Source organism: Xenorhabdus bharatensis (assembly GCF_037996705.1).
Lineage (GTDB): Bacteria > Pseudomonadota > Gammaproteobacteria > Enterobacterales > Enterobacteriaceae > Xenorhabdus > Xenorhabdus bharatensis.
Map to the genome: position 1 here is coordinate 115344 of NZ_JBBMXG010000002.1, position 57671 is coordinate 173014.

At 42.5% G+C, this 57671-nt stretch carries 61 protein-coding genes and 1 tRNA gene (1 of these 62 only partly in view); 20 read left to right on the top strand and 42 right to left on the bottom strand.

The window, feature by feature from the left end; all coding sequences use genetic code 11:
- Nucleotides 1–164 carry the start of an efflux RND transporter permease subunit gene (locus tag AAC855_RS02200; protein WP_340608001.1) on the bottom strand. It extends 2986 nt beyond the left edge of the window, so 164 of the gene's 3150 nt are visible here — the first part of the coding sequence; the start codon lies at nucleotides 162–164; its stop codon lies beyond the left edge, outside the window.
- Nucleotides 165–179: 15 nt separating this feature from the next.
- Entirely contained in the window at nucleotides 180–1379 is a 1200-nt protein-coding gene (locus AAC855_RS02205; RefSeq protein WP_340608002.1) for an efflux RND transporter periplasmic adaptor subunit, read from the bottom strand.
- A 152-nt stretch (nucleotides 1380–1531) separates the two neighbouring features.
- On the opposite strand from AAC855_RS02205, the gene acrR reads away from it, so the two are divergent.
- Both acrR and mscK read left to right on the top strand, forming a co-directional pair.
- On the top strand, nucleotides 1532–2185 hold the full coding sequence (gene acrR / locus AAC855_RS02210; RefSeq protein WP_340608003.1) for a multidrug efflux transporter transcriptional repressor AcrR: 654 nt from the start codon (nucleotides 1532–1534) through the stop codon (nucleotides 2183–2185).
- 139 nt (nucleotides 2186–2324) lie between these two features.
- A complete protein-coding gene (gene mscK / locus AAC855_RS02215; RefSeq protein ID WP_340608004.1) occupies nucleotides 2325–5786 on the top strand; it encodes a mechanosensitive channel MscK in 3462 nt (1153 codons plus the stop codon).
- A 180-nt stretch (nucleotides 5787–5966) separates the two neighbouring features.
- Here the strand turns inward: mscK and rsmS are convergent, their stop codons facing one another.
- Complete coding sequence (rsmS, locus tag AAC855_RS02220) at nucleotides 5967–6137, bottom strand: pleiotropic regulatory protein RsmS (protein ID WP_340608005.1); 171 nt, start codon at nucleotides 6135–6137, stop codon at nucleotides 5967–5969.
- Nucleotides 6138–6158: 21 nt separating this feature from the next.
- On the bottom strand, nucleotides 6159–6701 hold the full coding sequence (priC, locus tag AAC855_RS02225; protein ID WP_340608006.1) for a primosomal replication protein PriC: 543 nt from the start codon (nucleotides 6699–6701) through the stop codon (nucleotides 6159–6161).
- A 194-nt stretch (nucleotides 6702–6895) separates the two neighbouring features.
- Here priC and apt point away from each other — a divergent pair, with 194 nt between their 5' ends.
- The 9 genes from apt to AAC855_RS02270 all read left to right on the top strand — a co-directional run bounded on the left by apt (nucleotide 6896) and on the right by AAC855_RS02270 (nucleotide 17595).
- Nucleotides 6896–7447, top strand: a complete 552-nt coding sequence (apt, locus tag AAC855_RS02230) for an adenine phosphoribosyltransferase (RefSeq protein WP_340608007.1) — start codon at nucleotides 6896–6898, stop codon at nucleotides 7445–7447.
- Between the two features lie 118 nt (nucleotides 7448–7565).
- A complete protein-coding gene (gene dnaX, locus AAC855_RS02235; protein ID WP_340608008.1) occupies nucleotides 7566–9569 on the top strand; it encodes a DNA polymerase III subunit gamma/tau in 2004 nt (667 codons plus the stop codon).
- 47 nt (nucleotides 9570–9616) lie between these two features.
- Complete coding sequence (locus tag AAC855_RS02240) at nucleotides 9617–9946, top strand: YbaB/EbfC family nucleoid-associated protein (RefSeq protein WP_099111363.1); 330 nt, start codon at nucleotides 9617–9619, stop codon at nucleotides 9944–9946.
- Nucleotides 9946–10554 (top strand): recombination mediator RecR, encoded by a 609-nt coding sequence (gene recR, locus AAC855_RS02245; RefSeq protein ID WP_099111362.1) that lies wholly within the window; start codon nucleotides 9946–9948, stop codon nucleotides 10552–10554. The genes AAC855_RS02240 and recR overlap by 1 nt, the downstream gene beginning before the upstream one ends.
- Before the next feature lie 222 nt (nucleotides 10555–10776).
- On the top strand, nucleotides 10777–12666 hold the full coding sequence (gene htpG, locus AAC855_RS02250) for a molecular chaperone HtpG (RefSeq protein WP_340608259.1): 1890 nt from the start codon (nucleotides 10777–10779) through the stop codon (nucleotides 12664–12666).
- Nucleotides 12667–12837: 171 nt separating this feature from the next.
- Nucleotides 12838–13482, top strand: coding sequence for an adenylate kinase (gene adk / locus AAC855_RS02255; RefSeq protein ID WP_340608009.1), 645 nt, complete (start codon nucleotides 12838–12840; stop codon nucleotides 13480–13482).
- 339 nt (nucleotides 13483–13821) lie between these two features.
- Entirely contained in the window at nucleotides 13822–14787 is a 966-nt protein-coding gene (gene hemH / locus AAC855_RS02260; protein WP_340608010.1) for a ferrochelatase, read from the top strand.
- A 214-nt stretch (nucleotides 14788–15001) separates the two neighbouring features.
- Nucleotides 15002–16114 carry an LPS O-antigen length regulator Wzz(fepE) gene (gene wzz(fepE) / locus AAC855_RS02265; protein WP_340608011.1) on the top strand — a complete coding sequence of 371 codons (1113 nt, stop codon included), beginning with the start codon at nucleotides 15002–15004 and terminating at the stop codon, nucleotides 16112–16114.
- Nucleotides 16115–16284: 170 nt separating this feature from the next.
- Nucleotides 16285–17595 carry an inosine/guanosine kinase gene (locus AAC855_RS02270; RefSeq protein ID WP_340608260.1) on the top strand — a complete coding sequence of 437 codons (1311 nt, stop codon included), beginning with the start codon at nucleotides 16285–16287 and terminating at the stop codon, nucleotides 17593–17595.
- Between the two features lie 60 nt (nucleotides 17596–17655).
- Here AAC855_RS02270 and ybaL read toward each other — a convergent pair whose 3' ends face one another.
- Together ybaL and AAC855_RS02280 are read right to left on the bottom strand one after the other, a co-directional pair.
- Nucleotides 17656–19368 (bottom strand): YbaL family putative K(+) efflux transporter, encoded by a 1713-nt coding sequence (gene ybaL / locus AAC855_RS02275; RefSeq protein WP_340608012.1) that lies wholly within the window; start codon nucleotides 19366–19368, stop codon nucleotides 17656–17658.
- 218 nt (nucleotides 19369–19586) lie between these two features.
- Nucleotides 19587–20831 (bottom strand): MFS transporter, encoded by a 1245-nt coding sequence (locus AAC855_RS02280; protein WP_340608013.1) that lies wholly within the window; start codon nucleotides 20829–20831, stop codon nucleotides 19587–19589.
- Between the two features lie 351 nt (nucleotides 20832–21182).
- Here AAC855_RS02280 and ushA point away from each other — a divergent pair, with 351 nt between their 5' ends.
- Entirely contained in the window at nucleotides 21183–22841 is a 1659-nt protein-coding gene (ushA, locus tag AAC855_RS02285) for a bifunctional UDP-sugar hydrolase/5'-nucleotidase UshA (RefSeq protein ID WP_340608014.1), read from the top strand.
- Nucleotides 22842–22957: 116 nt separating this feature from the next.
- On the opposite strand, the gene AAC855_RS02290 is transcribed toward ushA, so the two are convergent.
- From AAC855_RS02290 to copA, 5 genes are all read right to left on the bottom strand, one after another.
- The gene (locus tag AAC855_RS02290; protein WP_206602258.1) at nucleotides 22958–23476 is read right to left on the bottom strand and encodes an acetyltransferase; all 519 of its coding nucleotides are present in this window, start codon (nucleotides 23474–23476) and stop codon (nucleotides 22958–22960) included.
- Nucleotides 23477–23487: 11 nt separating this feature from the next.
- Nucleotides 23488–23655, bottom strand: coding sequence for a hypothetical protein (locus AAC855_RS02295; protein WP_340608015.1), 168 nt, complete (start codon nucleotides 23653–23655; stop codon nucleotides 23488–23490).
- Nucleotides 23656–23814: 159 nt separating this feature from the next.
- Complete coding sequence (gene ybaK, locus AAC855_RS02300) at nucleotides 23815–24291, bottom strand: Cys-tRNA(Pro)/Cys-tRNA(Cys) deacylase YbaK (protein WP_340608016.1); 477 nt, start codon at nucleotides 24289–24291, stop codon at nucleotides 23815–23817.
- A 30-nt stretch (nucleotides 24292–24321) separates the two neighbouring features.
- Nucleotides 24322–25131, bottom strand: coding sequence for a TraB/GumN family protein (locus tag AAC855_RS02305; RefSeq protein ID WP_340608017.1), 810 nt, complete (start codon nucleotides 25129–25131; stop codon nucleotides 24322–24324).
- A gap of 144 nt (nucleotides 25132–25275) precedes the next feature.
- Nucleotides 25276–28044 carry a copper-exporting P-type ATPase CopA gene (copA, locus tag AAC855_RS02310; RefSeq protein WP_340608018.1) on the bottom strand — a complete coding sequence of 923 codons (2769 nt, stop codon included), beginning with the start codon at nucleotides 28042–28044 and terminating at the stop codon, nucleotides 25276–25278.
- A gap of 107 nt (nucleotides 28045–28151) precedes the next feature.
- Between copA and cueR the strand changes: the two genes are divergently transcribed.
- A complete protein-coding gene (cueR, locus tag AAC855_RS02315) occupies nucleotides 28152–28556 on the top strand; it encodes a Cu(I)-responsive transcriptional regulator (RefSeq protein ID WP_340608261.1) in 405 nt (134 codons plus the stop codon).
- A gap of 45 nt (nucleotides 28557–28601) precedes the next feature.
- Here the strand turns inward: cueR and AAC855_RS02320 are convergent, their stop codons facing one another.
- From AAC855_RS02320 to tesA, 6 genes are all read right to left on the bottom strand, one after another.
- The gene (locus tag AAC855_RS02320; RefSeq protein ID WP_340608019.1) at nucleotides 28602–29852 is read right to left on the bottom strand and encodes a patatin-like phospholipase family protein; all 1251 of its coding nucleotides are present in this window, start codon (nucleotides 29850–29852) and stop codon (nucleotides 28602–28604) included.
- A 494-nt stretch (nucleotides 29853–30346) separates the two neighbouring features.
- On the bottom strand, nucleotides 30347–30796 hold the full coding sequence (locus tag AAC855_RS02325) for an NfeD family protein (RefSeq protein WP_340608020.1): 450 nt from the start codon (nucleotides 30794–30796) through the stop codon (nucleotides 30347–30349).
- A 2-nt stretch (nucleotides 30797–30798) separates the two neighbouring features.
- Entirely contained in the window at nucleotides 30799–31728 is a 930-nt protein-coding gene (locus AAC855_RS02330) for an SPFH domain-containing protein (RefSeq protein ID WP_340608021.1), read from the bottom strand.
- A gap of 46 nt (nucleotides 31729–31774) precedes the next feature.
- Nucleotides 31775–32653, bottom strand: coding sequence for a co-chaperone YbbN (locus AAC855_RS02335; RefSeq protein WP_340608022.1), 879 nt, complete (start codon nucleotides 32651–32653; stop codon nucleotides 31775–31777).
- Between the two features lie 69 nt (nucleotides 32654–32722).
- Entirely contained in the window at nucleotides 32723–33496 is a 774-nt protein-coding gene (locus AAC855_RS02340) for an SDR family oxidoreductase (RefSeq protein ID WP_340608023.1), read from the bottom strand.
- 66 nt (nucleotides 33497–33562) lie between these two features.
- The gene (tesA, locus tag AAC855_RS02345; RefSeq protein WP_340608024.1) at nucleotides 33563–34195 is read right to left on the bottom strand and encodes a multifunctional acyl-CoA thioesterase I/protease I/lysophospholipase L1; all 633 of its coding nucleotides are present in this window, start codon (nucleotides 34193–34195) and stop codon (nucleotides 33563–33565) included.
- Here tesA and ybbA point away from each other — a divergent pair.
- Both ybbA and ybbP read left to right on the top strand, forming a co-directional pair.
- Nucleotides 34166–34852, top strand: coding sequence for a putative ABC transporter ATP-binding protein YbbA (gene ybbA, locus AAC855_RS02350; RefSeq protein WP_340608025.1), 687 nt, complete (start codon nucleotides 34166–34168; stop codon nucleotides 34850–34852). The genes tesA and ybbA overlap by 30 nt on opposite strands.
- Nucleotides 34849–37281, top strand: a complete 2433-nt coding sequence (ybbP, locus tag AAC855_RS02355) for a putative ABC transporter permease subunit YbbP (RefSeq protein WP_340608026.1) — start codon at nucleotides 34849–34851, stop codon at nucleotides 37279–37281. Before ybbA ends, ybbP begins: the two co-directional genes overlap by 4 nt.
- Nucleotides 37282–37445: 164 nt before the next feature.
- On the opposite strand, the gene AAC855_RS02360 is transcribed toward ybbP, so the two are convergent.
- Nucleotides 37446–38711: an MFS transporter gene (locus AAC855_RS02360; protein ID WP_340608027.1), complete on the bottom strand. Its 1266-nt coding sequence runs from the start codon at nucleotides 38709–38711 to the stop codon at nucleotides 37446–37448.
- Nucleotides 38712–39777: 1066 nt separating this feature from the next.
- The gene (locus AAC855_RS02365; protein WP_340608028.1) at nucleotides 39778–40122 is read right to left on the bottom strand and encodes a hypothetical protein; all 345 of its coding nucleotides are present in this window, start codon (nucleotides 40120–40122) and stop codon (nucleotides 39778–39780) included.
- A 487-nt stretch (nucleotides 40123–40609) separates the two neighbouring features.
- On the opposite strand from AAC855_RS02365, the gene AAC855_RS02370 reads away from it, so the two are divergent.
- Both AAC855_RS02370 and AAC855_RS02375 read left to right on the top strand, forming a co-directional pair.
- Entirely contained in the window at nucleotides 40610–41371 is a 762-nt protein-coding gene (locus AAC855_RS02370; RefSeq protein WP_340608029.1) for a trypsin-like serine protease, read from the top strand.
- A gap of 476 nt (nucleotides 41372–41847) precedes the next feature.
- Nucleotides 41848–42465, top strand: coding sequence for a riboflavin synthase subunit alpha (locus AAC855_RS02375; protein ID WP_340608030.1), 618 nt, complete (start codon nucleotides 41848–41850; stop codon nucleotides 42463–42465).
- A 117-nt stretch (nucleotides 42466–42582) separates the two neighbouring features.
- On the opposite strand, the gene purK is transcribed toward AAC855_RS02375, so the two are convergent.
- From purK to ppiB, 4 genes are all read right to left on the bottom strand, one after another.
- Complete coding sequence (gene purK, locus AAC855_RS02380; protein ID WP_340608031.1) at nucleotides 42583–43650, bottom strand: 5-(carboxyamino)imidazole ribonucleotide synthase; 1068 nt, start codon at nucleotides 43648–43650, stop codon at nucleotides 42583–42585.
- The gene (gene purE, locus AAC855_RS02385; RefSeq protein WP_340608262.1) at nucleotides 43647–44147 is read right to left on the bottom strand and encodes a 5-(carboxyamino)imidazole ribonucleotide mutase; all 501 of its coding nucleotides are present in this window, start codon (nucleotides 44145–44147) and stop codon (nucleotides 43647–43649) included. Before purE ends, purK begins: the two co-directional genes overlap by 4 nt.
- A 217-nt stretch (nucleotides 44148–44364) precedes the next feature.
- A complete protein-coding gene (lpxH, locus tag AAC855_RS02390) occupies nucleotides 44365–45087 on the bottom strand; it encodes a UDP-2,3-diacylglucosamine diphosphatase (protein WP_340608032.1) in 723 nt (240 codons plus the stop codon).
- Nucleotides 45088–45098: 11 nt separating this feature from the next.
- Nucleotides 45099–45593 carry a peptidylprolyl isomerase B gene (ppiB, locus tag AAC855_RS02395; protein WP_340608033.1) on the bottom strand — a complete coding sequence of 165 codons (495 nt, stop codon included), beginning with the start codon at nucleotides 45591–45593 and terminating at the stop codon, nucleotides 45099–45101.
- Nucleotides 45594–45869: 276 nt separating this feature from the next.
- Here ppiB and cysS point away from each other — a divergent pair, with 276 nt between their 5' ends.
- A complete protein-coding gene (cysS, locus tag AAC855_RS02400; RefSeq protein ID WP_340608034.1) occupies nucleotides 45870–47252 on the top strand; it encodes a cysteine--tRNA ligase in 1383 nt (460 codons plus the stop codon).
- A gap of 88 nt (nucleotides 47253–47340) precedes the next feature.
- Here cysS and sra read toward each other — a convergent pair whose 3' ends face one another.
- From sra to folD, 4 genes are all read right to left on the bottom strand, one after another.
- Complete coding sequence (gene sra, locus AAC855_RS02405; RefSeq protein WP_340608035.1) at nucleotides 47341–47577, bottom strand: stationary-phase-induced ribosome-associated protein; 237 nt, start codon at nucleotides 47575–47577, stop codon at nucleotides 47341–47343.
- 100 nt (nucleotides 47578–47677) lie between these two features.
- Nucleotides 47678–48271, bottom strand: coding sequence for a hypothetical protein (locus AAC855_RS02410; RefSeq protein WP_340608036.1), 594 nt, complete (start codon nucleotides 48269–48271; stop codon nucleotides 47678–47680).
- 181 nt (nucleotides 48272–48452) lie between these two features.
- Nucleotides 48453–48665 (bottom strand): ribosome-associated protein YbcJ, encoded by a 213-nt coding sequence (ybcJ, locus tag AAC855_RS02415; RefSeq protein ID WP_340608037.1) that lies wholly within the window; start codon nucleotides 48663–48665, stop codon nucleotides 48453–48455.
- Nucleotides 48665–49540 carry a bifunctional methylenetetrahydrofolate dehydrogenase/methenyltetrahydrofolate cyclohydrolase FolD gene (folD, locus tag AAC855_RS02420; protein WP_340608038.1) on the bottom strand — a complete coding sequence of 292 codons (876 nt, stop codon included), beginning with the start codon at nucleotides 49538–49540 and terminating at the stop codon, nucleotides 48665–48667. Before folD ends, ybcJ begins: the two co-directional genes overlap by 1 nt.
- A 193-nt stretch (nucleotides 49541–49733) precedes the next feature.
- Here folD and AAC855_RS02425 point away from each other — a divergent pair.
- Nucleotides 49734–49810, top strand: a tRNA-Arg gene (locus AAC855_RS02425).
- Nucleotides 49811–49825: 15 nt separating this feature from the next.
- Here the strand turns inward: AAC855_RS02425 and AAC855_RS02430 are convergent.
- The 13 genes from AAC855_RS02430 to AAC855_RS02490 all read right to left on the bottom strand — a co-directional run bounded on the left by AAC855_RS02430 (nucleotide 49826) and on the right by AAC855_RS02490 (nucleotide 55720).
- Nucleotides 49826–50983: a tyrosine-type recombinase/integrase gene (locus AAC855_RS02430; RefSeq protein ID WP_244590326.1), complete on the bottom strand. Its 1158-nt coding sequence runs from the start codon at nucleotides 50981–50983 to the stop codon at nucleotides 49826–49828.
- Complete coding sequence (locus tag AAC855_RS02435) at nucleotides 50866–51204, bottom strand: helix-turn-helix domain-containing protein (RefSeq protein WP_340608039.1); 339 nt, start codon at nucleotides 51202–51204, stop codon at nucleotides 50866–50868. The genes AAC855_RS02430 and AAC855_RS02435 overlap by 118 nt, the downstream gene beginning before the upstream one ends.
- 101 nt (nucleotides 51205–51305) lie before the next feature.
- Nucleotides 51306–51491 (bottom strand): hypothetical protein, encoded by a 186-nt coding sequence (locus tag AAC855_RS02440; RefSeq protein WP_099133856.1) that lies wholly within the window; start codon nucleotides 51489–51491, stop codon nucleotides 51306–51308.
- On the bottom strand, nucleotides 51488–52021 hold the full coding sequence (locus AAC855_RS02445; protein WP_340608040.1) for a phage N-6-adenine-methyltransferase: 534 nt from the start codon (nucleotides 52019–52021) through the stop codon (nucleotides 51488–51490). Before AAC855_RS02445 ends, AAC855_RS02440 begins: the two co-directional genes overlap by 4 nt.
- Nucleotides 52022–52032: 11 nt before the next feature.
- Entirely contained in the window at nucleotides 52033–52602 is a 570-nt protein-coding gene (locus AAC855_RS02450) for a hypothetical protein (RefSeq protein ID WP_340608041.1), read from the bottom strand.
- Complete coding sequence (locus AAC855_RS02455; RefSeq protein WP_340608042.1) at nucleotides 52592–52774, bottom strand: hypothetical protein; 183 nt, start codon at nucleotides 52772–52774, stop codon at nucleotides 52592–52594. Before AAC855_RS02455 ends, AAC855_RS02450 begins: the two co-directional genes overlap by 11 nt.
- Nucleotides 52775–52868: 94 nt before the next feature.
- On the bottom strand, nucleotides 52869–53177 hold the full coding sequence (locus AAC855_RS02460; RefSeq protein WP_340608043.1) for a phiTE_072 family protein: 309 nt from the start codon (nucleotides 53175–53177) through the stop codon (nucleotides 52869–52871).
- A gap of 54 nt (nucleotides 53178–53231) precedes the next feature.
- Nucleotides 53232–53747, bottom strand: coding sequence for a single-stranded DNA-binding protein (locus tag AAC855_RS02465; RefSeq protein WP_340608044.1), 516 nt, complete (start codon nucleotides 53745–53747; stop codon nucleotides 53232–53234).
- Nucleotides 53748–54365: an ERF family protein gene (locus AAC855_RS02470; RefSeq protein ID WP_340608045.1), complete on the bottom strand. Its 618-nt coding sequence runs from the start codon at nucleotides 54363–54365 to the stop codon at nucleotides 53748–53750.
- Between the two features lie 2 nt (nucleotides 54366–54367).
- The gene (gene exoX / locus AAC855_RS02475; RefSeq protein ID WP_422824345.1) at nucleotides 54368–55033 is read right to left on the bottom strand and encodes an exodeoxyribonuclease X; all 666 of its coding nucleotides are present in this window, start codon (nucleotides 55031–55033) and stop codon (nucleotides 54368–54370) included.
- Between the two features lie 8 nt (nucleotides 55034–55041).
- Entirely contained in the window at nucleotides 55042–55377 is a 336-nt protein-coding gene (locus AAC855_RS02480; protein WP_340608046.1) for a hypothetical protein, read from the bottom strand.
- Nucleotides 55374–55544, bottom strand: coding sequence for a hypothetical protein (locus tag AAC855_RS02485; protein WP_340608047.1), 171 nt, complete (start codon nucleotides 55542–55544; stop codon nucleotides 55374–55376). The genes AAC855_RS02480 and AAC855_RS02485 overlap by 4 nt, the downstream gene beginning before the upstream one ends.
- Nucleotides 55541–55720, bottom strand: a complete 180-nt coding sequence (locus AAC855_RS02490) for a hypothetical protein (protein ID WP_340608048.1) — start codon at nucleotides 55718–55720, stop codon at nucleotides 55541–55543. Before AAC855_RS02490 ends, AAC855_RS02485 begins: the two co-directional genes overlap by 4 nt.
- A gap of 299 nt (nucleotides 55721–56019) precedes the next feature.
- Between AAC855_RS02490 and AAC855_RS02495 the strand changes: the two genes are divergently transcribed.
- Complete coding sequence (locus AAC855_RS02495) at nucleotides 56020–56328, top strand: hypothetical protein (protein WP_340608049.1); 309 nt, start codon at nucleotides 56020–56022, stop codon at nucleotides 56326–56328.
- A gap of 50 nt (nucleotides 56329–56378) precedes the next feature.
- Here AAC855_RS02495 and AAC855_RS02500 read toward each other — a convergent pair whose 3' ends face one another.
- Nucleotides 56379–56537 carry a hypothetical protein gene (locus AAC855_RS02500; RefSeq protein ID WP_340608050.1) on the bottom strand — a complete coding sequence of 53 codons (159 nt, stop codon included), beginning with the start codon at nucleotides 56535–56537 and terminating at the stop codon, nucleotides 56379–56381.
- Nucleotides 56538–56995: 458 nt separating this feature from the next.
- Nucleotides 56996–57364 carry a hypothetical protein gene (locus AAC855_RS02505; RefSeq protein ID WP_340608051.1) on the bottom strand — a complete coding sequence of 123 codons (369 nt, stop codon included), beginning with the start codon at nucleotides 57362–57364 and terminating at the stop codon, nucleotides 56996–56998.
- Between the last annotated feature and the right edge of the window lie 307 nt (nucleotides 57365–57671).

A 57671-nucleotide genomic window follows, 5' to 3' on the forward strand; every position in this document is an offset into this window, starting at 1 on the left:
ATTGCGTCAGCTCCCGGATAAGTAGCCGAAATAACAATCGATGGCGGAGCAATGGCAGGATATTGCTCCACAGGTAATTTCATTATCGCCAACAGACCAGCAAGCATGGTGATAATCGCAATTACCCATGCAAAGATTGGTCGTTCTATAAAAAACTTAGGCATGAATCCCCAACTCCTTTATTGAGATTTTTTGGCTGATTCAGTTTTATTTGTTTCAGGTTTGGCATCCAGATCCACTTCTGTTGGCTGAACAGTAGCTCCCGGAGCGGCTTTAAACAGCCCTGTGACAATGACTTTATCCCCGGCCTTCAACCCTTCAGTGACGAGCCACTTATTACCGATTGCCTGAGGGGCTTTGAGATAACGCAATTCTACCTTGTTATCTTTATCAACAATCAGTGTTGTTGCCTGCCCACGAGGCGTTCTGGAAATGGCTTGTTGTGGTACCAGAATCGCATTATGGCGAACCCCTTCCTCCAGCTTGGTACGGACAAACATACCTGGAAGTAGTTCTTCATTCGGGTTTGGGAAAACTGCGCGCATTGTGATGGTGCCTGTTGTTTCCTCAACGGTAATATCTGAAAACTCAAGATGGCCCGTCCGGCTGTATTCCATTCCTGTATCAGTAACTAAATGAATTTTGGGCTTGCCGTTTTCTCGCTGAAGCGTACCTTTTGCGATTTCATTTTTAAGCCGCAGATAATCATCACTCGATTGGGTGATATCAACATAAATCGGATCCAATTGTTGGACACTCGTCAGTGCAGTTGTCTGGCCGGCAGAAACCAAAGCACCTTCGGAAACAGCCGATTTACCTATACGCCCGGAGATAGGCGCAGTAACTTTGGTATAGGCTAAATTGATACGTGCACTTTCCAGCGCTGCTTTAGCAGACTGAACATCTGCGACAGCCTGAGCGTAATCAGAGTTAGCTTTATCAAATTCCTGCTTACTGACATATTGTGTCCCCAGCAGTGGTTTATAGCGCTCAACAGTTAAATGGGCCACGTTTTCATTTGCTGTTGCTCTGGCTAAGTTTGCTTTGGCTTTATTGTAATCTGCCTGATAGCTTGCCGGATCAATTTGGTAGAGTGATTCTCCGGCGGTGATATCACTGCCTTCTTTGTAGTTACGTTTCAGAATGATGCCCGTAACTTGAGGACGGACTTCGGCAACTCGGTAAGCTGAAGTTCTGCCCGGCAATTCAGTGATGACTGTCAGAGGTTCAGCTTTGAGCGTCACGATACCGACTTCAGGAGCCTGCCCGCCAGCAGCGCTTTGCTGAGTATTTTGATTATCGTTACATCCTGAGAGAATGAAGCTGCCTGAAAGTACCAGTAATGTGGCCAGAGGCAAAACCCCTCTGTTTTTTAGCATAAGTAAACCCCAATTTTTCAATGTAAACTCTCGAGCTTTATGAGCGTAAACGAGTGAAATTATTACTTCATTAATGAGCGGTGCTATAGTACAAACATACATGAATGTATGTAAATCAGCCTTGAGTCAAAAACAAAGTTTATGGCATGAAAATGGCACGAAAAACTAAACAACAAGCTAATGAAACCCGCCAACACATTATCGAAGCCGCGATAAAGGTTTTTTCTGAGCGTGGTGTGTCTGCAACATCATTGTCTGAAATCGCGGTTGCAGCCGGTGTAACGCGAGGTGCAATTTACTGGCACTTTAAAAACAAAACTGATTTGCTTTTTGCTGTGTGCAAAATGCCTGCAAATGAAATAGACGCGTTAGAGAAAGAGTATCAGGCAAAATATCCTAATAATCCACTCCTTGTACTAAGATATATATTGATTTTTCTACTAAAAATTATGACGGGTGATTCTCAAAATCGGTTATTAATGGAAATATTTTTCCATAAATGTGAGTTTGTTGGAGAAATGTCTTCATTAGCTGAACAGATTAGAGAAGTCTGTATTTCTGATTATCAAAAAATAGAAGACATGTTGGTTATGTGTATTCAGTCAGGAGAGTTACCTTATGATCTTGATGTAAGGCGCTCAGCCATCATGTTAAGGGCATTAATGACGGGGTTGCTTGAAAACTGGTTATTTGCACCGGAGAGTTTTAATATTCAAGCGCAATCTGAGTCTCTGGTGGATGGCTTTATTGATACCCTAAAATATAGTCGTCACTTGCGTCGCATTGAAGCGCATCGTACTGAGTAAGTGCAACCAATAAAAAGTCAATTAAGTGGTAAAGGCTATACATCTATACATTATGGTGATGGTTCTTTCTTAACGAGCAGAATTGCCTGTATTTCAGTGCTATCATTCCATTATCTGTAAACGATGAGTAGATTAATTCATGGTTCTATTTAACCGTAGTTTGAGTGTCTTACTCAACAAAGAGGGTCTGTCATGTAATAAAAGACCCGATATACTCTATTTTCGCCAATTGGGTCTGATCAACCTGCTTTTTTTTCTGCTGTTTTTTCTTCACCCGGCCTCGGCTGCATTCAGCAATGATGTACCAACACGTGATGATATCCAGAATCAGCTTAAGGTGTTAACGGAACGTAATGAACATACTCTTGAAGAGCGAGCCTCGATCGCTGATTTGGAAAAAGCACTTTCTTTCTTTGATAAGATTGAGAAGATTCAACAGGATTCTGAGCAGCTGGCAAAAAGCTTACAGCAATTACCTCAGAAGTCACAACAACTCACCGCTGAGTTAGCAAGCCTGAAAAATAATTCTCAACAAAATGAGGATGAATATAAGAGCAATCTGGCGACTTTATCGCTGAAACAACTTGAATCTAAACAGAGTGGTACACTTAACAGTTTACAAAAAGCACAGGATAACCTCGCTAACTACAACAGCCAACTGATTGGGTTGCAAACACAGCCTGAGCGGGCACAAAATCTGCTGTTTAATAATGTCCAAAGATTACAGCAACTCCGTAATTTGCTTAATAATGCCATTACGGAGCAATCGGATGTTCGCCATACTGAGATTGAATTATTACAGGTAGAACAAGCTTTCCTGACGCAGCAAAAGGAGTATCAAAAATCGGCTTTGCGCGCGAATACACAGTTGCAAACCCTCCTACAGCTACAGCGCGATTATACCTCCTTCCAGATTGAACAATTAGAGCGACATGTCCAGTTTATTCAGGATATGGTCAATGGAAAGCACTTAATTGATTCGGAGGAAACTGCCAAAGAAGCGCAGAATTCAAATGATACCAGTCCCCATATTCAATCGAATCCGTTGGTCAAAGAAGAAATTATGGTGAACCGCGAATTCAGTGAGCGTTTTGTGGCAGCAACACGGGATAATAATCAGCTGGTGCAGAAAAAAATTCAGGTGAAGAATTTTTTAGACAGAGCTATCCAGTCTGAACGTGATTTAAAAGAACAGGTTAAGGTATTACGTGGTAGTTTATTGTTATCGCGCATTTTGTTTCAGGAACAACTAAAGGTTCCCCAAACTGTTCTGACGAAGGATTTACCCACGAAAATTGCTGATTTACGGCTGGAGCAGTTTGAAATTGCACAACAGCGTGATCAACTTTATTTAGTGGACGATTATATTAATCAACTGCTGAATCAGCACGCCAATGATATAAAAAATGAATCTCAGGAAGCTGTTGGAGAAATCCGTAATGCGATAGGGCAATTGCTGGAAGTTCGTCGAGAGTTGTTGAATCAATTGAATAACCAGTTAGGGCAGCAGATCACACAAGCGATTAATTTACAGCTGGATCAGCAAGAACTGTTGAATGTGACACAATCGCTGGAACAGACGCTCGTCCAACAGATTTTTTGGGTTAACAGTAATAAGCCGATGAATTGGGTCTGGCTGAAATCATTGCCTGTTTTAGTCCATGAAGAGCTGACTCACTTTAGTGTGCACTTTACTCTCAAAGGGATTATTTCCGGGTTGCAGAACTCTGTCCATTTTGTCATTCCTCTATTATTGGTAGGTTTGTTTCTGCGTTGGCAGACAAAAAGTATTAACGCACACTTGAAGAAAATTTCAGCTGAAATAGGGCAGCTACGCAGGGATAGCCAGTTACATACTCCACTGGCTTTGGTTCTGACGCTGATAAAAACGCTGCCACTGGCGTTTATCACGCTGGCTATAGGTTATTGGTATTCGAAGTCAGATGATGAACTGGGAGGAATGATATGGGATTTCTCCAGTCATTTGGCTTTATTCTGGGTTGTCTATGGCTTCAGTTACCAAATTCTGGAAAGAGGCGGGATTGGAGAACAGCATTTTTCACTCGATAGAGAAGTCTGTTCCTTATTTCGTAAAAATCTGGTCAGATTATCAGCCGCTTTGTTGCCAATTTTGTTCTGGGTAACTCTGGGAGTTAAACACCCGCTTCGTTTGGCTGATGATGTTATCGGTCAATGTACCGTGCTGGTTTGTTTGCTCTTCGTATTTATTTTTGTTTTTCCGTTCTGTCGTCAGGTATGGCGTGAAAAAAGCTCGCACATGATCCGCACGATTGTAGTGACAGTGTTGACTTTTTCACCACTGATTCTGATAGTGCTGATGGTGTCAGGTTATTTTTACACTACGTTACGCTTGTCTGAACGCTGGCTTTACAGCGCTTATTTGCTGCTTCTCTGGCATATTTGCTATCAATCCTGTTTGCGCGGGTTAGGCCTTGCTGCCCGCCGTATCGCATATCGCCGGGCAGTTTCCCGCCGTCAGGCACAAGCAAAAGAAGGTGCGGAAGGTGAAGTCGTCGAAGAACCGCCAATGGCTTTGGATCTGATTAATCAGCAATCATTACGTCTAACGACCATGGTGTTGTTTTTGATCTTTTTTATGGCGTTTTACTGGATTTGGTCTGATCTGGTGACGGTCTTCTCTTACCTTGATGGAATAAACCTGTGGCAATACAGCACGACAACAGATCAGGGAAATATTTTGCAACATGTTACCCTGAAAGATTTGGCACTCTCAGTTGCAATGCTGGTTATTTCATGGGTGATGATGCGAAATCTGCCGGGGTTACTGGAGGTCTTAGTGTTGTCCCGCTTACAGCTACAACAGGGTTCTTCTTATGCGATTAAGACAACACTGACTTATTTCATCATCGGCGTTGGCGGAATTAGTGCGCTGGGCACATTGGGCGTTTCGTGGAATAAATTACAATGGTTGGCAGCGGCACTTTCGGTTGGTTTGGGTTTTGGGTTACAGGAAATTTTTGCCAACTTTGTTTCGGGCTTGATTATTTTATTTGAGCGCCCTGTCCGGATCGGGGATACCGTAACAATAGGGACTTATTCCGGTTCAGTCAGTAAAATCCGTATTCGGGCTACGACAATCACTGACTTTGACCGCAAAGAGGTCATTATTCCTAACCGGGCTTTTGTGACCGAACGCCTGATCAACTGGACCCTTTCTGACACGATCACGCGTATTATCATTAAAGTCGGTGTCGCCTATGGTTCCGATCTTGATAAGGTGAAAGAAGTCATGCTACAAGCGGCGAAAAGTAACCATCGTGTCATGAGTGAGCCGGAACCACAGGTTTATTTTATGAGTTTCGGTGCCAGTACGCTGGATCATGAATTGAGGCTTTATGTCAGGGAACTGGGAGATCGCAGCCGTACAGTCGATGAGGTCAACCGCAGTATAGATAAATTATGTCGGGAAAATAATATTAATATTGCTTTCAATCAACTGGAAGTCTATTTGCATAACGGTCAGGGCAATAGCCTGAAAGAGGTTCAAAGGCCGATAAGTGGTGTTCAGCGCTATACTGGTGAACCTCCGACGCCTGATGATAAGCCGTTCTTACCTTAAATAATCATAAGATACCCAATGGATTTCAAATTGCATCACGCGGCAAGGGAGTGAGTCCCCGGAAGCATAGATAACCGTATGTTTATAAAAACGGTGACAGGGGTGAGCGAGTGCAGCCAACAAAGAGGCAGTTTGAAAGACGACGGGTATATAAAGAGGGAACATTCCGAGGTTATACAATCAGGAATGTTCCTCAGATTGTTGAGGTAATTGTTTTAATTTGCCCTGCAAATCTTGCCTGACGATTTCTAGTGCTGCCAAAGCAATCTCAGGGGAAATATCATTACATTCGAGCAGGTAAATAAGATCAACTGCAAGCTTGACCGCTGGTGGCGCATTTTCGAGTGACATAATGGGGTATTCCTCTCGTTATTAATCAGAATGTTCCTGCTTTTCTATCGTTCTTTCTATGCGCATTAACGCCTGACGACAACGGGCGAGTCTTCCTGCCAGAGCGGCGATCTCTCTTTGCAGTTTATATTTATCGACTGACTCAGCTTTCTGAGCCAGCTGTAATTCTCGATCATCAATCATTGCCATTAAGCGGCGTTCATAATCCTGATGCTCGGCCAGACGATGATAAAGATCCTGCTCTTGTGACTGACGCCCGAATTTATCTTCCTGCTTGCGGAGAACCTGCGTGGATAATTCCCGTTTCAATGCTTCTATTTGCATCACTAAACGTTCTGAGAGAAATTTAACCTGTACAGTGCGATTATCCCGGACACAGCTTTTCAACTGATCCATATTCTGATTAATTTCCAACATATATCCACTGAGTTTATTCGTGTGGCTGTGGAATAGCGACTGATCAAAACGGGCAATTGAAAATGGTATATCAGGCAGGGAAGATAATTCGGCTGCTAGCATACTGATTTGTTTTTCAAGCATATCTAATAAATTTTGTATAGCCATCAGTATCCCGTTATAGTCGATAATCATTTGGTTGAATGCTATTCCGTCTGACCTGCATTGTGCTTAACGATATGCAGAGGAGAAGCTTGATACATATCAACAAAAATTCAGCAACAACTTGCTTTGTTGTTGCTTTTTCCCAGTAGTTTGCATAGATTTTAGCGTTTTCATTTTTTAACTGGCTGGCATTGATTATGACCGCTAACGCACAAAAACTGCAATTTATTAAAGATAGTATCGAAACAATACCTGATTATCCGAAAGCGGGCATACTTTTCCGCGATATTACCACGTTATTGGATAATCCTGTTGCATATCAGGCGACGATCGATTTATTGGTAGCCCATTTTCAGGACAAAGGTATTACCAAAATTGTCGGTACTGAAGCTCGTGGTTTCTTGTTCGGAGCACCAGTGGCACTGCGTCTGGGCGTTGGTTTTGTTCCTGTTCGTAAAAAAGGCAAACTACCCAGAGAGACGTTAAGTGAAACTTATGATCTGGAATACGGTACTGATACATTAGAAATTCATAAAGATAGCATCAAAGCCGGAGATAAAGTCCTCGTTGTTGACGACCTGCTTGCAACCGGTGGCACGATTGAAGCAACCGTGAGCTTAATCCGCCGTCTTGGTGGTGAGGTTTCAGAGGCAGCCTTTATCATTGGTCTGCCTGATTTGGGAGGCTCAGAACGCCTGAAAAATCAGGGTATTGAAAGTTACGTCCTCGTTGAATTCCCGGGTCACTGATCGCTCTTGTTTTGGTATTGATTGCTCTGATTTTTGCATAATTGATACATCAGCCTCGCCGATTATGGTGAGGCTGTGCTAGCATGATAGGCAGTCGTGTTCAATTTCCCCGGTATTCATGAGCTATCAGGTACTTGCCCGTAAGTGGCGCCCACAAATATTTTCTGATGTGATTGGTCAACAACATGTGTTGACTGCATTGGCGAATGGTCTTGAACACCAGCGCCTCCATCACGCTTATCTTTTTTCCGGCACTCGTGGTGTTGGAAAGACTACTATTGCCCGCCTGTTGGCAAAGGGGCTGAACTGTGAAACAGGTATCACAAAAACCCCTTGTGGGCAGTGTGTTAACTGTCTCGAAATTGAGCAGGGGCGTTTTGTCGATCTGATTGAAATCGATGCCGCATCACGAACAAAAGTAGAAGATACTCGTGAACTGCTGGATAACGTGCAGTATGCCCCAGCCAGAGGGCGCTTCAAAGTTTACCTTATTGACGAAGTTCATATGCTGTCCCGCCATAGTTTTAATGCCTTACTCAAGACATTAGAAGAGCCGCCGGAGCATGTGAAATTTTTGCTTGCGACAACAGATCCACAAAAATTACCCGTAACGATTCTTTCACGTTGTCTACAATTCCATCTGAAAGCACTTGATGTCAGTCAGATTGCAGGCCAGCTGGAACATGTGCTTAATGCGGAACAAATAGAGAGTGAAGCACGAGCTCGTCAGCTCTTGGCCCGCGCAGCGGATGGCAGTATGCGTGATGCACTGAGTCTGGCTGATCAGGCGATTGCCCTTGGTGGCGGAAAACTGACAGCAGATATTGTCAGCCAGATGTTGGGAACACTGGATGATGAACAGCCTTTAGAGATGGTTGAAGCTCTGGTTCGTGCGGATGGACAGAAAATTCTGGCTTTGGTGGAACAGGTCGCAGCCCGTGGTATGGACTGGGAAAACCTACTGGTCGAAATGTTATCGTTGCTGCATCGTGTTGCGATGATTCAGTTGCTGCCTCAGCAACCAGAGATTGAGCCTTCTTCAACAGAAGGGCGCTTGCGGTTGTTGGCCAGATCAATGCCACCCAGCGATTTACAACTTTATTATCAGGCGTTGTTAACTGGCCGTAAAGATCTCCCTTATGCCCCAGAGCGTAGGATGGGGGTTGAAATGGCACTATTACGTGCTCTGGCCTTTCATCCAAAAACGATAATTGAAGAAATACCCGTTTCTAATAATGCAGAGATACCGGTTGCACCGGATACTGCATTCATGCCGACGCAGCAGCCAGTGTCTGATAATTTTGGCTCTGTCAGCCCGGCATCTGGTATGGCAGATAAACAACCTTCGGCACAGAAACAGAGTATGGCCCCAAGGGAGGGGTTAGAACCCATCGCTGATAGCCCGACGGCCAAATTACTACAAGCAAAAAATCTGCTTTCGCGGCAGGAAGGCACTTCCTCAAAAGGAAGTGCTCCTCCAAAAAAGGCTGAGCCGGCAGCGTCTGTTAAGGCGAAGCCGGCGAGTTCGGCACTGGAGCGATTGGTTGCGGTGGCCGAACAACGGCCTCAGTCTTATGTTCCCGAGTCACGTGAAGCTAAACCGGTAAAGCAAGAGGCTTACCGGTGGCGTGCTAAAAACATTGAAGAAAAGCGGGTTGTTACAACACCCAAAGCTATCAAGTCAGCACTTGAATATGAAAAAACACCAGAATTGGTGAAAAAGCTGGCTATTGAATCCAGACAAAGGGATCAATGGGCGGCGGAAATTGATAATCTGAATATTCCTAAACTGGTTCAGCAGGTAGCTTTGAATGCATTTAAAGAGCAGATTAATGAAAATCAGTTCTGTCTTCATCTGCGTTCAAAGCAACGTCACCTAAATTCGGCATCGGCACAGCGGTCTTTATCCGAAGCGTTGACGGAATTGCATGGAAAACCTATTGAACTCAGTATCATTGAAGATGATAATCCAGCAGTAAAAACACCGCTGGAATGGCGACAAGCCATCTATGAAGAAAAATTGGCACAAGCGCGCCAATCCATTATTTCGGATAAAACGATCCAAACACTTCAGCAGTTATTTGATGCGGAAGTGGATGAAGAAAGTATCCGGCCTGTTTAACCCCGCAGTGTGTATTGATACTGTGTCTACAGCAAAGAGAGAGAATTATGTTTGGTAAAGGTGGTTTGGGCAATTTGATGAAACAGGCCCAGCAGATGCAAGATAAAATGCAGAAAATGCAGGAAGAAATTGCAAATCTGGAAGTGACGGGTGAATCTGGTGCGGGTCTGGTGAAAGTCACTATTAATGGCGCACATAACTGCCGTCGTGTTGAAATCGATCCAAGCCTGATGGAAGATGATAAAGATATGCTGGAAGATTTGATTGCTGCGGCATTCAATGATGCGGCCCGTCGTATTGAAGAAACCCAAAAAGAAAAAATGGCTAGTGTTTCCAGTGGAATGCAGTTACCACCCGGCTTTAAGATGCCTTTCTGATGCAAACCAGCCCTCTTCTTGAATCCCTGATGGAATCATTGCGTTGCTTGCCGGGAGTTGGTCCCAAGTCAGCACAACGGATGGCATTTCATCTTTTACAACGGGATCGCAGTGGCGGTATGCGGCTTGCTCAGGCATTGACACGTGCTATGTCTGAGATTGGTCATTGTCAGGACTGTCGAACGTTTACGGAACAGGAACAGTGCACCATTTGTACCAATCCCCGCCGTCAGCAAAACGGTCAGATCTGCGTGGTTGAAAGCCCGGCGGATATCCACGCCATTGAACAGACGGGTCAGTTTGCGGGGCGCTATTTTGTCCTTATGGGGCATTTATCGCCGCTGGATGGCATTGGTCCTATGGATATCGGGCTGGATCGTTTGGAAGAACGTTTATCTTCCGAAACATTGTCGGAAATTATTCTGGCAACTAACCCGACTGTCGAAGGAGAGGCAACAGCGAACTATATTGCTGAAATGTGTTCGCAATATGGTGTGACTGCCAGTCGTATTGCACATGGTGTTCCTGTTGGAGGGGAGCTTGAAATGGTAGACGGAACAACGCTGTCCCATTCCCTTGCCGGTCGCCATAGAATTACTGATTTGTGATCATACCCCCATTTTTTAATGGTAAATTCCAATGGATGGTGTTGTTAAACCCGTCGCCATCCATAATTATTTATATAACGCCTTGTTTTTACTGTTTTAAATAAATAATTTCACATTCTTCTCATTCTCTGAACTTGAAACTCTTAAGTTTTATCCCCATCTGATTACCATCGTCCGATTTTACATATCTGAACTGGATTTAGATTGAGGTAATAAATGAGCATGAAAGATCAGGAAACCCGTGGATTTCAATCAGAAGTCAAACAACTGTTACAGTTGATGATCCATTCTCTCTATTCCAATAAAGAAATTTTCCTCCGTGAGCTGATTTCAAACGCATCAGATGCGGCGGATAAATTACGTTTCCGTGCATTATCAGCGCCAGAACTGTACGAAAATGATGGTGAACTGCGTGTACGTCTGGCTTTCGATAAAGAGAATAAAACAATTACCATTAGTGATAATGGTATTGGTATGACCCGTGATGAAGTGATCGATAACCTAGGAACGATTGCAAAATCCGGTACTAAGGCATTTCTTGAATCTATCGGCTCTGATCAGGCTAAAGACAGCCAATTGATTGGTCAGTTCGGTGTTGGTTTTTATTCTTCCTTTATCGTTGCTGATAAAGTGACTGTACGTACCCGTGCAGCAGGTGCGGCGACCGAACAGGGTGTATTCTGGGAATCAACCGGTGAAGGTGATTACACTGTCGCTGATATCGAAAAAGCAGAACGCGGAACAGAAATCACCCTGCATTTGCGTGAAGGGGAAGATGAGTTTTTGAATGACTGGCGTTTGCGCTCTGTCATCGGCAAATATTCTGACCATATCGCCTTACCTGTTGAAATTGAAACCCAGACTAAAAATGAAGAAGATGATTCAGTTACTGTAGCATGGGAAAAAATCAACAAGGCACAGGCACTGTGGACCCGCGGTAAAGCTGAAATCAGCGATGATGAATATAAAGAATTTTATAAACACATCTCCCACGATTTTGCTGATCCTCTGAGCTGGAGCCATAACCGTGTTGAAGGAAAGCAAGAGTACACCAGTCTGCTGTATATTCCTTCTCAGGCGCCATGGGATTTGTGGAACCGTGAACATAAACACGGGCTGAAACTGTATGTACAGCGTGTATTCATCATGGATGAAGCTGAGCAGTTCATGCCAAATTATCTGCGTTTTATTCGCGGACTAATTGACTCCAATGACCTGCCATTGAACGTTTCCCGTGAAATTCTGCAAGATAGCTCAATCACTCGTAACCTGCGCAATGCACTGACTAAACGCGTATTACAAATGCTGGATAAGCTGGCAAAAGATGATGCAGAGCAATACCAGTCTTTCTGGCAGCAGTTTGGTCTGGTACTGAAAGAAGGCCCTGCTGAAGATGGCGGAAATAAAGAAGCTATTGCTAAGCTGCTGCGTTTTGCGACTACGCATAATGACAGTGCTTCACAAACTGTTTCTCTGGAAGAATACGTCAGCCGCATGACGGAAGGTCAGGAGAAGATTTACTACATTACCGCAGATAGTTATGCGGCAGCGAAAAATAGCCCGCATCTGGAGCTGTTCCGTAAGAAAGGCATTGAAGTTCTGCTGTTATCTGACCGTATCGATGAATGGATGATGAGTTATCTGACAGAATTCGACGGAAAATCATTCCAGTCAGTCAGCAAAGCTGATGAATCTCTCGATAAACTGGCTGATGAAAACAAAGCAGAGCAGGAAGAAGAAGATAAAAAACTGGAACCATTCGTTGAGCGCGTGAAGACATTGCTTGGCGAGCGTGTGAAAGAAGTCAAACTGACCCATAGACTGACTGACACACCAGCGATAGTGACCACTGATGCTAACGGCATGACAACTCAAATGGCGAAGCTGTTTGCAGCGGCAGGGCAGTCAGCACCGGAAGTCAGCTACAACTTTGAACTGAACCCGGATCATAATCTGGTCAAAAAGGCCGCTGAAATTCAGGATGACAGTCAATTTTCTGACTGGATTGAGTTGTTACTGGAACAGGCTCTGTTTGCAGAACGTGGAACACTGGATGATCCAAACCAGTTTATCCGCCGTATGAATCAATTATTATTAGCTGAAAGCGCGTAATATCGTTTAAATTATGCCAATAAACCACGCTTCAACGGAAATGGGGCGTGGTTTGTTTTTTGATAAGCGCGAAAACGTTTACCTGATTTCTTGAGCGGCTACCATTCCAGTGGTATGGTGGTTCGTTTTCTTTAAAAAATACGAAAAGCAAATAGCAAGGGGATTTACGCGATGCGTATTATTCTGCTGGGCGCGCCAGGCGCCGGTAAGGGGACTCAGGCGCAATTTATCATGGAGAAATATGGGATCCCTCAAATTTCGACAGGTGACATGTTGCGTGCCGCAGTAAAAGCAGGCAGTGAGCTGGGTTTAAAAGCAAAAGAACTGATGGATAATGGCAAACTGGTCACTGACGAGCTGGTCATTGCATTGGTTAAAGAGCGCATCAAACAAGATGACTGCCGTAACGGATTCTTGTTGGATGGGTTCCCACGTACCATTCCTCAGGCTGATGCTATGAAAGAAGCGGGTGTCAGTGTTGATTATGTACTGGAATTCGATGTACCGGATGAAATTATCGTTGATCGTATTATCGGTCGCCGTGTACATGCTCCATCAGGTCGTGTTTACCATATCAAATTCAACCCACCAAAAGTGGAAAATCATGACGATATTACAGGCGAAGAGCTGACTGTTCGTAAAGACGATCAGGAAGATACCGTCCGTAAACGTCTGGTTGAATACCACGCTCAGACTGCACCTCTGGTTTCTTACTATCAGCAAGAAGCACAGGCAGGTAATACAAGCTACTTCAAACTTGATGGAACCCGTCAGGTTGCTGAAGTCAGTGAAGAGCTAGCCCGTATTCTGGGTTAAGACTCCGCGGTATTAGTGCCCTGAGGTATTAGTATCCGAAATAATTGTGCGACAGATTTCAGATTAATTTAATCCTGAAGCATAGAGCAGGCGGTGTGATTGCCGCCTGATTTTCACCTTTCCGTACCAGATCCCCCCCATAAAATGTATTATACCCTTCGTCTTTCAAGTTGCCTCTTTGTTGGCTGTGCTCACTCACCCCGGTCACATAGTTATCTATGCTCCCGGGGATGAGTTCCCTTGCCGCCGCGACGCACCTTGAAATCCATTGTGCATATGTGACTATCACCGAGTTTTACCCTGAATTATCCGTCACTTTAATGGGTGGAGTGTTGAATAATGAGTAATCGTAATTATGGTGTACTATTAGTTAATCTTGGTACACCAGACGCGCCGACACCTGCTGCAATAAGGCGTTATCTGGCAAAGTTTTTAAGTGATCGGCGAGTCGTGGATATTCCGCCATTGATTTGGAAGCCGCTGTTGTATGGCGTGATTCTTCCTTTCCGTTCTTTCCGTGTAGCCAAACTGTATCAGAAAATCTGGACAGATGAAGGTTCGCCTTTACTGGTTTACAGCCAACGTCAGAAACAGCGATTAAGTGAAAAACTGGGTAATATACCTGTTGAGCTGGGGATGACTTATGGTTCACCTTCACTATCTCAGGCTGTAGATAAATTACTACAGCAGGGTGTGGAAGATCTCATCGTACTTCCTTTATATCCTCAGTATTCAAGTACAACATCAGCGGCAGTATTTGATAGTCTCAGCAAAATATTACAGGGATACTGTACTATCCCACATCTAACATTTATCCGCAGTTATGCACAGCACCCAGCATATATCGCCGCATTAAAGGAAACTGTAGAACAGAGCTTTGAAAAGCATGGTCAACCTGACCGCCTGATCCTTTCCTACCACGGTATCCCTGAGCGTCTGGCTGAATTGGGTGATATTTATCCACAGAATTGTCTGGCGACAACTAAATTGCTAACGGAATCGTTGGACTACCCGGCAGACAGAATTATGATGACATACCAATCGCGTTTTGGACGTCTACCGTGGTTAGCTCCCTATACGGATAAAACAATAGCGCTGTTGCCAGAGCAGAACGTGGAGCATATTCAGGTAATTTGTCCGGGGTTCGCAGCCGATTGTCTGGAGACACTGGAAGAAATTAAGCAGCAGAATAAAGCTATTTTTTTAGATGCAGGCGGGAAAAAGTTTGAATATATACCGGCTCTTAACGATAATGAGGCGCATATTTCACTGTTCATGCAATTAATCAATGATGCCATGAAATAACGAATAACTGGCAGTTATGGATTATGGCTGGGTTTCATACCGGAAGTACATTGGCAGATATGGATATTTTTGCTTATAGTTAGACGGTATGTATTCTGTCAATTGTATGATTTTTTTAGAATATCGCTTCAAAATCAATATATAACGTAAGCTGGAAAAGTAATCTGGCAGGGAATAACGAGAAGCAAAATTATTTGGATTGGATATAGAGATAATGAGTAATAAACCCGTTAAGCATACAGACTTTTATGAGGAACATGCAGACTATTATCATCCAAAGCAAGATGATGAAATTGATCTGTTTGAACTGTTTTCCGTAATATTTCAGTCAAAATATTTAATTATTGCAGTATCCTTTATTTTTGCAGTGATTGGCTTTGGTGTTGCGTCATTTTTACCACAAAAATGGACCAGTACGGCGGCAGTGGTACAACCTGAGCTGGAACAGTTTCAGCCATTAAAAAACGTCTTAACAGAACTGAATGTTCTTAGTCTTGATCCAAAGATTACAGAGGATTCACTATTTAAGCGTTTTGTTGAAAACTATAACTCCCGTGTACTGCGCGAAGAATATCTGCTAGATACTGATTACTTTAAAACACTGCTTGCCAATAAAGAAGAAATCACCGCACAGGCCAAAAGAAGTCTGATTGAACAGATTGTAAACAAAAATATTTCTTCATCTGTACCTAATAAAAAAGATAAAGATGATGAATTTTATGAAACAACGCTTTCTTTCAGTGCGGGAACTGCGGAAGATTCATACGAATTATTGTCTGGTTACATCAAGTTTGTCTCTTCTGTTGTTCGTGACCAGATAAAAGATGAACTGAATGACGTGGTAAGTCAGAAACTGGCTTACTCGAAAAGAATGTATGATATTGATTTGGGACGCATCACCAACATGCGTGCTACGGATATTGAACGACTGAAGTATGCAATTTCCATTGCCGATTCAGCGGGTATTAAAAAACCAGTCTCCAGTGGTGGTGCAGTTGTTAAGGATGACCCGGATTATTCAATCGCTCTGGGTTCTGATGCGTTGCAGCGTAAATTGCAGATTACTGAAGGCATTACCGATGCAACAACGATAGATCCTGACTTACGTAACCGTCTTCTTTATATCAAAAACTTGGAAGCGGTAAATATTGATAAGCTTGATTTCCAGCCATTCAAATATATGCAGGAGCCTTACGAGCCGACAGCGAAAGATTCACCTAAACGCCTGTTAATCCTGATTGGTGCTGGTTTTATTGGTTTTATTCTGTCTGTAATGTTTGTTCTGATGCGCCATATGATGCGCAGCCGTCAGAAACAAGCCGCCTGAGGCTTATGAGCTGCATTTAATCATCAGCTGCTCATCATCACCTCATCACCGAAATCTGGCAGCCAGTGTGTTACCTCACTGGCTGTTTTTTTATCAATACAGTGCTTTTTGTTTCATAGTGGGATTATGCTAATATGGCGCACGTTTTGGCTCCATATCAACAATCAATTATGAAATTCCCCGGTAAACGCAAATCTAAACACTATTTTCCTGTCAGCCTGAGAGACCCTCTGCTTCAACCCATCAAAGAGGCGATGGATACTGAAAATAACCGAGCATATATTGTTGGTATTGATCAGATATTGGTAGATATTGAAGCTAAGGTTGATGAAAGCTTTATCCAACGTTATAACCTGAGTCAGGGGCATTCATTAGTTATTGAAGATGATGTTGCTGAAGCGCTCTACAATGAGCTGGCAGATAGTAACCTGATCAGCCATGAATTTGCGGGTGGAACGATTGGTAATACTCTGCATAACTATTCTGTGCTGGCTGATGATAAATCTGTGTTGCTTGGCACCATGTGCAATAACATCCAAATCGGCAGCTATGCCTATTGCTATCTTTGTAATACTTCCAGCCGGATGGACTTGAATCATCTTCAGGGTGTCGATGGTCCAATCGGCCGTTGTTTTACTCTGATCACTGAAAATGGTGAAAGAACATTTGCCATCAGTCCGGGGCTAATGAATCAGCTTAAACCGGAAAGTATTCCTGAACATATTATTGCAGAAGCATCAGCACTGGTAATCACGGCTTATCTGGTACGCTGTAAAGCCGGTGAACCGATGCCGGAAGCAACCATGAAAGCCATTGAGTACGCGAAAAAACATAATGTGCCTGTTGTTCTGACACTGGGAACAAAATACGTTATCGCGGACGATCCTCAGTGGTGGCGCGATTTTCTGGCAGAGAATGTTTCTGTGGTCGCCATGAATGAAGATGAAGCTCTGGAACTGACCGGATTTAGTGATCCTCTGCTGGCAGCCGATATGGCACTGAATTGGGTCGACCTCGTATTATGTACGGCTGGTCCGGCAGGGTTGTATATGGCCGGTTATACAGAAGAAGAGTCTAAGCGTCAGACATCACATCCATTATTGCCGGGAGCGATTGCTGAATTCAATCGTTTTGAATTCAGCCGTGCCATGCGTCAGGATGATTGTCAGAATCCTATGCGGGTCTATTCTCATATTGAGCCATACATGGGAGGACCTGAAAAAATCATGAATACGAATGGTGCCGGAGATGGCGCTCTGTCTGCCTTACTGCATGATATCACCGCTAATAGTTATCATCGTATGAACGTTCCTAATTCAAGTAAACATATGCGCTCCTGCCTGACATATTCTTCTCTGGCTCAGGTGTGTAAGTATGCGAACAGAGTGAGTTATCAGGTATTAAGCCAACATGCTCCACGTCTGACACGCGGCTTACCGGAAAGGGAAGATAGTCTGGAAGAGTCTTACTGGGAACGTTAATTTTTTGTCATCAGGAGTATCCCTGTGAAACGGTTGGGATACTCCATATTAATCAATTCACTATGCTGCTGATGAATTGGTTGGTGAAAATGACGATGGTAGCGTTATCGGGCAGTCAGGCGTGGATTCAGGGAGTAAATCCGCCATCGCTCTGGCGATTTCATGTTCGCCGATAATAATATGATCAGCGCCACGAGCAGTAAGGTAAGTGACTTCATCATCGTAATGAGCACGAACGATAATATTGATATCCGGCCTGACTGCTCTTGCACTCTCAATAATTTTGCCTGCTTGATAACCATTAGGGATAGCCAGAAATAGCACACGAGCACAATCCAGTCTTGCTAATGCCATAATATCTTCTCTTGCCGCGTTCCCCATCACTGCACTAATTCCCATTTCTCCTAACTCTTCAAATCGGGCACGCGTGTCCTCAATAGCAACCAGTGGAAAATGTCTTTCCTGTAGACGCTGGCAAAGCAGGTGACCGACTCTGCCATATCCCACCACAATCGCGTGGCCGCAAATATTGACAGGGATTTGAGTTTCTTCTTCTAGTGTTTCTTCCAGTATCTGTTCTTCTATCGTTTCTGTTTTTTCCAGATAGCGATCCAACAGGCTGAACAAAATCGGATTTAACATAATGGAAAGAATAGCCCCTGCAAGTATCAGGTTACGTGCGTCACCCTCTAACACGCCTAAAGTGACACCTAATCCAGCCAGAATAAAGGCAAACTCACCAATTTGGGCAAGACTGACAGAAATAGTCAGTGCGGTACGCCGTGAGTGGCCGAAGAGCCTGACCAGCAACAAAGCTGCGACAGATTTACCAATAATAATAATGGCCAGCGTTCCTAAAATGGCAATGGGTTGCTGGATCAAAATTATTGGATCAAACAACATGCCGACCGAAACAAAAAACAGCACAGCAAAAGCATCTCTGAGAGGTAAAGTATCCTGTGCGGCTCTATGGCTCAGTTCTGATTCATTCAACACCATTCCGGCAAAAAATGCACCCAGTGCAAATGAGGCATCAAACAGTTCCACTGCACCATAGGCGACTCCTAAGGCGATAGTGAGGACAGCCAGAGTAAATAACTCACGGGAGCCTGTACTGGCTGTTTTTGCCAGTAGCCAGGGGATAAGACGACGGCCGACAAAAATCATCAATAAAATAAATGCGACAACTTTGCCGACGGTAATAGCAAGTTCCAGAATTAATTGGCCGATATCAGTATTATGGTTATCTAAAATACCCGCAGAAGCGGGCAGCAATACCAAAGCCAGTACCATTGCCAGATCTTCGACAATCAGCCAGCCAATGGCAATTTTCCCCCGCTGGCTGTCAATGAGTTGACGTTCTTCCAGTGCTCTGAGCAGTACCACAGTACTGGCGGTGGACAGGCAGAGGCCAAAGACAATTCCGCTGAATAAACCCCAGCCCAGTAATTTTGACAGGCCGGCTCCCAAGAGCGTTGCCACGGCAATCTGGGCAATTGCTCCCGGGATTGCAATTGATTTTACGGCTAATAAATCTTTGAGTGAAAAATGCAGACCGACACCAAACATCAATAAAATTACGCCAATTTCTGAAAGTTCAGGCGCCAGAGAAGTATCGGCAACAAAACCTGGTGTAAAAGGCCCGGCAAGCACGCCGGCCATAAGGTAGCCTACCAAAGGTGAGATTTTTAGACGCTGTGCAAGCATACCAAGTAGATAGGCGAGGAGAAAACCGCCAACAATAGTCGTGATGAGAGGTGTCGAATGCTCCATCAAGTCTCCTTCTGGGTTGGATAAATGTAATAGTATGTATTATCAGATTGGGTAATTATTAATTTTACAAATAATTTGAAATATTTGCTTGAAAAATATACTTGTTTGAAGAAATGAGGGTGATCTACATAAAGAGCATTGTAATGGTATTTTATGTAGATCTTTTTATTATTTACGCATGTTTACAAAGAGAAATGATGATAAATAATTAATATTTATTATTTTTTATTACTGATTTTATTATATTTATTCCCTATATTTGGTAGGAATAGAGTAAAAATGCCAAGAAGGGGTAAAAAAGCACAAATTTTGTAAACTAATTCTATACTGGTTTTATCTGCTATGTATCCGAGAGCGGCGGCTCCGACACCTCCCATACCGAATGCTAACCCAAAGAATAATCCTGCTATCATTCCGGTTTTGCCGGGAAGTAGTTCCTGTGCATAGACGAGAATGGCAGAAAATGCAGATGCTAATATCAAGCCGATAATAACGGTGAGTATGCCCGTCCAGAATAGTGATGCATAAGGTAAAAGAAGAGTGAAGGGAGCAACGCCGAGAATAGAACCCCAGATAACATACTTACGGCCGATTTTATCTCCGATAGGGCCACCAATCATGGTGCCTGCGGCGACAGCAAACAAAAAGACGAAAAGATGAATCTGGGCATTTTGAACAGAAACACCAAATTTTTGGATCAGATAAAACGTATAGTAGCTGCTGATGCTGGCCAGATAGAAATACTTTGAAAAAATCAGTATCAGTAGAATGATAAAAGAGCGGACAATGATTTTTTTGGGAAAAGCAGGTTCAAAGCTTGTCTTGGAGGCGTAGCGTGAAGTCGTGCGATACTGTATTTTGTACCATTGACTGACTTGTAACAGAATGATAATTGCCAGCAAAGCCGCCAGAGAAAACCAACCTATATTTCCCTTACCGTAAGGCGCGATGAAAATGGCGGCTAATAGCGGGCCAAGCGAACTTCCCAGATTTCCGCCTACCTGAAATAACGATTGGGCTAATCCAAGACGCCCACCCGAAGCCATTCGGGCAACTCTGGATGATTCTGGGTGAAAGACCGATGAACCTGTACCGACCAGTGCTGCAGCCAGCAGTATCATAGGAAAACTTTCGGCATAAGCCAGCAAAAGCAATCCGGAAAGGGTAAAACCCATTCCAATGGGTAGCGAATAAGGTTGAGGGTGTTTATCTGTATATAAGCCAATGAGGGGCTGTAGTAAAGACGCAGTGATCTGATAGGTCAGAGTTATCATCCCAATCTGTATAAAACTGAGAGTAAATTCAGATTGTAATAGTGGATAAATCGCCAGAATCAGCGATTGGATCATATCGTTCAAAAGATGAGACAGGCTAATTGCGCCAAGAATAGAGAAAACTGTTTTCTGTGTTCTTTTTTGTGAGCCTGATTGTGGAATTGTATTCTTTTGTTTATTTTTGTTCATTGCTTCACCAATTTCACCTGTGTTGTATGGTGTTGAACGGTTATTTAATTGTTAAACCTTAACGCATATTCACTTTCCAATAAAATCGTTGCTCATCTTGGTATAATTTGATGACTATCGCAAAAAAATGGAACAACACTCTATTTAATAGCTTATTTATGTAATCTTGATCGAAAAAATATGGCATTAAGTGCTGTGCCACTCGTCTGTTCGGTTGTTGAATATATGCCTGCGCCGGCCATGTTTTTTGTCATGGAAAAGTAATATTTTTTGAAATGGGGCAGGTTTTAACATCGTTGAAAAACAATAATAGTCACGTAGTCAATTTATTTAGGAGCACGGAGATATCCGATGAAATTTTCATTTAAAGCGTCAGTATGTACCCTTGTTGTTTCTCTGGCTTTATCACCGATGGTGGCTTCGGCTTGGGAAAAAGATAAAACGTACGATATTACGATCTTGCATACCAATGATCATCATGGTCACTTTTGGCAGAATGATCATGGCGAGTACGGACTGGCTGCACAGAAAACGGTAGTAGACTCCATACGGCAGGAAGTTGCTAAAAAAGGTGGCAGCGTATTACTGCTATCGGGTGGAGACATCAATACGGGTGTACCTGAATCAGATATGCAGGATGCCGAGCCGGATTTTAAAGGCATGAATCTGGTGGGGTATGATGCGATGACACTGGGAAATCACGAATTTGATAAGCCGTTAAATGTACTTTATCAACAGGAGAAATGGGCTAACTTCCCATTCTTGTCAGCGAATATCTACCAGACCAGTACTGATAAACGTCTATTTAAGCCCTATGTGATATTCGATAAGCAGGGGGTTAAAATTGCTGTTATCGGTTTAACTACTGACGATACCGCGAAAATAGGTAATCCGGCTAATTTCCCTGATGTAGAATTCCGTATACCTGCGGAAGAAGCGAAAAAAGTCATTGATGAACTCAAGAAAAATGAAAAGCCGGATGTCATTATTGCTGCAACGCATATGGGGCACTATGACGATGGTCATCATGGCACAAATGCTCCCGGAGATGTGGAGATGGCGCGCAGCTTACCTGCTGGCTATTTAGATATGATTGTGGGGGGGCATTCACAAGATCCGGTCTGTATGTCTGCGGAAAATAAAAACTATAAACAAGTGGATTATGTACCGGGAACACCTTGCTCTCCGGATCGTCAAAATGGCACATGGATTGTTCAGGCCCATGAATGGGGTAAATATGTCGGTCGGGCAGATTTTCAATTCCGTAATGGTGAATTTAAGTTAATGCACTATCAGTTAATTCCCATCAATTTAAATAAAAGAGTTAAACAAGAAGATGGAAGCACTGAGCGGGTTTATTACACTCAACAAATTCCCCAGAACGCAGAAATGCTGAAATTGTTGACGCCTTATCAGGATAAAGGTAATCAGAAATTAAGCGTCAAAATTGGGTCAGTTGACGATAAATTAGAAGGTGATCGTAGTAAGGTTCGTTTTATACAGACTAACATGGCTCATCTTGTGCTGGCCGCTCAGATGGAACGGACTAATGCTGATTTTGCTGTGATGAGTGGTGGCGGTATCCGTGATTCTATTGAAGCAGGGGATATTACTTATAAGGATGTATTAAAAGTTCATCCATTCGGTAATCAGTTAATTTATGTTGACTTCAAAGGCAGTGAAGTTCTGCCTTACTTGACCGCGGCGGCTAATATGGAAGCAGATTCAGGTGCTTATGGTCAGTTCTATAATGTCAGTTTTGTGAAAGAGGGTAAAAGCATCAGCGACGTAAAAATTGCTGGGAAGCCTTTAGATCTGAATAAAACTTATCGTATGGCAACATTGAATTTCAACGCTATCGGTGGTGACGGTTATCCACGAATTGATAATTTGCCGGGGTACGTAGATACTGGTTTTGTCGATGCGGAAGTATTAAAAGGGTATATTGAAAAACATTCTCCACTGAAAGCCGCTGACTATGATCCTAAAGGTGAAATAGTTTTCAAGTGATAATAAGTTAAAGCTGATTTTTGCTAAAAAAGACCATCTTTAAGACAGATGGTCTTTTATTTATCAGTTGAAATGGTAATAAATAATCTGAAGTAGGTATGGTTGAAGGAAAATAATTAATTGTTTAATATCATAGTTATTAGCGTGTTTTTCTCTCCCTCCCTTTTGTGTGGTATTATTTTAAAGCCGTGGCTTTGATATAATTTAACAATTTTATTTTCATTTTTGCATTCTAGAATAATTGTTCGTCCTCCTATTAGATATTGCGCTTTTTCGATAATAACTTCTATTGGAATTAGGATGTCCTTAAGTTTTATTGGATTTCCTTGTAAGGAGAAATTTTTAGCTATCTGTCCAATTAAATAAACTTTCAGTGATGTTGCACGATTGCTGATGCCATCAAGTTTCTTTATTTTTGATTTTGAAAGAATAAAGTCATGTATTGGTAGTTCTTTAAAGGTCAGAGAAAAATAAGCCAAAATCATTCCCGTCATATCTAAAACCAAGTAGGTTCTTGTTGCATCAACTTTTTCAAATCTAATGGCTCTTGAATGTAAAAATGACTCTACATCTTGGTTTGATGGACAGGAAAATGAATGCAAATATTCCATTGTTTTATCAGCACCAAGTGTCATTAATACCTTTCTTAAAGCGAGAATTTTCGTTTTAATATTTCTATCGCCTCATTTTGTTGTGCTTCTATATCTATATGGTCATATTTATTTTTTCTTGGTTTCTTATTAGCCTTACGTAACATCTTAATTGCCTTAGGGTCAGTAATCACAATTTGCCGAAAAATTGACGAGGTAGCCATTTTATCTCCTTTTATTTAAATATATTAAGTTACTTAAAATAGTAAATAATATTATTTTTGTCGTAAGGAAAGTATATCGATACTAGAAAATTGAACAAGACTCTGTTTTCGGGAAAACAGAGCCGGCTCGAAAAATTTAGGTGTAATTACAATTGATTTTCAAATTCTGGCGATATCAGCAAATGAACTATTGAGTAGTCGGCATAAATCAGCAGGCGCCAGTTCAATATCCAGACCTCGTTTGCCTCCGGAAATAAACAGAGTAGATAAAGTTTCTGCCTGACTGTCAATAACAGTAGGGAGACGTTTCTTCTGGCCCAATGGACTGATTCCTCCGATCAGATAGCCTGTCATTTTTTGTGCCAGTTGAGGATCTGCCATATCGGCTTTTTTGGCTTTAAATACCTTGGCAACTTTTTTCAAATCCAGTTGCCCGGCAACCGGGGTGACAGCGACAACAAGATTTTTAGGATCACCATTTAATGAAACCAAAAGGGTTTTAAAAACTTTTGTTGCATCTAAACCCAGTTTTCTGACTACTTCATCACCAAAGTTATGTTCATTGGCATCGTGTTCATAAGGATGAATCTTAAAATTAATTTTTTGTTTTTCCAGCAAGATGATGGCAGGGGTCATATAGAAGTTCTCAATTATTTGAAATATCTTTTATTTTTGTTGCTGCAACAACTGTAGCAAATTGTTTTCACCATGAAGGTGTAATGCACCGACCACGACTACATATTTTCCCGCAGGTAAGGCACGTAACTGTGCGCTCCATTGGTAGTTACGTTCAGTTATCAGGGTTTGGTAAATAGCGTCGCAGAAAGTTTGTGGCAATACCGGGGTTTTCTGGTCTGATTTGTAATTCATCCACCAGCCAATCATAGTTTGTAAAGCGCGGGCATTCGTATGCCAGTGAGCAAGCGTATCTTCTAATAAAGAAAGGCCACCATTCGGCAACTCGGTAAGTAAGTTGACCTGCTCATCTGTTCCTTCTAGCTCGATGATATCTTTATCAATGGCTTTTGCACTATTCAGTAACTGGTAATCAATCCCATACTGAGGACTCATGCCTAAGTATTTAGCCTGAGCAGCCTGAAGGATCAGGGCAACCTGCCAAGAAGGCAGTGGATCCAGTCGTTCTATCGACTGATAGATTTCATGGCAGTATTGTTGTAGAAACGCAAAGTGTTCAGGTGATAAACGTTGTGACAGCCCGGCCTGATCGGGGAGTATTTGCTGAAATGGCGATCCTGATTGGGTAATATCTGCCTCAACAATTAAAGAATTACATTGTTCCAGTTGTTCCAGCAATACTTCAGAAAGTGGATACATATTTTCTGTACCCATATGGATGCTGCCAACAATATGTAATTGTCTGTTTTCAGGCAGAGTGACATCATAAGCAGGATAGGGGTAATTTCGTTGGGAATTTAGTCCTAATACATTACTGAGATAGGTCATGAGTTTTCCCATTTCACAACTCCGTTAATGGATGTAAGCCGATATGCTAATGTATTAAAGGTTAACAGGAAAGTATGAAAAAGTGCGAAATTCATAGGGTATATATGATGAATAAAAGCTAAACTTCCTTGTTTAGCTTCTCGAAGCTAAAATTAGTTAACCTTTTGTTTTAAATCGTAATAATCGGTTGGCGTTACTGACGACAGTAATGGAAGAGAGTGCCATGGCGGCACTAGCAATCACCGGGTTTAATAATGTGTCGGTGAAAGGGTAGAGGATACCGGCTGCAATCGGGATACCCAGTGTATTATAAATAAACGCCCCGAACAGGTTCTGCTTCATATTACGCAATGTCCCTTTAGATAATTCAACGGCATCGGCAACTCCATGCAGACTATGGCGCATCAGGGTAATTGATGCTGTCTCAATAGCAATATCACTGCCGCTTCCCATTGCAATTCCTACATCGGCTTGTGCTAATGCCGGAGCATCATTAATTCCGTCACCAATCATCGCGACTTTTCTGCCTTCAGATTGTAAGGTCTGAATAGTTACTGCTTTACCATCAGGCAAGACACCAGCAATAACCTGATCAATGCCCGCTTCTTTGGCGATAGCATTAGCTGTTGCCGGATGATCTCCCGTCAGCATCACTAAGTGGTACCCCTGACGATGCAGGCGTTGCAAAGCTGAGATTGTATCCTGACGCAGTGGATCACGAATTGAAAACAGGGCTGCTATTTTACCGTCAACAGCCAGAAGAACAGGAGTAATACCTTTTTCGGCCTGTTGTGCCACTTGCTGTTTTAATGTGGTTGTTTCAATCTGATTCTGTTCAAGCAGGCTCAGATTACCTAATAGTAGTGTCGTGTTACCGATATTGCCGCTAATCCCTGTTCCTGCCAGAGTGCGAAATTGTGTAACGTCAGGCAATTGTTTACTCTCAATTTTCCTGTCTTCCACTTTCAGGAGAATGGCTTTTGCTAAAGGATGGTTTGAACCGCTTTCCAGCGCCCCTGCCCACAGTAATACCTGTTCTTCCGTGTAACCATTGAAAGTATGAATTTCCGTAACCTGCGGCATGCCTTCTGTCAGAGTCCCGGTTTTGTCAAAGACAAGGGTATCGAGTTGACTGGCTTGTTGCAGTGCATCAGCATCGCGTATTAATACGCCTAATTCCGCAGCCCTTCCGACCCCTGAAATAATAGACATTGGTGTTGCCAGACCAAGTGCACAAGGGCAGGCAATAATCAGTACCGTAGTGATAATGACCAGCGCGTACATGATTTGCGGAGCCGGGCCGGCAAAATACCAGATAGCTCCGGCAACTAATGCAATAACAACGACGACAGGAACAAATATTGAGGATATTTTATCCACCAGTTGGCCGATTTCCGGTTTACTGCTTTGTGCCTGACGCACCAGATTGATAATTCTGGCTAAAGTAGTTTGGCTACCTACGGCTGAAGCTTTGAACAGGACCGTTCCATCCTGAACGACTGTCCCGGCATGAACTGTATCACCGATTGTTTTTTGCTGAGGAATAGCTTCCCCCGTCAGCATCGCTTCATCCAGCCAGACTGTACCCTGAATGATTTCTCCATCAACGGGAACCCGATCACCTGTTACCAGCCGCAATGTCATATCGGGTTCAACATCAGCCAGTGGTAATGATACTTCGCCTTCTGATGTGATAACCCGGGCTGTCGGAGGCGTTAAATCCAACAGTCGCTCAAGTGCTTGTGAAGAGCGCTGACGTGCTCGTTGTTCTAAGGCATGACCCAAATTAATTAAACCAATAATGATGGCGCTGGCTTCATAATAAATATGGCGCGCCTGAGGCGGAAAAATATCCGGCCATAAATTGACACTGATGGAGTATAGCCATGCGGCTCCTGTTCCCAGTGCAACGAGTGTGTCCATTGTCGCACTGCCATTTTTCAGGCTTTGCCAGGCATTGCGGTAGAAATGCCCGCCAGCAAATACCATCACGGCAAGAGTAATCAGGCCAATGCTCAGCCAGATGGTATGATTTTCCGGTGTGAGCATCATATTGTCGCCTATCATGCCCCAAATCATCACCGGAACCCCGACAACCAGAGCGAAGGCTGATTGCCAGCGGAAACGGCGCATATTGGCCTGTGCAATCTGTTGCTGTCGCTCCCGGCGTTCAGTTTCATCCAGAATAATTTCAGCTCCATAGCCGGCTTTGATAACTGCACTGACTAAAGCCTCAGGGGAAGCTGAACCTGTAACCAGCGCACTTCTTTCCGCCAGATTGACTCTGGCATTTTTAACACCTTCAACAGATTGCAGGGCTTTTTGTACTTTACTGACACAACTTGCGCAGCTCATGTCATCCAGCAGAAGCTGAATGCTGTCATCGCTGTTATGAGGAGCACCAGAGCCAGTTTTCTTGTCAGATTTTGTGATCGGAATGGCAGTAGGATCGGTTGCCGTTGGCAAATATTCTGGTGCCTGTGTGGCCGGTGTTGTCAGCGGCTCATTTTTGGGGAGATGTACAGTCATGACTGATTCAGCATGATAGCCTGCGTGTTGAACTGCGCTGATTAAGGCACCCTTTTCAGCTTTGCCGTAAATTCTGGCTGTTTGCTTATCGACCTCCGCAGCAACCACCCCTTCCACTGATTCCAGTGCTTTTTGAGTTTTTCCGACACACTTCATACAGCTTAAGCCAGAAAGTTGTAATTCAACATCGGGACGATCCGCGAGAGAAGCCTGATAACCAGCATCACCAATAGCGGCTATCAAGGCATCAGGCGTGACATTGCTGATAACTTTAGCGTATTCAAGAGTGACTTCGGCCTGTTCAACTCCGGATAGATGCTCCAACGCTTTTTTGACTCTGCTGACACAGTGCAGACAGGTTAAGCCCTGAAGTGCAAGAATGGTTGTTGTCGACATAGTAAAATCTCCTGAAACAGAGTGATATACTTATTATTATCATTGGGGGACAGCTCGTTATCTGTTTAGGCTAAACCTTCCTGCAAGGGGAAGGTCAAGGGGGAATGATGAATATCAGTGAAATTGCCCAGAAAACGGGCTTAACCAGCAAAGCTATCCGGTTTTATGAAGAAAAAGATCTGATTACAGCGCCGGGGCGGGAAGAGAATGGTTACCGTTTTTATCAACAGAAGCATATTGATGAATTAATCCTTTTACGACAGGCGAGAGAGGTGGGGTTTACTCTGGAAGAGTGCCGGGAATTATTACGGTTATTTCACAATCCTAATCGCCACAGTATTGATGTAAAGGCTGCAACATTGCAAAAAGTGGCTGAAATAGAAAAAACGATTACAGAATTACAGAATATCAGGAAAAAGTTATTAGTATTGGCCGCTGAATGCCCCGGAGATGATGGCGCAGATTGTCCCATTATTGAACAATTATCTGGTTTTTGTGCAAAACAGGGTTGATGATATCAGCTTAATTGTCAGGAGCCTGTATATAGTGAAAATATTTTATATCCAGAGTCGCTTAACCTGATTGCATATGCGCTCCCATTCAGGTGTTTGCAAATATTTATCCACTTCAGCTTCAAGGATTTTGATATCTTGCCAATTGTCTATATCGTACGGTGTACTGAGCATAAAATTTGCGCGTAAATAGTTGTTGCCAAGAATTTTTTCGGTCTGAAGTTCTGCCATTTTAGCCGTCGTTTCAAATATGAGCATCAACAGAGGTGCTGGTGGTATCTCATTTTGGTTCCCCCACCGCCTAGGCCACAACCACCAATTTGCTCCCCAGCTTAACGGTGCATAGTTGTCGAAATTGATCGAACTCACTCCGTTAGACATATTCCCGGTACCGACGGATAGCATGCGGATATCAGTTGGGCCAGAAATTCCTTTCAGGGATAATGCTTCGGTAAGTGCTGTCATGGATGGATTATTGGCAAAAACCCCACCATCTACGAAATAGCCAAAATCCGTGCTGTTCACCTGAATACGATGTGGCGGGAAGTACGTTGGAGCCGCGGATGTCGCCATTGCTGCATCAAGCATGGAGATATTACGAAAGGGATTTTTTGGTAGGTTGGAAAATGTGCACGGTAGCCAGGATTGATTGTTTTCGTTCCAAAGCTGGGCCGCATTAATCGCTATAAAACGACCTGAACTGGATAGTTCAGCATCTGAAAAAAATTCCTGTAGAATTTTGTTCAGGCCATCGCTGTAATATCTTGCGCCCATAGCTCCGGGTCTTCCAAGCGGTTCATCATTTTGAGCGGAAAACCCTCTAGACCCGCTCATACTTTGCAATAATATCTCATTCGAGCCAAAATGCTGAGTACCGTCATTTCTGCACTGGTCAATCATTTTTGAAAGAGTGATATCTTGTGGCATACCTTGTGAAGATATCCCTTCTGTGGGCATCCCCGCAAACCGACTGGTTTTTTTAGTAATTTGAAATTGTTTATCGAGATCCTGAATAAGTTTGGTGACCTGCAAATCACACATTCCAGTCCTGTATTTATTCTGTAAAAGACTATGGACTTTGAAAATACTAGCCCCCTCTTTTTTGTATAAATCAATCATTTTTGAGATAGGGACACCGTGTGCCATGCCCAGTGCTAATAGCCCTCCTGTGGATGTTCCGGCAAATCCATTGGCTCTTTTAATAATCTGAAATTTCTTATCGAGATCTTCGATAAGTCTGGCGGTCAGCAAACCACGAATTCCTCCGCCATCGCAGCAAATGATTTTAAAAGTCATGATTAAATCCCTATTCGGTTTTCTCAGAACCGGGTATTCGATTAATTTTAACTTTCGCTACATTAAAATATTTTTATTTTGACTATTCGTTCGAACTGGATCGTTCGAAGTGGAGCTGTCGCTTCTGCTGTTATTTTCAGAAGACAACGTACATCCTGTCAGGGCTTAGGTGTGCTTTTTTGCTGGGGTTATATAGTATTGATAAGTTTCGAGATAACGATAAATGAATGATAATTCAGCTACCTGTAACATATTGTAAACAGAAATGACTAAACTCCAATCAATGGCCAATGGCCGTTTTCAACGTTTTCCACTGGATTCATTGTTTGGTTTCATTAAAGGCTAAATATGGCTGGCGTAGCCAGCCTGTATTAGGGAGAGGCGTTGATGAATGAAGGCAATTTATCTCAAAATTAAAGGCTACCGGATGGCTAACTGCGTTAACTGACAACCAGGATTTAATATTTTCTGTGTCGGTTTATTGCCATTCCGTATTATACCGGCTTAACCTTCAGTGTGATCCCATCAACGGCGATGATTTCCACTTCTGTATTGGCAGAGAGTTCATGGTCACAGTGAATGCGCCAGCTACCATCAGCCAGTTTGATTCGTCCATAACCATTTTCAGTATCTGTCGTTAAGCGAGCGTGCTGCCCGATTAATTGCTGATTTTTCTGATTCAGCCTCTCATCACTACTTTTCTGCGGGTGGCGGCGCAACCAGCTCCGCCACGCGATAGCAGAGAGTAATGTTAATAAGGCAAACAGGATGCCTTGCAGCTCCCAGCTCATTGAGGGAAAAACCCATGTGATCAGGGCGACAATGACCGCTGCAATCCCTGTCCATAGCAAATATCCCCCCGTACCCAGCAATTCAGCAATTAACAGTAATCCACCAAAACAGAGCCAGAACCAGACCGGTTGAGTGGCTATCTGTTCAATCATAGTTAGTTATCCTGTCTATCCTTCTTACTTTCGTTAATCAGCTCAGCAATGCCGCCGATAGCACCCATCAGATTGCTGGCATCCAGCGGCATCATAATGACTTTGCTATTATCTGCTGCACCGATACTGGTAAGAGCATCAGTATATTTCTGGGCGACGAAGTAATTAATCGCCTGCATATTACCGTCAGCAATCGCGTCAGAAACCATTTTTGTTGCTCTTGCTTCAGCTTCTGCGGCACGTTCACGGGCTTCTGCCTGTAAGAAGGCTGACTGGCGTTCACCTTCTGCTTTCAGGATCTGAGACTGCTTTTCACCTTCCGCTTTCAGGATTGCAGCCTGACGAATCCCTTCTGCTTCCAGAATATCCGCACGTTTGGTACGTTCAGCTTTCATCTGGGCATTCATCGCAGAGATCAATTCCTTCGGTGGACGTACATCACGGATCTCGATACGGGTAATTTTCACCCCCCACGGGTTAGTCGCCTCATCGACGATGGTCAGCAGGCGGCTGTTAATTAAATCGCGCTGTGACAGCATTTCGTCCAGTTCCATTGAACCCAGAACAGTACGGAAGTTCGTCATGGTCAGGTTGATGATAGACAGTTCAAGGTTACTGACTTCATAAGCAGCACGTACTGGATCGACAACCTGGATAAAACAGACGGCATCAATAGTGACATTGGCGTTATCACGGGAGATCACCTCTTGCGATGGAATATCCAGTACCTGTTCCATCATATTGATTTTACGGCCCACGCGATCAATAAACGGGACCAGAATATGCAACCCCGGCGTTAAGGTGCGTGTATAGCGGCCGAAACGTTCTACTGTCCACTGATATCCTTGTGGAATGGTCTTAACACAGGTAAAAACGATAACGACTGCAATAATAATCAGAATGGGCACAGCCCCGAGAGAGAGTAAATCCATAACAATTCCTTTATTAGTTAATCATGGAATACATAAATACGCTTAATCAATAGAGTAAAGAGTATACATGACGACGATATTTGGATGCCAGTGCATCTCCGGTACCGAGCGCGGTGATAATATCCATCAGTGTCTTTTTCACTTCACCATTGGCAGCAGAGAGGTCTTTTTTCAGAAAACCGAACAATAATTCAAGTGCTTCTTCATTACGTCCGACCTCATGTAACTTAGACGCTAATTGAATCGCAAGTTCAGCATTTTCCGGCTGAGCAGCCATTTCCAGCAAAAGTTGCCTGATTTCAGGAGAATCCGCTGCTTGCTTGTGTGATTCAATAGTAGCCAGTAAATCATGATAACGTTGGTCTTGCTCTTCTGATGGAATAGTTTCCAGTACTTTTTGTGCTTCTTCCAGATGATTGAATGAAATATGGACTTCAGCCAAAAGTAAGCTGAGTTCGGTATCCTGTGGATCTTCCTGATGCGCTTCTTTCAGTAAAGACAGCGCTTCCTGATTTTTTCCTTCAACAAGTAGTTCACTGGCTTGTTCCAGCGGGGACTTTCCTGACAGTGGCAGAATTTGGGCAAACATCTTTCTGATATTTTCGTCGGTTTGCATCCCTTCAAAGCCGTGGAAAGGGCGGGCTTCACGCACAAAAAGCACGGTCGGTATAGTCCGTACACCGAATTGTGCGGAGATATGGCCCAGTTGGTCACAATCGACTTTCGCCAGAATAAATTGACCGGCATATTCATGCGCGAGTTTATCAAGGGTGGACTCTAATTCATGACAATGCAGATCCTGAGGGGACCAGAAATAGAATACAACAAGTGTGGTTAGAGACTGTTGAACAACCTGAGCGATATTTGCTTCATTAATGCGAACAATCTGAGCAGTGTTGCTGTTAGTATTCATTGTTGGTTCCATGGCTTCTCTCTCGTTATAAGGGCATTAAAGTGTACATAGGGCTGGCTTGCCGGTTTTTCAATCTTATTACTAATGCGAAGATACGATTTTATCGATTAATCTTGCTGGTAGCAGGCGACGCAGAACAGTGACCGCATGAGATATTAGCGTTACAGGATAGCGTAACTTAGGGTTAGGGCTTTCCAGTGCATGAATGAGTTTTTTCACTACATCTTCAGGCGTCATCGCTAAACGGTGCGCCATTGCCGAGTTTTCGACGGGGTTATCAATTTCGGTCTGAGCAACATTTTCGGTGAAACGAGTTTTAATCGGCCCCGGCTGTATCAGACTGACTTTTATCCCACTTCCCACTAATTCCATTCTCAGCGCATCAGACCAGGCTTCAAGCGCATATTTACTGGCAGAATATGCACCACGGCCTGGCGTAGAAATTAATCCCAGTACAGAACTGGTCTGGATGATCCGCCCTTCACCATTCGCCAGAATAGCGGGCAGCAGCAGACTCGTTAGCTGATGAGTGCCAAAGAAGTTAGTGGAAAACTGCTTTTCCATTTGTTCACGGGAAATACTCATCAACGGGCCATAAACGCCAAAACCCCCATTATTGAATAACCCGAATAAACGACCGCTTGTTAACTCAATAACTTGCTCAGCGGCTTTCTGAACACTTTCTTGATCATCTAAATCCAGTTCGATGGGTTCTAAGCCTAATTCGCGCATATGTGCTAAATCAGCAGGTTTACGGCAAGCAGCCAACACACGATAGCCACGTTGATGAAGCGTTTTGGCGGCGGCTAATCCGATACCACTGGAGCATCCGGTAATAAGAATGGCTTTTTGCATAACTTTACCTGTCAATTTACAACAATTTACGGGCATAAATGATTTACTATTAATAAGTGAACATTTTTACTTATGGGTAATATATGCCGATAGTTTTCTGGACATCCAATCTGCAATAAAGGTTTGTGCGGCCTGATTGGGATGCAGTCCGTCATCTTGCATCCATTCTGGTTTGATAGCAACTTGCTCCATAAAAAAGGGCAATAAAGGGATATCATTATTTTTTGATAAAGCAGGGTAAATGCCAGCAAAAGATTCGGTGTAACGTTTTCCATAGTTGGGCGGAATACGGATCTGCATCAAGAGTGGTTCAGCTTTGGCTTGTTTGACTAATGAAATGACTTTTTGCAGCTCCTGTTCTATTTGTCGGACGGGAAAACCACGTAGTCCATCATTAGCCCCGAGTTCGATTAAAACCCATTTGGGCTGGTGTTGTTTCAGTAATTCGGGCAGGCGCTCAAGACCTTGTGCTGCGGTATTCGCGCTGATACTACCATTAATGATATTCACTTTATTACCGGACTGATGCCATTGCTTTGCCATAAGAACAGGCCAAGACTGCTCAACCGGCAGGCGATAACCTGCACTGAGGCTGTCTCCTAATATAAGCAGAGTATCAGCCGCCATTGCTCTGGCGCTGCACATTATTAACAATAAAAGGATAAATACATGGCTGTAGAGTGTGCTCTTGAAGTTCATAATCTCATTAAATATGTTGGTCAAGGGGAACAGGTAATTAATATATTGCAAGGTGTTGAGCTGCTTGTCGAGCCAGCGCAGACAATTGCATTAATTGGTGAATCAGGTTCAGGGAAATCGACCCTTTTGGGTATTATTGCTGGTTTGGATGATGGTAGCTCAGGTGAAGTCCATTTGCTGGGGCAGAATATCAGCCGTATGAATGAGGAGCAGCGGGCACAGCTACGGGCAGAAAATATCGGTTTTGTTTTCCAGTCGTTTATGCTGATCCCCACTTTGAATGCATTGGAGAACGTCCAGCTTCCTGCACTTCTGCGCGGAGAATCTGAAAATCAGAGTCGTCAGCAGGCTATCGAATTACTGGAGCAGCTAGGTTTGGGCAAACGCCTGAAACACATGCCCGCCCAGCTTTCAGGCGGGGAACAGCAGCGTGTTGCATTAGCCAGAGCGTTCAGTACCCGTCCCAAAATTTTGTTCGCAGATGAACCGACAGGCAATCTTGATCGCCAGACAGGTGAACGTATTGCTGATCTCCTGTTTTCACTCAACCATGATTATGCGACCACACTGATTTTGGTCACTCATGATAGCCAGCTTGCTGCCCGTTGCCAGCGACGCTTACGTCTGGCAGACGGAAAATTGCAGGAGGAAGCATGATCTGGCGCTGGTTTTGGCGTGAATGGCGCACTCCATCGTTATTGATTGTCTGGTTATCGCTGACGTTAGCTGTGGCTTGTGTATTAGCTTTAGGGCGTATTGGTGATCGTATTGATCAGAGTGTTCATTATCAGAGCCGCGATTTTCTGGCAGGGGATCTGGTATTACGGGCATCATATCCTGTTGATCCATCCTGGTTACAACTGGCACAGAGAAAGGGGCTGACACTCAGTCGTCAGATCTCATTTTCAACGATGGCTTACGCAGGAGATGTTCCACAACTAACGGACGTAAAAGCGGCAGATAAACACTATCCGCTGTATGGTGAACTGGAAACCCGCCCTCCGGGACTGAAGCCGGAAAAAGGTTCAGTACTGGTTGCCCCACGTTTGCTGGAGTTATTGCATATTAAAGTGGGAGATAGCCTTGACGTCGGTGATACCACACTGAAGATTAGCGGTGAACTTTTGCAGGAGCCGGATAGTGGCTTCAATCCGTTCCAACTCTCTCCCCGGGTTTTAATCAATATTGATGATGCGCAAGCGACAGGCGCTATTCAGCCGGGCAGCCGCCTGACTTATCGTTATATGTTTGCGGGTTTACCCGATGCGATCCAGTCATTCCAACAGTTAATTGATCCTGAATTAAAAGCGGACCAACGCTGGTTAACATTGAAGCAGGATAATGGTGCGTTGGCAAAATCCATCGAACGCGCCCAACAATTCCTGTTGTTATCGGCTTTACTGACATTATTGCTGGCTGTGGCAGCCGTAGCGGTTTCTATGACGCATTATTGTCGCAGTCGCCATAATTTAGTTGCGATACTGAAAACGCTGGGAGCCGGGCGCTGGGCACTACGCAAATGGATCATCGGGCAGTGGTTGGTGATATTACTTGCAGCAACTGTCGTCGGTTCTATGCTGGGGCTGGCTTTTGAAGCTGCCCTGATCCGGGTGCTGGCTGCGATGTTACCTAAAATGTTGCCGGAAGCAGGGATGTGGCCGTGGGTATGGGCGATTGGCGCTCTGTTCAGTATTGCTTTGCTGGTGGGCATTCGTCCTTACCGCCAGTTGATGGCAACTCAGCCCTCCAGAGTATTGAGAAGTGGTGTTTCTGCCAGTATCTGGCCATTACGCTATTATTTGCCTGTAGTTGCTCTGCTTATCGCCGGAGGGTTAATGCTGTTGGCAGGGACTGAACCACTATTATGGTCATTACTGGCGGGGGTTCCTGTTGTCGCTCTTTTATTAGGTGTATTAGGCTGGAGTGGATTATGGTTATTGCGCCGTATCACATTTCGTCAGCTGAGCCTGCGTTTGGCTGTTAGCAGGCTGTTATGTCGGCCATTTCAGACAATGACTCAGCTGGCTGCATTTTCACTCTCCTTCATGCTACTGGCATTACTGGTGATGGTGAGAGGTGATTTACTGAACCAGTGGCAGCAACAGTTACCGCCGGATAGCCCGAATTATTTCCTGATAAATATGACTCAACCACAACTCACATCAGTGGATGAACTGTTGGCACAATATGACGTAAAGCCAACAGAATTTTATCCGGTGGTACTGGCGCGTCTGACAGAAATCAATGGGAAATCTGCAATTGAATGGGCTGACAAAGTACATCCTAAGAGTACAACAGTACGGCGTGAACTCAATTTAACATGGAGAAAAGAATTACCGCCGTTCAATACCCTTGTCGAAGGCAACTGGCCGCCGCAATCAAAGGAAGTTTCCCTTGAGCAGGGTGTTGCAGATCGGTTACAGATTAAAATCGGCGATAAACTGACTTTCACTGGTGACACCAGAACGTTTGACGTGACAGTCAGCAGTATTCGCAAAGTAGACTGGGAAAGCTTGCATCCGAATTTTTTCTTTATTTTTGATAAAGAAACGCTGGCACACCAGCCTCAGACATGGCTAACCAGCTTCCACTATGTCGGAAACGGGAAATTACTGACCGAAATTAATCGCCATTTCCCGACGATCAGCATGCTGGATATTGGCTCTATGGTTAAGCAGATCCAAGGTATCTTGCAGCAGGTTAGCCGGGCACTGGAAATCATGGTTGTGCTGGTCATGATATGTGGAGGGTTGCTCTTGTTGGCACAAATTCAGGTCGGTATGAGCCAGAGGCAGCTTGAGCTGGTGGTTTACCGGACACTGGGAGCCAGTAAGACGTTATTGCGGCGTACATTATGGAGTGAATTCGCCTTGCTGGGTTTTATGGCTGGTCTGGCGGCGGCATTTGGGGCTGAAATCGCCCTTTGGCTGTTACAGACAAAAGTCTTTGAGTTTCCGTGGCAGCCACAGTGGCTGATGTGGATTCTGTTACCGGTTATCAGCAGCCTGTTACTTTCACTTTGTGGGGGTTGGCTGGGAGTTCGGCTGTTGCGCAGGCAAGAACAATACCGGCGTCTACCGGAATAGATATGACTGATAATGGGAAGCTTTGGCTTCCCATGCTTCAGAACAGTCAATTTCCGGGCGACATTAACCAAATTCAGCCCCGCATAAACATGGCCCGATATGCCACTTCAGCAATGCCTGCCATTACTATTGCCTTATTTGTGTTTTACTTTATGCAGACAATCCTATTCAGTTTTAACTGAGCGGCCTCGTACTTTCTGGCTGGGTGGTTTCATCATCATTGTTACGATTAACACAGCAAAAACAGGGAAAGCAATGATAAGGAACGCCCAAGTAAAACTACCGGAATAATCTTTAATCGCACCCGCGAAGAAAGGAGCCAAACAAGCCAATGTAGAAATCAGATTCATGATCGAGAATAGTTCCAGATAAGGCTTACGACCAAAATAATTGGCGAGCAATACACTGGAAGCGAGAAAAGTCATGCCGTATCCCATACCGACGAACAGCGTAAATGCAATCAGGAAGGGCCATGAAGAGGCAATACTCAGGGCGATTAAGCCAAGAATAATAATAGTCAGGCTACCGAGCAGTAATTTCTTGGGCTCAAGCCATTCCCCGACAGCACCTCCGGCCAGTCTTGAGAATGCATTGATAAAAGCCATAGAGCTGAGTAATCCTGCCGCAATGGCTTCATTGAAACCATTCTCAATAATGTGGGCTACAGCGAAACTATTCACCGTAATACCACACCATAAAAACGCCGTATAGGTGGCAGCAATAACATAAAATTGCCATGTCCGCAGTGCCCGACGGGCTGTCCAAAACTGTTGGGTGCGATATATACCGGATAAGTTTTCCCGATTATTTTTTTGACTGACAGCCTTAGCGTGGGCAATTTCCTTTTCCCCTTCACGAAGGGTCAGAATCGTCAGAAGAACAAAAACAGTGAGCACTATGGCGGAGATCATCCAGTGCATTCGCCAAGTCCCCCAGACCCGGGTTGCCAGAAAATAGATCCACGGACCAATTACGCCGCCCAGCCCGCCAATGGTAAAATAGAACCCGAAAGCCAGAGACTGCTTTTCATATAATCGTGAAATCACATAGGTGCCGGGCACGGTGGCCAGAAAGGTAAAACCGACACCAATTAAAGCCGTTCCAATGAAATATGATGCAATAGCATGGGTATGATAGAGGTTGTAGAAGCCAGCCAGAAAAATCAGTAACCCAATAAAGAGGGTGAACCGAACACCGACCCTGCGAATAAACACGGTTGGAAGGAAGCTGGACAGTCCGCATGTCAGGCCAAGCAGTGTGAATCCTAAACCGGCATCAGTCCAGCTCCAGCCCAGTTCATTAATCATACTGGGTAGGACAACACCCAATGACGTAAAGGTTGTTGCTGTGGATAGAAAATAGACCATGCCTAAAAGTATCAGTAAAAACCACTGATAAGTACGCCCGAATTTGTCGTGTTGAGTGGACATTATGACCCCATCAAGGATATGAACTATTATACACTTCGTTTTTCAAGTGGCCTCTTTGTTAGCTGCGCTCGTTCACCCCAGTCACATAGTTATCTATGCTCCCGGACTCCTGGGAACTCTTTCCCTTGCCGCTGCGACGCACTTTGAAATCCATTGTGTATAGAAACAGTGTTATTTTAAGTGGTTATCAGGAAAAACTGTATCGAATAAACACACTATAGCTCAATTGGTTGGTACGAAAATAAGGTATGTCCTTGATTTTGTATTTATGTTTGAATGGGTTGAGGGCAAAAACCGTCTATGGATGACTGGGCTGATACCTTAATTGTTTTCCCAAGTCATAATGCAATTTTGGTTGGAAATTAATCATCCTTGAAGGAAAAACTGTTATCAATCAAGTTAATTTTATAATCAAAAAAGTGCCAGTGTTAAAACTAGCACTTTGTAGGAGGGAATGGGTGGAAAAGGGGATATAGTGTGTTTATTGTTTAAAATTTGATTTTTTCCTTCATGGAAATATTAGTGTTTCTTGCCATCATTACATAATAAATAATATGTCAACCTGTAAATTATTGCAGAGTAATTTAACCACATCATCATTGTTATTTGCTTGTAGTAGCATATCCAATAAATAGTTTTTCAAAATGACAGGAGTATCCCTTACCCCGCGTGTCACGCGGGGTAAGGGATACCGCATGCGGATACTCTCACTATCATGAAAAGGTATATATTAGTTTTCCCTGAGGAATATTTATGGGTTTGTTCAATCTCATAGAGTTATTTGGATAATTAGATAAATTAAATGAAACAGTATCTTCTTGCACCTTAAAATAAATTTAGCCAACATTTCCAAACACGGGTTTACCTCCGCCATCAAATCCATGAGGTCAGTTTGCATAGGAGAAACCGATTGGCAATACCATCAAAAATATAATGGCTTTGAGTGGTTTTATATAGCTCATTAAATTACCTGTAATTATTATATTCAGTCTTTTATGCAAAGATAAACATGATAAAACTTGTTCGTCATATTCTCTTGATTTTTCTGTGTATAATATTGTGTATTTTATTTGCTTTCTGGGTCATTGTTATCTTCTAAAACTAGAGTTGATACGTTCAAATCTTTGCAAATTACAGTAATTTTATTAAAATTAAATTTTGCTAATATAAGTAGATCAGAGATATTTTTCCCTCTGATTGTATTAATTGTTACATCTTCTGATAGTTTCATAATAGAATTTGGATAATTACTTAAAGTAAATGTGGTGTATTCATCATTAGTGCTATAAATGATTTTACCAACATACCCAGTATAGGTTCCATCCTTTCCATCGGGACATCCAGCATAAGCTGAACTAATTGAATAAATTATTAAAAAAGAAATGATTATGAGTGAATTTATGTATTTCATAATGTTACCTCTATTTTTTTGTGTATATAATTTTATATTAACTAATTATCTTATAAGTGTTATTTAATGATAATAAAAGTGAAGATGTTTGCACTGAGGGTTTATGACCTTTAATGTTTAAATAATATTAAGTTAACTATATGATGCATTTTTTAATTATAGCACCTATATCAATAAGTCAACCGTGTTAGGTGAAAAATTATCTATAAAGTGTAACCGTTCTATGATTTTTTTTAAAACTTATATGGATTAAATAAACAAACATGAATGTATTTACTGTTATTTTCATTTAAAACAATTAATTAAAAATTTCTTTTTTTTATATTAATTTCCATATTTATTTCAAATGATTTCTTTAAATTAATTTTTGTCTATTTATTTACCAAAATATGGATGAGGTACTATAATTTAATATAGATGGTTTTGTTTTAATTCATAATCTCCTATGAATTAAGTCATGGTTTAATGTTATTATGGGAAAAATAATATGAAGAATTGGATTAAGATACTTATTGTGTTTGTTTTTATGAGTTTTTTCATTGCTGGCAAAGTATTTGCGAGAGCTGATGACCCACCAAATGAAAAATATGTTGCATCATATGTTAAGCTTTTTTTTAATTTTGACAATATAAGTCAGCGTGGTTCATCTGAATGTGGTGGAGTTATTATTGGGAAAGACTTAGTTCTTACTGCTGCTCATTGTTTCAATGATGATTGGTTAAATGCTGAAAAAAGAGATCTGAACGTTTATTATGGGAAAAGATATAGCAGAGTATTTGGCTGGACTGCACACCTCTATTCGGGGAAAAATTTAGTCAGGTTTGTACCGGCAGTTGATATGGCTATTTTTAAGGTAGATAGAGATATGACTTCTATCAAAAGAGACGGTGAGGTAGCAAAGCTACCCAGACCATGTTCAAAAGAAGGCTCAGGAGTACTATATCCATTTGAGGGGATTGCATATCAACGAATGGGGGATGATGGGATGACGTTACCATATACAATTTATCAAACAACGACAACGCCAATTGAAAGATTCGGTAAAATAGATTTAACAAATGGTTATGCACAGATAACACCGCTTACCGGAAACAAGGGAGATTCAGGAAGTCCTATTTTTTCAGAAGACGGTATTTTACTCGGTATACTTTCACGTTTTTCTATGTCTAATAAGTATTCTTACTTTGTTTCAACTTGTTATTATCGGAATCGGATTGAGGCTATAAAAGAAAAATTACATGAAAGTTAATAACATTTTTTTTATTCTCTTTTTATAATGAAAGTTAAGTGACAATATTCCAGATCGAGAGCGTTATTTTTCAAACCGAACTAGAAAAAAATAGGGTATTTATTTTAATATTAACGCCTTGCCTTATCGTAGTGATAGATATTGAAGTAGATTGAGTGTCTGATTTCCTAAATAGCTTTTAAAAATGATAGGCGTGTTCCTTACCCCGCGTGACACGCGGGGTAAGGAACACCGCATGCTGATACTCTCACTATTATGAAAAGGTATAGAGAAGGGAATTTATGCCTTAGTTATATTGAATGACTATAAGTATGCTATAAGAACTCTGGATTTAGGACCTATCTATTTATCATGCTATATTAAATTCCTCTTGATTTTTATGATAAAAATCATGATGTGACAACGTAAATGTAGTTATACATATTTAATGTGTTTTTTATTAAAAAATTAATAAGTTAACCTCTGGAGTGAATGTCATGTATACAGGAATTGTTCAGGGAAAAGAGCAGGTATTATCACTTATTAAAAACAATGGATTCAGTACAATAACAATTAGTAATAATAACAGTCTTTTTGATGATGTTGCGATTGGTGCAAGCGTAGCGGTTGATGGCACTTGTCTGACAGTGACACAATTCAGTGAAGACAAAGTCTTTTTTGATATTTCTGATTTTACCTCTGATACCACAACGCTAAAGTTTCTTTCTATTGGAGATCAGGTCAATATAGAACGTTCTCATCAGATGAATAAAGAAAATGGCGGTCATAGTCTTTATGGGCATATAGAAGGTATAGCTGAAGTGGTTGAGTTTACTGCGATAGGTGAAACTTACCGGCTGGTTATCCGAATTCCTCAGGATAATATTAAATATTTTTTCCTGAAAGGTTTTATCGGGTTACATGGATGTAGTTTAACTGTCAACCATATTGATGAGGAAAATAAAACCATCACTTTAAACCTTATTCCAGAAACACTGAGAATAACCAATCTTAATAAGATTAAAGTAGGCGATTTTCTTAATTATGAAGTAGACCAAACGACAAGGACAATAGTGGATACTCTGTCCAGAACCTTATCAAGGAATAATATTTGATAATAACATTGTCGTTGGTAAGAAAAAAATAGCATACAGGAAATAGTCGTGCTCATAAGTAACTGACTACTTCCTGCTATTTTTATTATTCCATTGTGGCGGAATACGAAAAATGGATCAGCTTAATTGACTTTTTACCCATTCCAAACCATTTTGATACTCTGACGGTAATAATGCTATCAGGCTCTCTAATGTTGCTTTTAATGCATCTTGTTTTGGGTGAACCAGATTCAGATGACCAACTTTACGTCCCGGGCGAACTTCCTTGCCATACCAATGTAAATGTACCAGCGGTAAACTGAGCCATTCTGGGTTTATTTCAGTTCCAATCAGATTGACCATCACAGCAGGAGCCAGAACTTCCGGTTGAGGCATAGGTAAATTCAGAATCGCCCGTAGGTGAAGTTCAAACTGACTAATAGAGGCGCCATTTTGTGTCCAGTGGCCACTGTTATGTACCCGTGGTGCCAGTTCATTGATCAGTAACTCATCACCGACAATAAAGCATTCCATCGCCATAACACCAATGTAATTCAGGTGTTCCATAATGCTGGACAGCATTTCTTCTGCTTTCTGTTGTAATTGACGATTGGCATTAGTCAAAGCAACACTTGTACGTAGAATACCTTCCTGATGAAGATTATGGGTTAACGGATAGAACACTGATTTTCCGCAGGCATTACGTGCTCCCACCAGAGAAACCTCTCCTGAAAAAGGGATCCCTTGTTCTACAATGCATTCACCATAAATTTCAGTGGGTAAATCTGTTTCTTTACCCGGTCGGATACGCCATTGACCACGGCCGTCATAACCACCGACCCGACGTTTAACGATGGTGAAATCACCCAGTTCACTGAAAATTTGTGGCCATTGGCTAGGATCAGATAATAACTTCCACGGTGCTGTTGCCAGCCCAAGCGTGTTTAAAAGTTGTTTCTGTGGCAAGCGGTCAGCAAGTAACGGGAAAATATCTCTATTAATGAATGCGTTATGATGGGAAAGTTCGCGGGTTAAAGCTGTTTCAGGCCAGCGTTCAATTTCAGCCGTAATAATGCTGCTTTGATAGGGAACAGATTCTGGTTCAGCATCCAGCCCAATCGGGTAGACGGCTATCCCTAATGGTTCGCCCGCCTGACGTAACATCCTGCCTAATTGACCATTACCCAATACACAAACAGGCTTCATGCATCCTCCCGGGGATCAGGATTTTCCAGAACATCCTGAGTTTGCGCCTGACGCCAGTCTGCCAGCCGCTGAAACAGAGCCTCATCGTGTAATGCCAGAACCTGAGCAGCAAGCAGAGCTGCATTTGCTGCGCCCGCCTTACCGATCGCCAGCGTGCCAACAGGGATTCCTTTGGGCATTTGGACGATAGAATAAAGGCTGTCAACACCGCTCAGTGCCGCACTTTGTACCGGAACACCAAACACAGGGACTAATGTCTTGGCTGCCAGCATCCCCGGCAGATGTGCAGCCCCTCCCGCACCGGCAATAATCACTTCAAAACCATTTGCTTTCGCTTGTTCAGCAAAATGAAAAAGTTTATCGGGTGTTCGATGTGCTGAAACAATTTCGACATGAAAAGGAAGAGCAAGGGAAGTCAGAATATCAGCTGCGTGTTGCATTGTTGCCCAATCGCTTTTTGAACCCATGACAATAGCAATTTTGGCATGATGCTGCATTTCAGTTGTTGCTGCCGTGGAGATAATTTGTGTGGGATCAGGGCTTGCCGTCATAAATCAGATGCTCCTGTATTGGATGTCCACCAGAACCAAGTTCAAAATAATGTTGTCTTGAAATCCATTATGTATAAGGTGGTGGATAATATCACGCGAATTGCAGAAGGAAAACGTTTGCGTTGGTTGATTTTTTTATTTTTACAGAAAAAATTCACTATCTTTAAAAAGGAAAAGATACCAGTTCAATAGAGGTTTCTGTCACTTTGAACATTGACCCCTGATGATGCCAGGCACCCAATACACCACGATGTAAGATTTTATCACCGATGCAGACATCATGAATTGCCGGGCGATGAGTATGCCCGTGGATCATCCAGTCCACTTGATATTGATTAAAATGTTCAATGACAGTCTGTTGATTGACATCCATGATCGATTCCGATTTCTGGCTATTGGCGTACTGGCTTCCTGCCCGCATTCTGGCTGCAATTTTCAGCCGGATAAACAGAGGAAGAAGTAAAAACAGCCGCTGGATCCACGGAGTATGTACCCGCTTACGATATTGTTGATAACCTGTATCATCGGTGCAAAGAGTATCACCGTGCAGGATAAGAATACGTTTACCGTAGAGTTCCAGAACTTTTTCCTGTGGCAGAAGAATCAACCCACTCTCTTTGGCAAATCGGGAACTTAATAAAAAATCACGGTTACCATGAATAAAATAGCAGGAAACGCCTTTTTGTTTCAGAGAATGAAGTGCTTGTGCGATTTCTGCATGCAAAGGGTTGGGATCATCGTCACCAATCCAATAATCAAAAAAATCACCAAGGATATACAGACTTTCTGCATGGATGGCATCTTCATGTAAAAAACGGAGAAAACCGGCAGTAATTGCCGGTTCCTGCTCACTGAGATGCAAATCAGCAATAAACAGTGTACTCATGTAACGATTAATTATTCGCCGACAGTAACACGTTCAACGATAACATCTTCATGTGGTACATCCTGATGCATACCGCTGCGACCAGTTGAAACACCTTTGATCTTATCAACTACGTCCATGCCTTCCACAACTTCAGCAAATACGCAGTAACCCCAGCCATCAGGGCGCTCTGAGCGGAAGTTAAGGAAATCATTATCAACAACATTGATAAAGAACTGAGCTGTTGCAGAATGCGGATCATTAGTACGAGCCATTGCCAGAGTGCCACGGCTGTTTTGCAGACCATTATTAGCTTCGTTCTGGATAGGGGATTTAGCCGCTTTTTGCTTCATACCCGGTTCAAAGCCACCACCCTGAATCATGAAGCCATTAATGACACGGTGAAAAATAGTGTTATCGTAGAAGCCTTCGCGGCAGTAATTCAAGAAATTTTCAACAGTTACAGGCGCTTTTTCAGCGAAAGTATTAATCACGATATCGCCGAAATTGGTATGAAAAGTCACCATAATAGAAATCCTAATAATATTTTTGACTGACCCTAATATTCTAGAGTGTGCGAAACAACGGCTTTTATACCATATCTGTGATTTTGAGTCAGTACTCAGCCATCCCGTGGGAATAAAGCTGATCGCAATGCTTGCAAAGTGCCGCGTATCAGGGTGAAATATCTAATCTGGCTTTTCTATTATAGTTTATTTATCTAGCTGATAAGGAAGCCCATAATCAGCGGATTTGTCCGCTTTTTTATTACACGTACATCAACTCTTACGGAGAACCCACTGATGCTAAAAATTTTCAATACCCTCAGTCGCCAAAAAGAAGAATTTAAGCCAATCCATGAAGGGAAAGTGGGCATGTACGTGTGTGGCATCACTATCTACGATTTGTGTCACATTGGCCACGGTAGAACATTTGTCGCATTTGACATTATTGCCCGTTATCTGCGTTATTCGGGCTACGAATTAACCTATGTCTGTAATGTTACTGATATAGACGATAAAATCATCAAACGCGCGATTGAAAATAATGAAAGCTGTGAGGCCTTGACTACCCGTATGCTGAATGAGATGCACAGCGATTTTGATGCGCTGAATATTATGCGTCCGGATTCAGAACCGCGTGCGATGCAACATATCCCTGAAATTATTGAGCTTACTGAACTGCTGATTAAACGTGGGCACGCATACGTTGCTGATAATGGTGACGTGATGTTCTCTATCGATAGTAATCCTAATTACGGCCTGCTGTCCCGTCAGGATCTGGAACAGTTACAGGCCGGTGCCCGTGTTGAAATTGCGGATGTTAAACGTAACCCGATGGATTTCGTGCTGTGGAAAATGTCCAAGCCGGGTGAGCCAAGCTGGGAATCTCCGTGGGGAGCCGGGCGTCCGGGCTGGCACATTGAATGTTCAGCGATGAACGCTAAACAGTTGGGGCATCATTTTGATATTCATGGTGGTGGTTCAGATTTAATGTTCCCGCATCATGAAAATGAAATTGCACAATCTACCTGTGCTCACGATGGCCCTTATGTCAATTACTGGATGCATTCCGGCATGGTTATGGTGGATAAAGAGAAGATGTCGAAGTCTCTCAACAACTTCTTTACCATCCGTGATGTGCTGGCATACTACGATGCTGAGACAGTGCGTTATTTCCTGATGTCCGGCCACTATCGCAGCCAGTTAAATTATACAGAAGAGAATCTGAAGCAGGCACGCACTGCGCTTGAGCGTCTGTATACATCTCTGCGTGGTACGGATAAATCCGCTCAGCCTGCTGGTGGTGAGGCTTTTGAATCCCGTTTTGTTGAAGCCATGAATGATGACTTCAATACACCAGAAGCCTACTCGGTACTGTTTGATATGGCTCGTGAAATTAATCGCCTGAAAGCTGGCGATATGGCTGCGGCAAACGGATTGGCAGCTGAGTTGCGTAAGCTGGCGGGAGTTCTGGGGCTTTTGGAACAAGAGCCTGAACAATTCCTGCAAGGTGGTGCTGATGACGATGGTAACGTTGCCCAAATAGAAGCGCTGATTAAGCAGCGTAATGATGCGCGTAAAAACAGAGATTGGGCTTTGGCTGATTCTGCGCGCGATCAGTTGAATGAAATGGGTATCGAACTGGAAGACGGCCCACAGGGTACAACATGGCGTCGTAAATAACCGGTTTTATACGGCCTGAAAAACACTAAAACCGCCTCACTGTAGGCGGTTTATTCTATGATCCCATCGATTTGATGAGTAAAATATTTTATTGATTTTTATTTACATGCTCAGGATAAAAAGCATTTCCTGAATGATAAGTCATTTTTCCTGAAGCAGTATCACGTTTTGTGGAAATAAAAGAAGAGTGACTCAGATGTTCCGGTATTTGCTGTTTATCAGTACTTGCTTCGAGATTTAAAAGAGAAATAGTCACTCTTCGTTTAGAATTGCTTAACTTATACGGCATGCCCAACAACCTTCTTGCAGCTCTATTACTTAACATAATCAACGCCTTTTCAGTTGTAAGTGAGCTTCTCAGTATAGCAATTTATTAGAAAATAAAAACATTATTGGTAAGGTTGTTTATCAATATATTGCCAATGTCACATACCCTTTGGATAAAACCAGATAAATCTATTGCGAGTAACATCAATATCATGGTGTCTGTTATTATCTACTCTTATGGTCATCTTAGGATTTTTTATAAGTATAATACGGTTATTTAGGTGTTTTTTAGATTTTGTACTAGTTAAAGATACTCTATCCATTGGTGCCTTAACTGGCCTTCTGGTTATATTCGCAAATATCTGAGCGAAATTCGATTTTGCTAAATGACAGCAATAAAGCCTTATGCTATTAATATTGTTCTGAGGTTGAAGTAGTGTAGAAATACACTGAAATAATTGTTGTGGTGTTAGTGATTGATCTTTGTTTTTATTTATATAAAACAGGTGGTTATTATTATGACCACTATGGCCTATAATATTTAATCTCATTGGTAATTCATTTTTAGGAATATCAATAAAATATTGGATTCCATTTGATAATTGTTGAAGTTCTACACTTTTATTATTCCAGTCTAACATATCTCTTTCATTAATTCTTGGGCCTATATGCTTTGGTTCTGTTATAGGGTTTCTACTGATTTTATGTAACAAATCCTTTTGTAAATCAGATGGATGTCGATATTGTCCCATGTTCATCACCTCTATTATTTATATATTGAACTTATTGATATATATTATGTTATTTCCTGTATTATTAATTTATAAATAGAAGGGTTTTCATTTTAATAATGAAAATCTGTACCTAATATTTTTTATATTAATTAAGTACAGATTTCCAGAAAAACATTATAGAGTATATAATGTTACTTGATTACTCTTCAACGCGAACAGATTCTTCGTTAAAAGTAATCACTTTTCCTGCAACAATTTTGCAGCGTTTGCGGGTTTCTACTTGAGAATCAACCTCTACCAAACCTTCTGCAATGACTGCCTTTGCTGCGGCTCCGCTTTCACACCATCCCTGAAGTTTTAGCAGATCACACAGTTCTACATAAGGGTGGCCATCTAAATAAAAAATTTCCATCAGTATCCTTTAGTTGTATCTATATCATGATATTCCTCGCATGCCTGCAAGGTATTTTGAATGAGTGTTGCAACCGTCATCGGGCCGACTCCTCCCGGTACAGGGGAAATCCAGCTTGCGTGTTCAGATGCTTTATCAAAATCAACATCCCCGATGACTTTACCATTTTCCAGACGATTGATGCCCACATCAATCACTATTGCACCGGGTTTAACCCACTCACCGGGGATAAAGTTTGGTTTACCGACCGCGACGATCAATAAATCAGCCTGTTCCACATGCTGGCGTAGATCCGTAGTGAAGCGATGAGTGACTGTTGTAGTACATCCAGCTAACAGTAACTCAAGGCTCATCGGGCGCCCGACAATATTGGAAGCGCCAATAATAACCGCATTTAAGCCATAAGTATTGATATCACAGCGCTCAAGCAGCGTCACGATACCTCGTGGCGTACAAGGACGTAATCTTGGAGCACGCTGGCACAGGCGGCCGATATTGTAGGGATGAAAACCATCCACATCCTTATCAGGGTGAATGCGTTCCAGTACTTTAACATTATCAATACCGGCAGGGAGGGGAAGTTGAACTAAAATACCGTCTATTTCGGGATCATTGTTCAGATTATCTATCAGGGAGAGTAATTCGGCTTCATTGGTGGTGTCTGGCAGGTCATAAGAGCGTGAAGTAAAACCAACCTCCTCACAGGCGCGGCGTTTACTCGCGACATAAATTTGGGAAGCGGGATTTTCTCCTACTAAAACGACGGCAAGCCCGGGGGCACGTTTTCCGGCAGCAACACGCTGCCTGACTTTTTCTGCAACTTCACTTCTGATTGTCTGCGCAATCGTTTTCCCATCAATAATTTTTGCTGACATGTATTTAAGATTCCATCATCAATTATAGGAATGGGAGCTATTTTGTCAGAACATGAACGGCCTGTCAGTTTTAATGATAATCATAAAATGAGCATCTGAACGAAAAGGCCATTGACTCAATCCATTATGCCCGTATAATCCACGTCAGCATTAACGCATTGCATTAATGATGTTTCTTATTTCACATCTCAATGCGCCCTTAGCTCAGCTGGATAGAGCAACGGCCTTCTAAGCCGTAGGTCACAGGTTCGAATCCTGTAGGGCGTACCATTTAAAATCAATATGTTACGCCAATCTCAGACCTGCTTGATTTTTCCCTTGTGTCGTATTTGTGTCGTTATCTTCAAAAAGCACATCAATTTTGCAAGCATGTTCACTTAAATGGTTGGGTGCTAAATGTGCATATCTTCTAACCATTTCGATAGATTCCCACCCCCCCATTTCTTGAAGTGCTGAAAGTGGAACCCCTGATTGTATCAACCAGCTTGCCCATGTGTGGCGTAGGTCGTGAAAACGGAAGTCTTCTATTCCTGCTTTTTTAAGGCCAATATTCCAAGCACTATTATCATCAACCCTCATTTTTCTCACTGCTGGGGTTAATGTTCCGTCTGGTCGGTGCTTGGCTTTGGTATGCACAAAGACCCACCTTGAGTGTTTGCCTATCTGATCCCGTAACACCCGGCATGCGGTATCATTCAGAGCGACACCTATCGCTTTTCCGGCTTTTGCGTTCTCAGGGTTTATCCATGCCACTTTTCTTTGCATGTCGACCTGTTGCCACTCCAGATCGATGATGTTAGAACGCCGAAGCCCTGTTGCTAACGCAAAGATAACGATCGGCTTGATACTTTCAGGCATACACTCAATGAGCCTTGCCGCTTCATCTTTTGTCAGCCATCTTATGCGCTTACTTACTGGCTTCTTCGTTTTGATAACAGGTGCTGATTTAATCCAGTTCCATTCATTAGCGGCTGCCCTTAACAAAGATCTGATGAAGGATAAATGCTGGCTTTTTGTTGCCTGACTCACAGGAATAGCCTCATACACGGGAGGCTTTTCCCCTTTTTTCAGCGCTGCATCTCTTTTACTCTCCCAGATTTGATAATGTTTACGATTCTTCATATTTGAAACTGCATCATAAATTTCATCTGCCGTTATTGTTGAAACATCCCGGCCTGAAAAGTGTTGTAGGAAAAACTCAATCTTCGTTTTGTCGTCATCAAGTGACCTTTTATGCTCTTTTTCCCTAAGCCAGCGAATGCAACACTCTTCAAATGTACGAGTTGGCAGATCATCAAGTTGGTCAACCCTCCAAGCCTCAGCTCTTAATTGGTCATACAACTCCTGCGCTTGCTTTTTGTCCCTCGTGCCAAGAGATTTCCTAACTCTCTTTCCTGACGGTGTAAAGAAATGACAGTGCCATATTCCGTTTCTTTGGGTGATTGACATGATTTACCTCCATTACGATCACCCTTGCTCGCTCCATGAGTTTGCATCGGGCTTTTAATATAAGCAAGAACGGCGGACTTAGTCGTTTTATATCCTTTGCCGATCCGTTTACCGTCTATAACACCTGTAGCGATTAAACTGGCAACAGTTTTTGAGGAAACGTTAAGCTCTTTCGCTGCCTTTTTTGTATCCCAAATGTCATCTTCAATATTCATTTTTATTTCCTTTAACCATGCTTAATAAGATATTTTTTTGATAGTTAGCTCTTATAATTTGGCAATCCCTTGCCACTTTTCATTTTTTGTTCTCGAATTCGTTAGTCATCGGTAAGTGTGGTTTTTATTTCCGAAGCTGGAAACTCAATATCATTTAATGCATCCTGTACAATATCAGTTATGGACAAAACCAAACTTTCATCAGATAACTTGTCATCATCATAAAAATCACAAAACTCTTTAGCTGATTTACGAGATATTTCAATTGATATTTTTGGTATATTCACGTTATTTTCCTTATTTCGTTATTACCTATATTGAATAGGTGTTCTTTATCAACAGTGGTTATTAATTTCCGAGGGGTAATAAATGGTCGCCAAATTAAAAACATGGAACCTTTTGTATTTGAATTTCTCTTTCTTTGTTCTACGGGTATAAATTGAACTCTTCCACCCGTTATTAACCTAACCTCATCTACCGTTTCCAGCGCCAACTTGAACCAGCCGACTGAGGTATCAGACGGAACTAACATCACAACTGGCTGTAATTGCTTTTGGCTCTCGATAGCGGCTTTCTCTATCCACGGCCTAATATGGGAGTAAGGCGGGTTGCACCAGATAGCACCGTGACTCACCCAGTCAGAATCCAGTGCATTTTCTCGTTCCGTGAGATAATGTGTGCACAGCGCGTTTTGAGCAGATGCTGCTACATCAAGGGTAAATTTAAATTCGAGATTGAGTGCTTTAAATAACGGGAGGGGAGTTTGCCATAAATCTTTAAATTCAGGTGGAGTGTTACTACCACCAAAATCTGCCATATTATTTCCAATTATTTGTTTGGGTGACGTATCTTATAAACTGAGTTTTGGGTTTTAATATATCCATCAGCTTCATAAGTTTCGGTGTTATGAACTAATGATGTGATTATTTCAGAACCGTCAGGAAAACGATTTTTACTGTCATTAAATACTTTGCCAAATGCTACTGCTTTGCCTTCATTATTCTTACAAAAGTCAGTTAATTCTATTTCGGCGGTAAATTGAAGTATCTCTTTGGATTCCATTGGCGCATTTCTCACTGCTTCAATGTTAGGCATTTCTGAGCGAATGATTTCCAGTGCTTTGGTTGTGCTTACTTCATTTTCCATACGTTTATTAACCCAACAATCTAAATCATCTGAATTACTTTTTGCCTCAGATAATAAATCTTCATCAGCCCAATCAAAAAGACCTTCCATCCAAGCCATAGCCTGCTCTTTGTCTCCTTTCTCTAATAAGCAGAGTGCGGCTGCATTTGCTAGTAAAAGTCTCTCTATTATCCAAGAATTAGATAGCTCCATTGCTGCTTTAACTTGCAAATTTTCTATTTCCCGCGCCAATTCAATTCCATCATTTTTCATTATTATTCTCTCCTGATTCTTCTATTATATAATAATTATCGGCTCCGCATTTTGGACAAGTTTGGATAAATGCAAAATATGGAAATTCAGGATCTGAAATTGGAACTCTATCGTTTTCATAATGAACATGCTTGCATTTACGTTTAGCGCATACTATTTTGTCATTTCTCACCTAAACCTCCTACATATACTCTCTGCTTTATTACATATATCAGTATCAAACCAGCCGAAGTGACAGGTGTTAAAACTGATGTCTAATTGAGGTGCTATACATGCAATTTCCTCAATGCTTCTTTCACAGCATTTAAACGAGAATCCATCTTTTTGTATTTTGGACTATCAGTGTTTAGCGCGGGAGCAAGATATCCAATGAGATACCCGTTATCAGCCTTGAGAACAAAATCAGATAACGAGCAGCCCATCGCAGACCAGAATGCAGACCATGAGTTACCATATTCAGAGATTGTTATCCGGCCCATCTTATTACCGTAATCTTCCAGATAAACATGAATAGGGTCATGACGTGGTACACCCGTGATTTGTATTTTAACGACATCCGATGTTTCGATATGCATAATAATCCTCCCGCCGCGCAGCAGCGTAGTGATAGGGTGTAGGGTTAGAATTGGTTAAATCACGTAGATAGTATGGTTGGGGTATTGTTTGCCGATTGGCGCGAATGGCACGTCATCGTCAAAATCCATTGGCGGTGTTGATTGTGGCCGTTGTGGTTTCCCCCATCCCTGAGATTGTTGTTGCTGTCTTGAATGCTGCTGTGGTGACTGCTGGCTTTCCTGTCTGACTCCTAGCATCTGCATTGTTCCACCGATATTTACCACCACCTCAGTGGAATAGCGATCCTGCCCTTGTTGGTCTTGCCACTTCCGTGTTTGTAACTGGCCTTCAATGTAAACCTGAGTGCCTTTTCTCAGATATTCACCGGCAATTTCAGCGAGTTTCCCGAATATCACAATTCTGTGCCATTCCGTTTTTTCCTTCATATCCCCGGATTGCTTATCCCGCCATGTTTCAGAGGTGGCCAGTGTGATATTTGCCACCGCGCCCCCGTTTGGCAGATAACGAACTTCCGGGTCTTGGCCTAAGTGACCAACCAAAATAACCTTGTTAACGCCGCGTTGTGCCATTTATGCCACCTGTTTCAGTTCTTTAAATCGGATTCCGGTCACTTCCTTACATTTTTCTTGTAAGTCTGGGTGTCCTTCCAGTGATTTCCATGTATTGGAATATTGTTGCTGTAGTTTTTCCCTGCTGCTTTCATGAGTTGCGTATTCAGTAAAATCCCGCAAAATTTCATCGGCTCCTTTAGGTATCACATGATGGATTTCTGCGTCAGCATCAATGGCTGTTTCTTCTGTTGGAATACAGAACGCCTGAAATGCAGCATATTTATAGGCAATAGACATAGCCTTGTTTGTTGCTTTGTCTCCGCTATCCATCGCTTCACCAAACGTGGTCACAGTATGCTTGCTGCCATCTTCTGTGGCGATAAAGTCAAATTCAGCTTTGACGACGACATAAAACAGCGCACCTCCTGTTTTTGTGGCCCGTTCTGTTACGGTGCGTTCAGTTATGCGTGGCAAGATAAGTAATCCATGTTTGACTAGTGCCGGGGCTAGTGCGTTATAAACAGCATCAATCCCCCTGAACATGAACTTTTGAATTTTATTCTCGCTGTTTTTTTTAATCCCTGTTTCAGCCAGTTCTTTGGCAACATTACTGATAGCTTTGTAGACTGCACTCATAACTACCTCGCTAACCAATAATTGAGGGTAAATTCAATATCAGGATCAATGTCAGTCTGCTTTAATAGCCATGTAAAATAGCTGGGGTTAGTTTTTTTAACCTCTTCAAATGTCATGCCTTTGTGCTTGCCAAATCTGAACTTGTGCAGCAATGAGGGCTGGTGACTAATCTCCAGCATCTCTTCATCAGACCAACCTGATTCATCCTTGATACGCTTAAATAGTGCGGCGGTGACTATGCAGTCATACAGTGCCCTGTGTGCATGTAATCCATCCGGTACAAAAACATCCAGTTTTAGTGCATACCGGAGATATTGGTTGCTGTGACTTTCCATGTCTGGCCACAAATGCTTGGCTAATTTCAATGTGCAGATAAACGGTACATCCATCTCTGGCATCATGCGTGAATCGAAAGCGGCATTATGTGCAACCAGAAAGTCAGCCCCTTTGTATTTATCAATAACATCATCAATTAGCGGCGACTCAGCGACCATTTCATCCGTAATATGGTGAATCGCCATTGCCCCGACTGAGATGGGTTGCTGGGGATTGACGAAATGAGATTGTTTTTCCATGTAATTTATGATTTTACCTACAATGTCAATACTGGCTATCTCAACAATCCCGCTGTCCATGTTGCAGGTTTCGGTGTCTACTACTCTGTAAATTGTCAAAATTAATCTCCTGTCCAGATACCACCATTATGGCGGCGAGGTGATTCACCCCGATAGTGATCGTGCTCTTTACTATTCTTTGACCAGTACTCTCGCCACCCCTGACGTATCTCTTCGTCACGCTGTTCTTGCATATGCTGAGGTAGGGGCGGGTTAAATGAAGATTTATAGCTAATATTGAAGAGTCGCTCTGCTAAGACACGCTCCTTAGCACTCATGATTGCGGGATGTGGCGTTTTATTACTGATTGCCGCGACCAGTTCATTCAGATACTGTTCTCGCTCCTTCGGGTCTTTTGGCACAAAACAGCCGGGCGATCTGCGGGGATAAGTGTTCATCTGAAATCCCCCCTAAATTCCATATCACTGACTGGTAATCCTTTTCTACCTAATACCTCCTTTTGATATTGCAGCCAGTTATGTTCGGCGATTTGTTCTTCCGTGTATTGTCGCTGCTGAGATTTATTATTGGGATTGGTGTGAGTGTTGTAACCGAAATTTCTCATAGTGAGATCCTTTCAAATTTAGCTGTTTGTTTTTTGCTCCGTGCCATCAACAGTCTGAACTTAATTTCATTAACCAGATCATCAAGTTCCGATTCGGTTAATTCATTTTCTTGAGCAATTCGCGCTATTTGTTCCATGCCGTGGCGTTTTTTAACTGCAAATCTTGTGAGACGCATGTGTTATTTCTCCATTGTGATTAAACGGGAATAAATACAGTTAATGAGATGAGAAAGAGAGTAATTCGGCGCTTCCATGTGCGCCTGTTCCTGATAGCTTGTGGTTTTGCGGGAACGACCGCGCATCCATCGTGCATGTTATTACGCATGTAAAAACCCCTCGTTAGTGAAAACGATTAATAAGATCCCTGGTGTTGGATTTATTTTTGAGGCTAGCGAATTAATTCAGGTAATAAAAAACCTCACGAGCGTGAGGCAAGTTTTGGTGATATTTTTAACTAAATTGATAAAACAAAAGGGTGAAAACTTCCCTGACAAATATCAAGGAAATTATTGTTGGAGTTATTAATATCAATGCAAAGAATGCACATAATATTTTGGTTGGTTTTGTTTTTGCCTTCTTAGAAAATAAAAAAGCAAAAAATAATCCTAAAGGAACAGTAACAAACCATAACACGCTGGCATATAAAAAATATCCCATGCTAATCCAAACTATCAGCAATATTGTTGATGGTATTGGCTCCGGCATTGAATCAATTACATTTAATATTGTTGATAATATATCACCCACACATATTCCCTCACGAATCCCATTGTCGAATCCATGAATATATCAGAGTCACTCACCACAGCCCACTCGGAAATGAGCTGAAGTTAGTTAGCCATAGATAGCCATTTGTTCGCGGATAAATTGACGCTTAGCCCATGCTAATTTGATGAAAGATTTACGCAATGCGTAATCATCCCGCCATTTAATAGCAGACTGGAGGTTAAGTTTCATAGAAACTCTAACTTCATTGATGAATTCGATATCCATGTTTATACCCACAGAATTAATATTGTTTATTTGGAATGGTACGGAGTTAGTCGCCTGCTTTTAGCCACATAAGGCGAGGTGGTTTTGTTACTCCCCAGCAACAAAATTGTTTGTGATTTAGCTAATTCAGGCTGCTATATCTCCTCACTTTTCACAGTCAAGGAAATTGATTAAAATAAACATCCCTCTATGATGAGAATGAAAATTAATCTATGGATAGAATTTTACGGAAAAATATTGTCGATTGGTTTAGTGGAAAGACAAGGCAGAGACGTTGGATAACATGGGGTCACTTTCTGGTTATTTTATTTTGTCCTAATCCACCAAAATTATGGGCGCGTGAACATGCTCCTGATTTTTTGCCGGGAATCGTAGTTGATTGTATTTTTCTATGCCTTCTTTGCATCGTTGTAGTCGATATTCCGATAATTCTAATTAAAGATCTGAGAAAACGAATCTCACGCTCTAGCAGTAATCCCACCTGACTCCAACCAACGGCGGGACTTGGTTTTGGTTGAATAGAGTGCTACGTCACTCATACAACATGACCCGCTGCGATTGTCAGAACTCACGTACTTTTTGAGCTCCATAATAATACGGGCGTAAATATCATTTTCATTAACAATACGGACAACCGAATCTATAATTCTACTCACTGAGCGGCTTTTGGGTTTAGCTTCGTGTTCAGCCCGTTTTCTATCCCAGAACGCCATTTGCTTTGCTAAACGGCGTGACTTTGCATTGTTTTTCTGGGGCGTTATTTTCCCGGTTACTGAACGCTTTTCTTTCCTAGCCAGCACGATAACTGGACGAGTTGTAGTAGCCATATTTGCCTCCTCTAAGTAAGTTTTTGCTGTGGTCTGCCACACAGAAACTTACTCAGTGGTAGTTGCTCTAACACATATTCAGAGCTTGGTACTGCCTAGTTTGTTAAAGAGCGTACTGCTTTTATCTTTCGGCTGTGTGCCTTGGATGAATCTAGTATCACCGCCAGTAATAAAATAGTCAACACCATTAGTAATATATTTTTATCATCAATAGTAATATTTATGATTTATAAAGATATTTTTGAAAGAATTTATTTTGAATTGTGACCTTGGTTGCTTGTTGCTTAACTAGGAATAGGCTGCTGAG

Coding starts and splice junctions, on each gene's coding strand:
- AAC855_RS02205 (WP_340608002.1), bottom strand. CDS start 1,379: ATGCTAAAAAACAGAGGGGTTTTGCCTCTGGCCACATTACTGGTACTT.
- acrR (WP_340608003.1), top strand. CDS start 1,532: ATGGCACGAAAAACTAAACAACAAGCTAATGAAACCCGCCAACACATT.
- mscK (WP_340608004.1), top strand. CDS start 2,325: ATGGTTCTATTTAACCGTAGTTTGAGTGTCTTACTCAACAAAGAGGGT.
- rsmS (WP_340608005.1), bottom strand. CDS start 6,137: ATGTCACTCGAAAATGCGCCACCAGCGGTCAAGCTTGCAGTTGATCTT.
- priC (WP_340608006.1), bottom strand. CDS start 6,701: ATGGCTATACAAAATTTATTAGATATGCTTGAAAAACAAATCAGTATG.
- apt (WP_340608007.1), top strand. CDS start 6,896: ATGACCGCTAACGCACAAAAACTGCAATTTATTAAAGATAGTATCGAA.
- dnaX (WP_340608008.1), top strand. CDS start 7,566: ATGAGCTATCAGGTACTTGCCCGTAAGTGGCGCCCACAAATATTTTCT.
- AAC855_RS02240 (WP_099111363.1), top strand. CDS start 9,617: ATGTTTGGTAAAGGTGGTTTGGGCAATTTGATGAAACAGGCCCAGCAG.
- recR (WP_099111362.1), top strand. CDS start 9,946: ATGCAAACCAGCCCTCTTCTTGAATCCCTGATGGAATCATTGCGTTGC.
- htpG (WP_340608259.1), top strand. CDS start 10,777: ATGAAAGATCAGGAAACCCGTGGATTTCAATCAGAAGTCAAACAACTG.
- adk (WP_340608009.1), top strand. CDS start 12,838: ATGCGTATTATTCTGCTGGGCGCGCCAGGCGCCGGTAAGGGGACTCAG.
- hemH (WP_340608010.1), top strand. CDS start 13,822: ATGAGTAATCGTAATTATGGTGTACTATTAGTTAATCTTGGTACACCA.
- AAC855_RS02270 (WP_340608260.1), top strand. CDS start 16,285: ATGAAATTCCCCGGTAAACGCAAATCTAAACACTATTTTCCTGTCAGC.
- ybaL (WP_340608012.1), bottom strand. CDS start 19,368: ATGGAGCATTCGACACCTCTCATCACGACTATTGTTGGCGGTTTTCTC.
- AAC855_RS02280 (WP_340608013.1), bottom strand. CDS start 20,831: ATGAACAAAAATAAACAAAAGAATACAATTCCACAATCAGGCTCACAA.
- ushA (WP_340608014.1), top strand. CDS start 21,183: ATGAAATTTTCATTTAAAGCGTCAGTATGTACCCTTGTTGTTTCTCTG.
- AAC855_RS02290 (WP_206602258.1), bottom strand. CDS start 23,476: ATGACACTTGGTGCTGATAAAACAATGGAATATTTGCATTCATTTTCC.
- AAC855_RS02295 (WP_340608015.1), bottom strand. CDS start 23,655: ATGGCTACCTCGTCAATTTTTCGGCAAATTGTGATTACTGACCCTAAG.
- ybaK (WP_340608016.1), bottom strand. CDS start 24,291: ATGACCCCTGCCATCATCTTGCTGGAAAAACAAAAAATTAATTTTAAG.
- AAC855_RS02305 (WP_340608017.1), bottom strand. CDS start 25,131: ATGGGAAAACTCATGACCTATCTCAGTAATGTATTAGGACTAAATTCC.
- copA (WP_340608018.1), bottom strand. CDS start 28,044: ATGTCGACAACAACCATTCTTGCACTTCAGGGCTTAACCTGTCTGCAC.
- cueR (WP_340608261.1), top strand. CDS start 28,152: ATGAATATCAGTGAAATTGCCCAGAAAACGGGCTTAACCAGCAAAGCT.
- AAC855_RS02320 (WP_340608019.1), bottom strand. CDS start 29,852: ATGACTTTTAAAATCATTTGCTGCGATGGCGGAGGAATTCGTGGTTTG.
- AAC855_RS02325 (WP_340608020.1), bottom strand. CDS start 30,796: ATGATTGAACAGATAGCCACTCAACCGGTCTGGTTCTGGCTCTGTTTT.
- AAC855_RS02330 (WP_340608021.1), bottom strand. CDS start 31,728: ATGGATTTACTCTCTCTCGGGGCTGTGCCCATTCTGATTATTATTGCA.
- AAC855_RS02335 (WP_340608022.1), bottom strand. CDS start 32,653: ATGGAACCAACAATGAATACTAACAGCAACACTGCTCAGATTGTTCGC.
- AAC855_RS02340 (WP_340608023.1), bottom strand. CDS start 33,496: ATGCAAAAAGCCATTCTTATTACCGGATGCTCCAGTGGTATCGGATTA.
- ybbA (WP_340608025.1), top strand. CDS start 34,166: ATGGCTGTAGAGTGTGCTCTTGAAGTTCATAATCTCATTAAATATGTT.
- tesA (WP_340608024.1), bottom strand. CDS start 34,195: ATGAACTTCAAGAGCACACTCTACAGCCATGTATTTATCCTTTTATTG.
- ybbP (WP_340608026.1), top strand. CDS start 34,849: ATGATCTGGCGCTGGTTTTGGCGTGAATGGCGCACTCCATCGTTATTG.
- AAC855_RS02360 (WP_340608027.1), bottom strand. CDS start 38,711: ATGTCCACTCAACACGACAAATTCGGGCGTACTTATCAGTGGTTTTTA.
- AAC855_RS02365 (WP_340608028.1), bottom strand. CDS start 40,122: ATGAAATACATAAATTCACTCATAATCATTTCTTTTTTAATAATTTAT.
- AAC855_RS02370 (WP_340608029.1), top strand. CDS start 40,610: ATGAAGAATTGGATTAAGATACTTATTGTGTTTGTTTTTATGAGTTTT.
- AAC855_RS02375 (WP_340608030.1), top strand. CDS start 41,848: ATGTATACAGGAATTGTTCAGGGAAAAGAGCAGGTATTATCACTTATT.
- purK (WP_340608031.1), bottom strand. CDS start 43,650: ATGAAGCCTGTTTGTGTATTGGGTAATGGTCAATTAGGCAGGATGTTA.
- purE (WP_340608262.1), bottom strand. CDS start 44,147: ATGCAGCATCATGCCAAAATTGCTATTGTCATGGGTTCAAAAAGCGAT.
- lpxH (WP_340608032.1), bottom strand. CDS start 45,087: ATGAGTACACTGTTTATTGCTGATTTGCATCTCAGTGAGCAGGAACCG.
- ppiB (WP_340608033.1), bottom strand. CDS start 45,593: ATGGTGACTTTTCATACCAATTTCGGCGATATCGTGATTAATACTTTC.
- cysS (WP_340608034.1), top strand. CDS start 45,870: ATGCTAAAAATTTTCAATACCCTCAGTCGCCAAAAAGAAGAATTTAAG.
- sra (WP_340608035.1), bottom strand. CDS start 47,577: ATGTTAAGTAATAGAGCTGCAAGAAGGTTGTTGGGCATGCCGTATAAG.
- AAC855_RS02410 (WP_340608036.1), bottom strand. CDS start 48,271: ATGGGACAATATCGACATCCATCTGATTTACAAAAGGATTTGTTACAT.
- ybcJ (WP_340608037.1), bottom strand. CDS start 48,665: ATGGAAATTTTTTATTTAGATGGCCACCCTTATGTAGAACTGTGTGAT.
- folD (WP_340608038.1), bottom strand. CDS start 49,540: ATGTCAGCAAAAATTATTGATGGGAAAACGATTGCGCAGACAATCAGA.
- AAC855_RS02435 (WP_340608039.1), bottom strand. CDS start 51,204: ATGAATATTGAAGATGACATTTGGGATACAAAAAAGGCAGCGAAAGAG.
- AAC855_RS02445 (WP_340608040.1), bottom strand. CDS start 52,021: ATGGCAGATTTTGGTGGTAGTAACACTCCACCTGAATTTAAAGATTTA.
- AAC855_RS02450 (WP_340608041.1), bottom strand. CDS start 52,602: ATGAAAAATGATGGAATTGAATTGGCGCGGGAAATAGAAAATTTGCAA.
- AAC855_RS02460 (WP_340608043.1), bottom strand. CDS start 53,177: ATGCATATCGAAACATCGGATGTCGTTAAAATACAAATCACGGGTGTA.
- AAC855_RS02465 (WP_340608044.1), bottom strand. CDS start 53,747: ATGGCACAACGCGGCGTTAACAAGGTTATTTTGGTTGGTCACTTAGGC.
- AAC855_RS02470 (WP_340608045.1), bottom strand. CDS start 54,365: ATGAGTGCAGTCTACAAAGCTATCAGTAATGTTGCCAAAGAACTGGCT.
- AAC855_RS02480 (WP_340608046.1), bottom strand. CDS start 55,377: ATGAACACTTATCCCCGCAGATCGCCCGGCTGTTTTGTGCCAAAAGAC.
- AAC855_RS02485 (WP_340608047.1), bottom strand. CDS start 55,544: ATGAGAAATTTCGGTTACAACACTCACACCAATCCCAATAATAAATCT.
- AAC855_RS02490 (WP_340608048.1), bottom strand. CDS start 55,720: ATGCGTCTCACAAGATTTGCAGTTAAAAAACGCCACGGCATGGAACAA.
- AAC855_RS02500 (WP_340608050.1), bottom strand. CDS start 56,537: ATGGATATCGAATTCATCAATGAAGTTAGAGTTTCTATGAAACTTAAC.
- AAC855_RS02505 (WP_340608051.1), bottom strand. CDS start 57,364: ATGGCTACTACAACTCGTCCAGTTATCGTGCTGGCTAGGAAAGAAAAG.